This window comes from Paraburkholderia metrosideri, from assembly GCF_904848625.1.
In the GTDB taxonomy this organism is placed as follows: Bacteria; Pseudomonadota; Gammaproteobacteria; order Burkholderiales; family Burkholderiaceae; genus Paraburkholderia; species Paraburkholderia metrosideri.
The window spans coordinates 1-41730 of the sequence record NZ_CAJHCP010000026.1 but is presented as its reverse complement, the minus strand read 5'-3'; the positions used below and the strand labels follow the sequence as shown (position 1 = coordinate 41730).

Here is a 41730-nt window from a genome sequence, read left to right as displayed (position 1 = left end):
TACAATCACCACCGCATCAAGCTCAAGCTGAAAGGGCTGAGTCCTGTGATGTACAGAACCCAGCCCTCACGGCATTAGCCAACAACTGTCCAACTTTGCGGGGTCGGTTCAGTTTTGCCGGCTTTTTTTCGTCCCGATTTCGTGAAGGCGGCCGTGCGCAAGGCGTGCGGCGGGACTCCGCGTTGGCCATCTGGCCGACTGTTCAGATCGCTCGGGTGGGGTGAAAGTAAACGTATTCATTTAACGGTTTACGTTTAACGCAATACATTATACGATCCCATGATCACGACATTCGGCGACAAAGCTACGGCGAGAATCTTCCAGGGCAAATACGTGCAGTCATTGCCGCTTCATATACAGGCGCTCGCACGACGCAAGCTGCTGATGATCGACGCCGCCAATTCCGTCCACAACCTGCATGCACCGCCCGGCAACCGGCTCGAAGCGTTGCAAGGCCAGCGCAGCTGGGCAATGGAGTGTCCGGATCAATGCGCAATGACGCATCTGTTTTCACTTCGTCGGCGAAGACGCGCTGAATGTCGAGATTGTCGACTATCACTGATTATTGGGAGACCGGCATGGTCATCAAACGCTCCGAACTAGGCGGTATCGATTTCTCCGACATCGATACCGGCGACAGCATTCCGGAAATCCATCCGGGCGAGATCTTGCGCAGCGAGTTCCTCGAACCGCTTGGCATGTCGGTCAATGCACTCGCGCTTGCGTTGCGCGTGCCAGCACCGCGCATCAACGACGTGGTTCGCGGCAAACGCGCGATCTCGGCCGACACCGCGCTGCGACTCGAACGCTACTTCGGCGCCAGCGCGCAGTTCTGGCTCAACCTGCAAATCGCGTACGACCTGCGCGTGGCCACCGCAGCCGCTGGCGAGCAGATCGAACGCGAGATCGAACCCATGCCCAAAGCAGACCGCCCCAAAATGCCAAAGGTGTCTGCCGATCACGCACGCGCCGCCGCGCTGGCGGTGAGCGTAAGCAGCAACCTCGCGGCCGGCAAAACGCGCCGCAAAGCCTGAGCGTCCAACCTGATCCGGCCGTGCCATGCCTTAAGCGCGAGGCGTTGCCATGTGGGCGTCGTCATCAAAAGCACGGGCCCGACACAACGAGCGGTTAAAATCGACTCATTCCTCTAGCCTTCCCGGAGTACAGCAATGGCTTTGCAACGTCGTACCACTCTCTCGAAGTACCTGATCGAACAGCAGCGCGAGACCAATAACCTCCCGGCTGATCTGCGCCTGTTGATCGAAGTCGTCGCGCGCGCGTGCAAGGCGATCAGCTATCACGTCAGCAAAGGCGCACTTGGCGACGCGCTCGGCACGGCCGGTAGCGAGAACGTCCAGGGCGAAGTGCAGAAGAAACTCGACATCCTCTCGAACGAAATCCTGCTCGAAGCGAACGAATGGGGCGGCAACCTGGCCGGGATGGCGTCCGAGGAAATGGAACAGTTCTTCCCGATCCCGGCCAACTATCCGAAGGGCGAATACTTGCTGGTGTTCGATCCGCTCGACGGTTCGTCGAACATCGACGTCAACGTGTCGATCGGCACGATCTTCTCGGTGCTGCGCTGCCCGGACGGCCAGCAACCTACCGAACAATCGTTCCTGCAACCCGGCACGCAACAGGTCGCTGCGGGTTACGCGGTGTACGGCCCGCAAACCGTGCTCGTGCTGACCACCGGCAATGGCGTGAACTGCTTCACGCTCGACCGCGAACTCGGATCGTGGGTGCTCACGCAAAGCGACATGCGCATCCCGGTCGAAACGCGTGAATACGCGATCAACGCGTCGAATGAGCGCCACTGGCATGCGCCGGTCGAGCAATACATCGGCGAACTGAAAGCGGGCCAGGACGGCGCGCGTCAAAGCGACTTCAACATGCGCTGGATCGCCTCGATGGTCGCGGACGTGCACCGTATTCTGAATCGTGGCGGCATCTTCATGTATCCCGCCGACAAGCGCACGCCCGACAAGCCGGGCAAGCTGCGCCTGATGTACGAAGCGAACCCGATGGCGTTCATCGTCGAACAGGCCGGTGGTGCTGCGACCAACGGCGAAAAACGCATTCTGGACATCCAGCCAAAGAGCCTGCACGAGCGTGTCGCGGTGTTCCTTGGTTCGAAGAACGAGGTCGATCGCGTAACCCGGTATCACCTCGAAGCAAAAAAATGAAAAAAGTGAGCGAGAGGGGCTTGCCAAGTCAATAAAGAAGTCCCTATAATCTCGTTTCTCCTGATGCCGGAATAGCTCAGACGGTAGAGCAGCGCATTCGTAATGCGAAGGTCGGGGGTTCGATTCCTCTTTCCGGCACCACAAGATTCAAGCAAAAAGCCCAGTCCTCGTGACTGGGCTTTTTGCTTTCTGACGTCGCGCAGGCGGTTCGTATCAACGTGGGACGGCCCACTAGAACTCGACACCGCTTTTGAGTTGGCCTTCTTCAAATAGCCATGCCGAACGTGAACTGCTTCGTGCAATTGCGTAGCTAAAGCCAGCTCGATTTTGAGCCGCCGGAGCCCAAACACCCGGGTCGATGACATTCCGAGCTGCGGCTCTCTGCGAAGCCGTGCGCAACAAATGCCATTTCAATCGCGACGGCCCAATCGGTCATAGGCCGGCGTCATGACCAGATTGCGGGCCACGACCGAATCTTTCTCTATCCCGACCGGCTTCGTCTGCGGCACCGAATACGCCGCGACCGCCTCCTGCGGTGCCGACGAAAACCATAAGATCCGGCCGGCACATTCGATTCCGACCTGACGTCCTTTCCAGTAGACAGCGTTTTCCATGGCGAACTCCGTGAATGGCGACGCTGGCATCTTCTCCGGCACACGCAGCGCCGTCCGTTGGCCACTGCACGTAGCCCAATAGATAACCTCTTCAAGCATAGGTAGCGATTAGCGCGCCGACCGATTTGTCATCCAATGACGAGCTTTTGGCATAAACCGCAGACGTGTCGCCTGAGCCCAAACTCCGCATCACTCACGAGTTTGTTAATTTTTGCAAAAAATCTTTGAAAAAGTGTTCGATCCCGTCAACGAATCGGGGAAATGAATCGTTTAGAAAAGATTAGCGGCGGAAATCTGCGAAAGAACCGAGCGGTAATTAACGAACGTTCAGTCGGATATGGTGCAAATTGTGCCGATGTCGCAACGCATCAATTTTCGTCATGATTTATTCACATGAAACGATGTGAAGCGCATCACATATAAGCAAAACGGATCAATCGGCTGAACAGCAGACGGAGCAAGGCGAGGAAGCAAACGGCAGGAGAAATTGAGCTGACGGGATGGGCGCAGAAGAAAACCCCGCGGGTGTAGCCAGACAATAAATTCTATTCAAACACTCTGCTGAAGTGTTGCCTTGTGCCGTTAAAGCAACAGAGAAGAAGCTACGTACGTTGGACGCTGGTGCGAAGCGGGGACTGAGGCCGATAATCGGTTTGTAAAGGAGAAAGATCATGGATGCCAAACCAACGAAGATTCCGACCCCGGATAAAGTATTTTGCCCGGATCCGGAACCCGCTGGCGTCGAGTTTCTGGGTGCCGAATTGCCTGAGCACGTTCGCGCATTTTTCGACGAACAACGTAAGTCGTGCGATTCGAAGTAATTGCGCGGTGGCGCGACGCAGCATTGCTATCCGCATATCGAATGTGCGGTTACTGTATCCGCCCTATTGCGCAGTGTTACGTCCGCATAGTGACGCTGAATCAGATCGCCTGATTCGGGCGGCGCTTGGGCACATGGCCCCGGCGTCTGATTGCGCTCGCCCCCTACCGAGTGCCGCTCCGTCGAAACGCTGCCTCGCCGATTTTCGTTCACCGAAAATATCCTGACGGCCGCCATCATTTATTCTTCTGGTTTTCCTCTGTGGTCGCCCGACCCCGCTCAACTTCCATGAACCGTTCGTTTCGCCTCGCCGTGTCATGTGCACTCGCGTTAGCCGCTTGCGCTGCGTTCACGCCCACCTCCGCTGTCGCCGATGGCGACGACACCGCACTCACCAACCTGATCGCACTCGCTTCGCAGCGCCTCGCGCTCGCGGAACCGGTTGCTCGCTGGAAATGGGCCAATCATCAGGCGATCACCGACACGCCGCGCGAAAATGCGTTGCTCGCCGACGTGGAGAAGCGCGCCATAGCGGCCAATGTCGATCCGGCATTCGCGCGCGCTTTCTTCCAGGATCAGATCGACGCCAGCAAGGATGTGCAAAACGCACTATTTGCGACCTGGCGCAATGGACAACCGCCGCAAGGACCCGCACCCGACCTCGCCGCCAGCACGCGCCCGCAACTGGACCGGTTGACGCAATCCCTCGTGGCGGCCCTTGCTCGCGTGCAGCCGGTTCGCGCAACGGACGATTGTCCATCGCGCGTCGCGCAGTCGCTGGCTAGCTGGAAATCGCTAACCCGCTACGACTCGACGCATTCGAGCGCGTTGAGTCACGCACTCGGTCACGTCTGCGAAACCGGGGGTGTTGGCGCGACCGGTTGACCCGGCCGACGCAGGAGAAAGAGCAGAAATGACGTTGAGTCTGACCGCTCGCCACCGCGCCATGAATCGACGGAAATAAAACGAGGTACGCCGGCGCTGACGCGTCGGCGACAATCAGACGACGCTCGACACGACCGACGCGACGCTTTGCACGCTCAACGGCATCACGCGAAGACCTCGCGCCAGGTGACTCTGCAGAATGCGATAGGTCGACAGTTCGAATGGCGCTGTGGCGCTCGTCGCATACAACTCAGCCGCCTGATCCAGCGACGGAGCATGCCCGACGTAACGCCAACGGTCGACGACGTGAAAAGCCCGCGCCTGCGACGCCTCTTCTCGCTCCTCAAAGACGATCGGCCCCTGGAATGGCCACGGTGCATCCGCAGGATCGCTCTTTGTGACGCGCGGCACCCGATTATGGCCGGGGCGCAACGTCGCGATCCATTGCGCCTCGACCAGCATCGCGCCCAGCTCGCCGCCGGTTGCGCGCCACTCGACGCGCCGCACCTGCTGCGCGAGCCGAATGTCCTTCGACGAACGCCGCTCGCCGGTCAGATGTGAACGCAGCCGCTGCCGTACGCGCACACTTCGCCCGACGTACAGCGGCGAGTCCTCCTCGCCATAGAACGCATAGACGCCGCAACCGCTTGGCGCGGTGTCCAGTAGATCTTCCGTGATGTCTCCGGCAAGCCGGTAACGCCGCGTGGTTCGCTCGATCTGCGCGCGCAGCACGTCGAGCGGCACCAGACCATGCAGACGCTGCCAGAACTGCCAGATCAGATCGGCGTCGGCAAGCGCGCGGTGACGATCGGACGGCACGAGCGCGTGACGCTCGACCAGCGCGTCGAGTCCGTGACGCTTTTCGGCGGGAAACAATGCGCGCGACAAACGCACCGTACACAGCACATCCGGATCGAACGCAATCCCGGCGCGGCGAAATTCGCCCCGCAGAAAGCCGCGATCGAAACTGGCGTTGTGCGCGACGAAGAGCTTTCCATTCAGGCGCTCGAACAGAGCCGGCGCGATGGCGTCAAAAGTGGGCGCGCCGCGCACCATCGCATTCGTGATACCGGTGAGTTGCTGGATGAATGATGGGATGGACTGCTGCGGGTCGACCAGGCTGCTCCAGCGCGACACGCCGGCGGCCCCTACTTCGACGACACCCACTTCGGTAATGCGATGCTCGCTGGTGGAACCGCCAGTGGTTTCGAGATCGACGAAGACAATCGGTACACCCAGGGCCGGTTCCGGCAAAAGCTGTTCAGACATGAAAAGGATACTTTAGACACGTGACTTGGCAGCAAGTATGCACCAGTTAGCCACGGCCCACCCAGATTCCAGCGCATTGGACGATGCGCGATTACCGCACGGAGAACCCTTTTTGCGGGTGATTCATTTGCGGCTGGATCTGGATTTGTCCATCAAGCTGCTTTATTACGCTTTCGCAGCTCTCAAAAAAATCGGCCCAACTCTTTCGCACGCTTTGACGAATTAAGCGAATGGCGTGAGAGCGGATAGTCGTGCAATGCAGATCGATGAAAACGTCGCGAGGTAATAAAAAAGCCTTCGCTATCCGGCATGAACTTGCGCAACCCGGCGTATTCTCCACGCGTGCCGCGCCGTGACGCCTAAAGCGGCTGAATGTTCGCGGCCTGCATGCCCTTGGGGCCGGCCTTGATGCTAAAGGGAATGCGCTGGCTTTCCTTCCACGATTTAAAGCCCGCCGAGCGAATCCCCGAGAAGCGCACGAACAGATCGCCGTCCCACTACGGACCAGAAGTGATGAAGCCCAAAGCCCTTCGCATCGCCGAATCAGTTGGCGATACCAGCGTCGATGTCCAGTTATTCCATGATGATTTTTCAAACTGGGTAGTCCCCAAGCGGGATAAAGCCGCCGCTACACTTTTTTTGACGCGAAAGCCACGCCGGCTTCATACAACCGGGCTGGCCTACTAAAGCTTGCTGTTTTTTCGCAGAGTCTAAATCATCACCTGGTGAACTTCTAGTGCCTTTCGGAGGCTGGACACCACGACAATGCGAAGCGCACCCTAAATAGGAATTGACGATTAACTAACTGATTAATTGAGCGCAAGACATTATTACCTCATCTGGTTCAACAAAAAACTCAGGCGGCAATAATTTCAGCGCCCAATCAGATGTAACAAAACCTGTTTTTAGTAAGTGTTTTTCCGACTTGTTGCGGCACATTCGCATCGGCATGATGGACTGGTCGTTGTAGTAACGAGTATGAGGAGATTGCCATGCTGCTTAACGAAATCCGCCGCCTCGTCACCTGGCTCACTCATTCGCATGCGCAGACGCCTTCCGTCAGCGCTGCGCCGACTGCCGAAACATCGTCCGCTTTCGAGTTTGATCCTATGTGGCACGGGGATCACTGGCAAAACCTGTTGTCCTCGCCCATGGATGCGCGCCGCTACGTTATGGAAGACTGGAGCGTCCCCACATCGGAAGACTGGGCTGACCTGGACGGCACCGCGCCCGCGCACTGACCCGCTTCAATAGCGCCGCAAATCGACGGCAAAAAAAAAGCGCGACGATTAAGTCGCGCTGACAAAGGTTTGGAGATCTTTTTCGTCAACGAAAAAGTCTGCCTCGAAAAGCAGAACTCTCAGTATAGCCGCTCGGCGAATTCCCATCATTTCCACGATCAGCAAGCATCTATTGCGGCATTAACAACAATCGCCGTTTTCGTTAAATAGCGTTGCTTTTTCGCATCGATGAGTGTCGCGAATGAGCAACGTGTTTCAAACATCTCTTGTTTTTCATCCCGTCAATACTGCCCTCCGCCTTTATTTATAAGGGCTGCGCGTCATTCGCTCACAATTTCGAATCGCGTAATACTTTATTGCGAAAATCGGAATGCCCACTTTACAGATGGCCTCTTTACACTCTGCCTAACCGGAAACCAACGCGCTTTTCTGGTCAGCGCGCTTCTCACGGGCACTTACGTCTCTCGCAGCACCCGCTTCAAAGGTTTCCTAAGCCGGGGTTCGGTATCTCTATCGTTCGCGGAGTTACGAAATGAAGAAGACACTCATGGTCGCGGCCCTTACGGGCGTTTTTGCCTCCGCTGCGCAGGCGCAGAGCAGCGTGACGCTATACGGCTTGATCGACGCCGGCATCACCTATACGAATAATCAGCAAGGTCACAGTAACTGGCAAATGACGAGTGGCCAGATCAATGGCAGCCGGTTTGGTCTGCGTGGCTCAGAAGATCTGGGCGGCGGCCTGAAGGCGATTTTCACGTTGGAAAACGGCTTCAATATCGCTAACGGCAACCTTGGGCAAGAGGGCCGCCTGTTTGGACGGCAAGCGTTTGTCGGCCTGTCGAGTAACGATTTCGGCTCCGTCACCCTCGGTCGTCAATATGACAGCATGGTCGATTACGTCGGCCCGTTGGCGCTGACCGGCACCCAATACGGCGGCACACAGTTCGCGCACCCGTTCGACAACGACAACCTGAACAACTCGTTCCGTATCGACAATTCGGTCAAATATCAGAGCGCGAACTATGGCGGTCTGAAGTTCGGTGCGTTGTACGGCTTCTCGAATCAGGCGGATGGCTTTGCCAACAACCGCGCATACAGTGCGGGCGTGTCGTACAACTGGAACGGCCTGAATATCGCCGGCGCTTACATGCAGTTGAACAGCAACGGCGCAGGCGCTGCCGCGGCGGCGTTCAACTCGGGCGGCGCGGTATCGGGCGACAACACCTTCTTCGCCGGCCGCCAGCAAACCTGGGGCGCGGGCGCTAACTACGCGATCGGACCGGCCACGCTCGGCCTCGTTTATTCGCAGACGAATCTGGGCAACCTCGTGGGCATCGGCGCGGCGGCATCGGGCGAAACGGGCGGGGTCGGCTTTGCCAGCAACAGCGCCCACTTCCAGAACTTTGAAGCCAACGCGCGCTACGCGTTGACGCCAGCTGTCAGCATCGCCGGCGGCTACACGTACACGCGCGGAAGTCTGGCCGGAACGCGGCCGCACTGGAACCAGTTCAATCTGCAAACCGACTATGCACTGTCCAAGCGTACCGACGTGTACCTGCAAGGCGTGTATCAGCAAGTCAACGAAGGCGCGATCGTCGACGCCAACATCAATGGCTTGGGCTCCGCTTCCAGCAACAACAAACAGATTGCCGTGACCGCGGGTTTGCGCCACCGCTTCTGAAAGCCGCGAGACAACTCGCCGAATCGAAGGCGCCGTACGCGGCGCCTTTTTTAATAGCGCGGCGTGCGAATAAACGAGGAGACAAGATGGACCGGCTGTCAGACGCTGAATGGATGTGCATTCGACACCTGTTCCCGCCGTCGGGCGCTCAGAAGACCACGGGGGCCGTCCAGCCGCCGATTCGCGCGCCGTCCTCGATGCCATTCTGTGGATCGAACATACGGGCGAGCGCTGGATGTATCTGCCCATGCACTTTCCGGCGCAGCAGACCTGCTACGCGAGGTATCTGCACTGGAAGCGCAACGGCGTGCTGGCGCAGGTGCGCGCGCTACTGACAGAAACACGCGCCGGCACTAGCGAGCGCTGTGCTCCACACGAAGAAGCCGATCTCATCGAGACGGCTTGATTCGCGTTGGCCGTTGGGCATTAGCCGTCAGCCGCCCGGATCAGGCGGCGGATATTTGACGTCGACGATATCGATCGGCTGCGGACCGGCCGGCGTGTACAAGGTCACCGTGTCGCCGACCTTTGCTTTTAGCAGCGCACGCGCAATCGGCGAAATCCAGCTCACATAGCCAATATCCAGATCGACTTCGTCGACACCGACAATCGTCACCCTATGATCCTCGCCGTCTTCAGTCGCGTACTCCACGGTCGCGCCGAAGAACACCTGGTCGATATTCTCCTGTTTGCTGCTATCGACAATCTCGGCAAGATCGAGACGCTTGGTCAGAAAGCGGATTCGCCGATCGATCTCACGCAAGCGGCGCTTGCCATAGATGTAATCGCCATTTTCCGAGCGGTCGCCGTTCGAGGCCGCCCACGACACGAGCTTGACCACTTCCGGCCGCTCGACGTCGATCAGATGCAACAGTTCATCGCGCATGCGCCGGTAGCCGGCTGGCGTAATGTAGTTCTTGGTCCCTGCCGGGACGTCCGGCTGGGCGACGTCGAGGTCGTCGTCATTCTCTTCACTCGACTCTTTGACAAAGGCCTTGTTCATGATGATCCAGATAGTGCATTAACAGCGGCAAGCGACTGCCTATCAAGGGTACACGATCAGGGCCAGCAGACAAATCGCAGTTACAGGCTTCCATTTTGCAAAACCATTGGCTATAATCTCGTTTCTGTGTGCGGCTGTAGCTCAGTTGGATAGAGTACTTGGCTACGAACCAAGGGGTCGTGGGTTCGAATCCTGCCAGCCGCACCAACTTATTTGAGGGTTTTCTTCCGGAAAGTCCTCGGCTTCATCCAAGTTTCATTGCAGTAATGCATTACCGTTTAGCGTGCGGCTGTAGCTCAGTTGGATAGAGTACTTGGCTACGAACCAAGGGGTCGTGGGTTCGAATCCTGCCAGCCGCACCATCTATTGAAGGGCCTTCCGATCGGAAGGCCCTTTGTTTTTGCAGCACGGTTTTGTGCAAGCGCCGAAACGCACCGCTCCACCCCACCTCGCTGGTTTTCAGGCACCGTTATCGCGGTGGCGACTGAATATCACCAATCTGTCCGTCCGGACTCGGCACATCGTCGATTGAACCATCTGGAGTCGGCTCGCCGATCCGGTGAGCCCGGTCACCGGTCAGTGCTTGTGGCTCGCGCAGCACATCGTCTACGCTTGCGCCGAAACGACTTTCAACAAACGCCCTAAGCAACGCAGCCCGCAGCGAGTCACCCCGCCCTTCAGCCGTTCGATGACTGCCTTCGAACGTCGCCACGCAATAGGCCAGGTCGGCATCGGTCTCCTCGCGCATTTCCAGTCGCTGAGCGCGCTCGAGCACTGTGCCCGCCGCCTCCCATGACGTGGACGGCGTGAACCGGCCATCCCACGCGCGACCACGGTCATTACCGCGAATCGAAACAGTCTCGCCACTGTCGGTGAAATAGATTTCGCGCACGAAGTCGTGCAGGCTGCGGGCTACCCAATAATCGAGCGCCATGCCATCGAGGTCGGCAACATTCATTAGCGTTCTCCCAAGAATTTCAGGTGAGACTCGCTCGTGGCCGGCACGTTCAGATTTAAGAAAAGCGACGCGTCGAAAAAACGCGGGAGACAAAGCGGAGGGCAATTAAAAAACCCGGGCACGCTGGAACGAACCCGGGCACAGTCACGGACGATCAGTAATCGGCCCGTTCGCGATCTATCCGCATGCCGCCATCGTGACGGTGATGCCCCTCGTCACTCGGCCGCTCACGCGCGATGCGCATGACGTCGGGGTTCGTGCGAACCCGGCGCATCACATTGGCCAGATGGACCCGGTCGCTGACCTGGATCACAAAGCGCAGCACGGTGGATTCCTGCGACAGATCTTCGTCCATTGCGATATGGACGATGTTCGCGTCCGCCGACGTGATGTCGGCAGCCACACGGGCAAACACGCCCTTGGTGTTCTTGACCAGCACCTTGACGGCGACATCGAACAGACGCCCCGGCTGCGGCGCCCACGCCACGTCGATCCAGCGACCCGGATCGCGCTTGTGGATGCGCTGCGCAACGCGGCAGTCCGTAGTGTGGATTGCCATGCCGAGGCCGATGCCGATGTAGCCCATGATGTCGTCGCCCGGAATCGGACGGCAGCATGCGGACAGTTGCACCGACATCCCTTCAGTGCCCGTGATGACCACCGGCGGCGCATGCGGTGCATTCGAACCGGAACGCGAGCCGTCGTCGTCGGCATCACGGCCACTCATCAGCACTTCGATGCGCTTGGCCATGACCGCCGCGACACGCCGGCCCAAGCCGATGTCCGCGAAAATTTCCTGGCGGTTCTTGTTGCCCGTCCATTGCACCAGCTTTTCCCACGCTTCCGGCGTGACATCTGACAGCGCGAGGCCGTAGCCCTTCAACGACTGATCGACCAGACGCTCGCCGAGTTGCACGGACTCGTTCAGGCGCATTGTCTTCAGATAGTGGCGGATAGCCGAACGCGCCTTGCCGCTGCGCACAAAGCCGAGCCACGCTGGATTCGGCTTCGAATACGGCGCCGTGATGACTTCGACGATATCGCCGCTCTTCAACTCGGTGCGCAGGGGCAACAACTCGTTGTTGATCTTCACCGCGACGCATTGATTGCCAAGGTCGCTGTGGATCGAATACGCGAAGTCGAGCGCCGTGGCACCGCGCGGCAGCGCCATGATCTTCGACTTCGGCGTGAACACGTAGACCGCGTCCGGGAACAGGTCGATCTTGACGTGCTCGAGGAATTCGCTCGAATCGCCCGCTTCGCTCTGAATGTCGAGCAGCGACTTCAGCCATTGATGGGCGCGCTTCTGCACATCGTTCAGATCGGCACTGCCGTTCTTGTACAGCCAGTGCGCGGCCACGCCGGCTTCGGCGATCTCGTGCATCTTGCGCGTGCGCACCTGAAACTCGATCGGCGCACCGAACGGGCCGACGAGCGTGGTGTGCAACGACTGATAGCCGTTCACCTTCGGAATTGCGATGTAGTCCTTGAACTTGCCCGGCACGGGCTTGTACAAAGCATGCAATGCGCCGATGCAGGTGTAGCATTCCAGCGCGCTCTCGACCACCACACGAAAGCCATACACGTCGAGCACCTGCGAGAACGACAACTGCTTGTCGCGCATCTTCTTGTAGATACTGAAGATGGTTTTCTCGCGGCCGGTGACTTCGGCGTCGATCTTAGCGTCGGCAATGGCGCGCTGCACCGACTCCAGAATCTTGCCCACCACTTCGCGCCGGTTGCCGCGCGCCGACTTGACGGCTTTTTCGAGCGTGGCGTAGCGATGTGGATTGAAGTTCGCAAAGCTCAGGTCCTGCAGCTCGCGATAAGTATTGTTCAGGCCAAGCCGGTGCGCGATGGGCGCATAAATATCCAGCGTTTCGCGTGCCACGCGGCGGCGCTTGGCGGGCGGCACCGCGCCGAGCGTGCGCATGTTGTGCAGCCGGTCGGCGAGCTTCACCAGAATCACGCGGACGTCGCGCGCCATCGCGAGCAGCATCTTGCGGAAGTTTTCCGCCTGCGCTTCCTCGCGATTGCGGAACTCCATCTTGTCCAGCTTCGACAACCCGTCAACCAGTTCCGCGACCTTCGCGCCGAAACGCTCGGCGAGTTCGGCCTTGGTCACACCCTGGTCTTCCATCACGTCATGCAGCAACGCCGCCATGATGGCCTGGGCGTCGAGATTCCAGCCGGCGCACATTTCAGCAACGGCAACAGGATGCGTGATGTAGGGCTCGCCACTCTGGCGGTACTGGCCGAGGTGGGCTTCGTCGCTGAAATGGAACGCTGCCTTGATGTCCTTGATCTCTTCCGGCTGAAGATAGCCGGAAAGGAGCGAGGTCAGTTTGGCAATGGAGACGACGTCATGCCGGCGCGGTTGCTCCGGCGTGGCGGTTGGCCCGAACAGATGGCGGAACGACTGTTCGAGAACCGCGTCGATGTATTTGCGCGCGGACGAGGGTGAGTCGGCGTCGTGATCCACTTCCGTAGCGGTGGGCGGGGTAGCACTCATGGTCGCCTCCGTAGCGGTTGGGGGTTGGACGCCTGGGTCTGCGCGTTAAAACGAGGAGGTAAAGCTAAAGCGTATGACAGGTACAGCAATCGAAAACGCAATAGTGCGCGTTAAACCGGCACCTTCTTCAGCATTTCAACACCCACCTGGCCGGCTGCGATTTCGCGCAGTGCGACGACGGTAGGCTTGTCGCGGCTTTCGATCTTCGGCGTGTGGCCTTGCGCGAGCTGACGCGCGCGATAGGTTGCGGCAAGCGCGAGTTCGAAACGGTTCGGGATCTGTTTGAGACAGTCTTCGACAGTAATGCGGGCCATGTTGGGTTCCTTCTCAGTATGTTGCTTATTCTACCTTATGTGCTCGACACATCGCCGCGCTCACGCGTGCGGCAGGTGAATGCCGAGCTGCACGAAAAGCTGCGTGTGGCGTGCATATTGCGATGCGAAGCGCGAACGCGTTGCGGCGACGAGGCACTGCAGTTCGCTCAACGCGCGATCGAAGTTCTCGTTGATCACGACATACTCTGCTTCGGCCGCGTGCGCCATCTCGCTACCGGCTGCCAGCAGGCGTCGCGTGATCACGTTCGGCTCGTCCTGGCCGCGCTTTTTCAGACGCTCTTCGAGCGCTTCGAGCGACGGCGGCAAGATGAAAATCTCGACCGCGTTGTGAAACTGTTTCTTCACCTGCTGCGCGCCCTGCCAGTCGATTTCGAGCAGCACGTCATGGCCGCTTTTCATCTGCTCCTGGATCCATACGCGCGACGTGCCGTAATAGTTGCCATGCACTTCCGCGCTTTCCAGGAACTCGCCTTCGTCGTGACGCTTCATGAAGTCGTCGACGGTGGTGAAGTGGTAGTGCTCGCCGTCCTGTTCCTTCGGGCGCGGCGGGCGCGTCGTGTACGAGATCGACAGACGGATCGCGTCGTCGCCCGCAAGCAGCGCGTTCACCAGCGTCGACTTGCCCGCGCCCGACGGCGCGACGACCATGAACAGGTTGCCGGGATAAGCGCCGGCGTACGGGTTGCGCGGTGCGCCGCTTTCGCGTGAGTGGTCGGTCATGTGTTGGTGCTCCAGCTTTATTCCAGATTCTGTACTTGCTCGCGCATCTGTTCGATGAGCAGCTTCAGGGTCATCGACGAATCGGCGAGTTCCTTCGCCGCCGCCTTCGAGCCGAGCGTGTTCGCTTCGCGGTTCAGCTCCTGCATCATGAAGTCGAGGCGCTTGCCGACCTTGCCGCCCTTCTCGATTACGTGACGCGTTTCGTTCAGGTGAGCCGTGAGGCGCGACAGTTCTTCGGCGATGTCGATACGGATGCCGTACATCGTCACTTCCTGGCGAATCCGTTCGTTGATTTCTTCGCGCGAGACGATCGTCGCGGCGGTATCCGGCGCGGCGATGCCAAGCGCTTCCTGCAAACGCTCGACGATCTTCTGCTGATGCTTCGCGATCAGCTCCGGCACGAGCGGGGTGATCTTCGTGACGATCGCTTCCATTTCGGTGACATTGGCGATCAGCATGGTCGCCAGTTGCGCGCCTTCACGCGCACGCACGTCGATCAGGTCGACGATGGCCTGCTTGCCGCACGCGAGCACCGCCTCGCGCAGCACTTCCGGCGCCACGCCGCTTTCGGCGAGCACGCCAGGCCAGCGCAGAATTTCGCCGGTGCGCAGACGGCCCGCTTCGGGGAACGTGGACAGCACCGTGCGTTCGAGCAGCGCCAGTTGCTTCAGCGCGTCGGTATTGACCGAGCCTGCGTTAGCCGACTGCTCGCTGCGTTGCAGATTGATACGGATATCCACCTTGCCGCGCGACAGTTTGTTCATCAGCATTTCGCGCAGCGTCGGTTCGCAGACGCGCACGTCTTCCGGCATGCGGAAGTTCAGATCGAGAAAGCGCGAGTTCACTGTGCGCAGTTCGACCGACACGCTCACGCCGCCTGTACCCGAGGCCGCGACGAGTTCGCGCGTGGCGCTCGCATAGCCAGTCATGCTGTAGATCATCGTATTTCTCGCGATTGTGGACGGGGGTTGAAAGCCCGTCCAAGAAGTGAATCGCCCGGCGTGTACGAGACGCGGGGCGGAGAATCCGTATTATCCCATTTTTACCGGACGCACCCCGCTGAAAGCGAGAGTCCATGCGGTCGAGCGCGCATAGGCGAAGTATCGGCAATCTTCGCGGCGAGCCCATCGTGGCCTTGCGTGGCGCTGCATTGCCCTGCACTGCCGTGCATTGCCGGCCGCCGTGTCGCCCGCAGACGCTACGCACCGATGACGTCGCATGACCGTCCCGCCCGATCGGCTGTAAAATTGCGCTTTCCCTCCGCATTTCTTCCAGACCCATCCCAACATGACCAACGACACCCAACGCCCCAGCGGCCGCCAGGCCAATCAGCTGCGCGACGTGCGCATCACGCGCCATTACACGAAGCACGCGGAGGGCTCGGTGCTGGTCGAGTTCGGCGATACCAAGGTCATCTGCACCGCGAGCATTGCCGAAAGCGTGCCGTCGTTCTTGCGTGATCGCGGTCAAGGCTGGCTCACCGCTGAATACGGCATGCTGCCGCGCGCCACGCATACCCGCAGCGACCGTGAAGCGGCGCGCGGCAAGCAAACCGGCCGCACCCAGGAAATCCAGCGGCTGATCGGCCGCGCGCTGCGCTCGGTGTTCGATCTGGAGAAGCTCGGCGCGCGTACGCTGCATATCGACTGCGACGTGATCCAGGCCGACGGCGGCACGCGTACGGCCAGCATCACCGGCGCGTTCGTGGCCGCCCATGACGCCGTGGCGAAGCTGCTGGCCACGGGCCGTATCGACAGCTCGCCGATCACCGACTATGTCGCCGCGATTTCGGTGGGCGTATACGACGGCCTGCCGGTGCTCGACCTCGACTACGACGAAGACTCGCAATGCGACACCGACATGAACGTCGTGATGACGGGCGCGGGCGGCTTCGTCGAAATTCAGGGCACCGCTGAAGGCGTGCCCTTCTCGCGCGACGAAATGAACGCGCTGCTCGATCTGGCAAGCGACGGCATCAACACGCTGATCGGCATGCAGAAAGCCGCGCTGGAGCAAAAGAGTGAGTGAAGTTAGCCGGAACAGTGGCGCGCATCTGGCAGACGCGCCGTTGAAGAAAGTCGTGCTCGCGTCGAACAACGCGGGCAAGCTGCGCGAGTTCGCGGCGCTGCTCGGCGCGGCCGGCATCGAACTGATTCCGCAGGGCGCGTTGAACGTGCCGGAAGCAGAAGAGCCGTATCCGACTTTCGTCGAAAACGCGTTGACCAAGGCCCGTCACGCGGCAAAGCTCACCGGCCTGCCCGCTCTCGCCGACGACTCCGGCCTGTGCGTTCGCGCATTGCGCGGCGCGCCCGGCGTCTATTCGGCGCGCTTCGCGCAACTCGCGGGCGGCGAGAAAAGCGACGCGGCGAATAACGCGCGCCTCGTTGCCGAACTGCAGCACGCAACCGATCGCCGCGGCTATTACTTCTGCGTGCTGGTGTTCGTGCGTCACGCGGACGACCCCGAACCGCTGATCGCCGAAGGCCGCTGGCATGGCGAAATTCTCGACGCTCCGCGCGGCGACAACGGCTTCGGCTACGACCCGTACTTCTTTTTGCCGTCGCTGAACGCGAGCGCCGCGGAGTTGGAGCCGGCCGTGAAGAACGCCAGCAGCCATCGCGCGATTGCGTTACAGCAACTGCTCGCGCGGCTCACGGAGGAAGCGTGATTCCGATCAAGCCGGCGCCGGCCGATATCGGCAATGGCGTCATCAAGGCGTTCACGTCGCCGGGCAGCATCCGCCTGACGTCGCTGCCGCCGTTGGCGCTGTACGTGCATTTTCCGTGGTGCGTACGCAAGTGTCCGTATTGCGATTTCAACTCGCACGAGTGGAAGGGCGACACGTTCCCGGAGACCGAGTATCTCGACGCGCTGCGTGCCGATCTCGAACTGGCGTTGCCGTTGGTCTGGGGACGGCAGGTGCATACGGTGTTCATCGGCGGGGGCACGCCTAGCTTGCTGTCGGCAGCGGGGCTCGACCGGATGCTGTCGGATATCCGCGCGCTGCTGCCGCTCGACGCCGACGCGGAAATCACGCTCGAAGCCAACCCAGGCACGTTCGAAGCCGACAAGTTCGCGCAGTTTCGGGCGAGCGGTGTGAACCGGCTGTCGGTGGGGATTCAAAGCTTCAATGAAGCGCATCTGAAGGCGCTCGGCCGGATTCACGATTCGACGCAAGCGCGTCATGCGGTCGAGGTGGCCTCGACCACGTTCGACAACTTCAACCTCGATCTGATGTTTGCGCTGCCCGGGCAGACGCTCGCCGAATGTCAGGCCGATATCGAAACGGCGTTGTCGTTCGCGCCGCCGCATTTGTCGCTGTATCACCTGACGCTCGAACCGAACACGCTGTTTGCGAAATTTCCACCCGCGCTGCCCGACGACGACGCGTCGGCGGACATGCAGGACTGGATTCATGAGCGCACGGTGGCGGCCGGTTATGGACGCTATGAGGTGTCCGCGTATGCGCAGCCGCATCGGCAGAGCAAGCACAACCTGAACTACTGGCGCTTTGGCGACTACCTCGGCATTGGCGCGGGCGCGCATACGAAGTTGTCATTCCCGAATCGCGTGCTGCGTCAGGTGCGTTACAAGCACCCCACCACCTTCATCGAGCAGGCCAGGGCCGGCACGGCGGTACAGGAAGAGCATGAAGTCGGGCCCCGCGATCTGCCGTTCGAGTTCATGCTGAACGCGTTGCGGCTCGTGGAAGGGTTTCCGGTGCACAGATTTATCGAGCGCACGGGAATGTCGATGACGTCGATCGAACCGGCTTTGCAGGAAGCGGAACGGCGCAAGCTGATCACGCGCGATCACGAAAAAATCGCACCCACGCCGCTCGGCCAGGCGTTCCTGAACGATCTGCAAGAGCTGTTTCTGAAAGATCCGCAGTAATTGCTGAGCGACGGAGTTCCGCTGCGAGGTTTTTTCGGGTTACAATTTAAGGCTTGGAGGTGTGGCCGAGCGGTTTAAGGCACCGGTCTTGAAAACCGGCGAAGGAGTGATCTTTCCGTGAGTTCGAATCTCACCGCCTCCGCCAAAGAACGAGAAAAGCCCCGTAAGTTCAAACGCTTACGGGGCTTTTGTTTTTTCTGCCCGTCAAATAGCTCATCATTGAGCCGAGTTTCACTGCTGCCGGGCGATACGTTTGGCCGCGTAAGACCCGTCCCGCGTTCATCACCCTCCGCTAGATCCGCCTATGTCCGTCGCGCACGGTTTGTGCCTGCTGTGCGACATCGTCAACACCATAGCGAGCTTCGGGCGGCTACGTGAGCGATCCGTTGAACGCATGAACCGGTGACGGCGCGGTGGCTCACCGGTCGTCAGGCCGGACGAGGAGACGGAAGTCGCGATACCCGCGCGCGGCGCGCAGGGTAAAGCAGCGAAGGCGCAAGGTAACGTGGACGACGCTGGCGCTAACCGCGGGCGCACCGTGGTTGACGACTGGACCCCGGCGCAGTCGGCGCGACGCATCCCATCCCCGGGGGCGAAGACGTGCCGCTGAAAGAAATCCTGCGCCGAGCGGAAAACTATCTTGCGTTAGCTTGATTCTTCATCAAGAAATCAAGCGAGCCCCCACCCTCCCTACTGCTGAGCGGACGACGGCCAGCCGCCTGAACGCTGCCCTACTCAGCCCTGGTGAATAGCCTTTGACATAGTGAAGACAAGCGACGACGGATTGCGCGTGTTATCCGTGCCCGTAGCAGCCGCATGTTTCATTACACTCATCGCACCCAGTGAGCCCATCACCGCCAGCAGATAACGCTGATATTGGTGCACTTCTTCCAGGCACTCCCTGCTGAACGTCTCGACCCGGTACGCGAGAAAAACACGTTTGCTTGAGCGTCCCTGATTCTGGGTGAGCCCGTGGGTCATAACATGAATGTCATCAAGATTATCAGCCTGGCAGCGCGCGAATTCTGCCGTGTGATGACAGAGCGACTGAAGCATCGCGTGAAGTGCAGCATTTTCTTCTGCAAGCCGTGCGCTGGATTCAGCCTGATTGGCGGGGATGACCGGCGTTTCGTTTTTTGTCATTCTGCGTCCTTCTCTGGTGTACTGAAGAACGCCCGCCCATGCGATGAGAGAGGGTGAGCGGGCACAAGGCAGGACTGCAAAACCGGCGCAACACCAAACCGGCAAACCCGAAGGTTTCCCCACCAGGGCCCGCCCATTGATGATAACAACAGACGTGCAGAGGTAGCCGCACACCCTTGCGGGCGTGCGGGGCGTTGCATTCCAGGTTTGCAGACCTGGTGCCGGTGTTTCCGGCAGAAGCTAGCCGTGTATTGCAAACGGCTAGCGGGCACCTTACTACAGTCACGCGCGCAAGGGGTTGCGTAGTGATCAATTTTGACGTTTGCCTTCGTGCTGTTCGGCAACGTTTGTTTGGGAACCGGACGTGCCGCAAGACGGTGGCGAAGAGTAATCCGGCCGCTCGGCAGGCCGGCAATATGGCACCCCCAGCAGCGCAACGGACAATGTGCGTAACGCGAAAATCATAAGCCTGAATTTTTCAATTTTTGACATCCGTCCGATTCCGCGCACGCACGGATTTCGGCTACGGTTAACACCTCTGCACGACGAAAGGCACGGAATGGCGGTTAACCCATTTACCTATACGTTTGGCATTCCCAAAAATCTCAGGCCTGTGGACCTGTTCGTGTACGTGGCGCTTGATGAAACGGCCCGGCAACCTGGCTTGACAGATTTGACCGCGGCAGCGGCAGTGTTGTTAGGGCAGGCTGATCTGCCGGTGCCGGGTAAATTCACGGGCGCAACTGCGGGCACGTCCGTGGCTTCCCTCACGGCTCGTCAATTACTGCCATTCAAAGTGGCATTCCGGCTGCCAATGATTACGTTGGTCGGACTGAAAGGCGTTCGGATAGCTTTCACTCGAAACCTCGGCGCGTTTGTCGGCAGAGCAGTGCCGGTGATTGGCGAGATATTGCTGACACTCGATGCGATACAAATCGCGCGGCACAGCGTGATGACCTACAACCGCCGCGTGCGGCCAGAAGACCGGTTGCTTTGATGGACGACGATACTTGGGAACGGCTTGAAGCGTTCACACGCGAAGAACTAGGACGGCCCATTTTCGGCGGCCCAATAAAATTGACGCCAGTCAGCAGGCTAGAAAAAGACCTTGGCGTAACTGGGCTGGATGGCATCGAATTTATCGATAAGTGGTCTGATCAATTCAACGTGCAGATAAACGATTTTCCCTACCGGCGCTATTTCTCCGCTGAAGGCCAGTTACTGTTTTCATCGTTGATCGGCCTGTTTTCAAAACGTCGCCGCAAGCCTGAACTTATGCCGCTGACACTGGGTATGTTGGCAGATGCCATGCGGCTCGGGAAATGGGACACAGAACAGCTAGAGTCTGCATCCGGGCGTTAGCTCAATAAGCCCCTTTGCCAGTCCAGCGCGTAGTGCTGCTGCATGTCGGAGGCGGTTACCACGGCCGCGCACGGTACGTGGTAGAAAACGTGATAACTCTTATTTTTTTAACTCGTGGTCACCCTTTACGGGCGGGCGTTTCAGATGAAAAAATGAATCTCACCGCTTCTTCCAGAACTGCAATGAGAACGGGCCTGTTGGCCCGTTTTTCATATGTGGCAAGCATCCTGGATCACCGCCACGCCAGATGCAATGTCATCGACGCCAATCGATCGTCGGCTTATCCTATCTATCAAACGCGCGTTTGCCGTGAACCGTGTCGCGACTCAGTAGAACCTCTCCCTTCAACTCCCCGCTCTCCGGTCGATATCCAGTCTATCTGCTCTATTCAGACGCATTTGAGGGAGACGCCCATGAAGATCCGTTCAATAGCCATCGTAGTAATCTGCACCGCCGCGTGCGCAAGTGCTTCCTCAGCGAGCGCCGGCACGCCCACGGTATCGTCAGACGACGACAGCGCCGCGGTCTTCGGTTCAGCGACGTTGACCGCGTTGCAGGACATCGGCGGTGGCGCAAAGGCTGCCGCGTCGTCTGCATCGATGGGCACAGACGCGCTGCGTGGCGCTAGCGGGAACATCGGCGTCAATCTGGCGGCCGGTGCGCTGAACGCGCAAACAAATCAGATCGCGCTCATCACGACGACGCAGGCGGAAGTCAGCATGCAACAGAATATCCACACGGTCACACGGATGACCGGCAGCGCCCTTGCCGAAGTCGGCGCAGGCGCAATGGCCGCAGTAAGCGGTAATGTCGGCGTGAATATCGCGGGCGGGGTGGGAAATGCACAGTTCAACGGGATGGTGGTGCACTGAAACTGTAGAGTGGCGTCGGCCAGTGAGCGACCCCTCGAGCTTCGGCAATCGCACAACGCATCTTGGATCAAGCATCGCGGCGCGATTTAAACCACCGCGGTCGCCTCAACCTCGATCTTGAACCCATAGTGCAAATGCGGCACAGGCACGACAGCCCGCGCCGGACGCGCGTCCCCTGCCCACTTCGCGTAGATCTGGTTAAAGCTCGCCCAGTTCTCGACATCGACGATATAGACGCGTACCTGCGCCAGTTGCGCGACGCTGCTGCCGACACCTTCGAGCGCGGCTCGCACATTGGCCAGCACCTGCTCGGCCTGGACCTCGAACGACGCGTCGGCCAGCTTTACGCCTTGCCCGTCGATCGGCAATTGCCCGGAGACAAAAACCAGGCCATTTGCGACTGCCACGTGACTGTAATGTCCGCCCGGCTTCGCCAGCGTGGCGGGATTATCCGTATGCGGCACACGCGCTTCGTTCTGGCTACCAGCCATCAATACCACTCCATAAGTGACGAGGTGTCTGGCAGTGTATCGCTTGCACGCATGGCGATGTAGCGCAGGTTTCGCACGCAACCCACGTGGCGCGTATGACACCTACGGCATCCACGGCACCCATGGCGCCCATGACACCCACAGCGCACTCGCGCAGCCCAAGCCACACCGAATCGCACGAAGACGCGGCCAGGCCACTTGAAGCGTGCGCATTCAATGCATCAATCAACCTCAACGGATGCATCAAACCATGCCCGCCCCGCCGCGTCAGCCCGCTTCGACATACGAAACCGCTCCACCGCCGAACGCACCCGTCACGCGCTAAGCAGATCCAGCTTTTCGCGCGCGTCGGCGCAACGGCGATTCAGATCGCGATGCATCAACTGGCTGTCGAGTAGCGACGACACATCCGACAAACCATGATCAAAGCGCAGCACATATTCGATGTCCGTGTAATCGTGATAGACGCCGCTGTCAGCCAGCTTTTGCGCTTCAGCGAAAGCGGCATGTTGCCGTTCGCCGTTCATCAAATCTCTGATCGCCATGATTGCCGCTCCGAGGAACAGTGACTCCATCATAGCAACGCAATTTGCCGCACACGGTCGCGCGGACGCAACACCTGGTGTTTTCCGTACACACGTCAATACGCACGCCCTGTCAACGTGTGATAGGCGCGTTGCGGTCCCGGTCGCATCGACGTCATGGTGCTGCGCTTAAGCCGCAGCGACTGGCACCTTGGTCCCGTGCCACCTCATCACCAGAATTCGCCCGACATAACACAGCACCCCCGCGACGCCCACGACCACGCCCATCCCCCTGGGCGAGCCGTCCTGCCACAGGCCGACCGCGAGGCTCGACAGCGCGCCGAGCGCAAGTTGCACAGCGCCGAATACCGCGGCGGCGGCCCCTGCATTCAGCGGGTATCGATGCATCAGATCGGTCGTGCAATTCGCAGACAACACGCCCACCACGCCGACCACGAAGAACAGTCCGAACACGATCGACCACAGGCCGCCCAGCCCTGTCAGTGAAACAAAACTCACGAACAGCGACGCAACGCAACTGACGGTTGCTGCAAACGAAATGATCCGCAGCGCGCCGAGCCGGCCGACCAGACGCGTGTTCATGAAATTGCCGAACATGATGCCGACGATATTCAGCGCAAACAGAAAACCGTAATGCTGCGCCGATACATGGAAATATTCGATGTACACAAAAGGCGTAGCCGTGATGTACGCGAACATCGACGCGAACGCCATGCCGCCGCACAACATGTGCCCCCACGCGACCGGATCGCGCAGCAACCTGCCGTATGCGCCGAACGATTTCAGCAATGCGGAGTGCGCGCGCTTCTCGGGCGGCCAGGTCTCAGGCACTTTCAGATACGCCGTTACCGCGCACACCGAACCGAACAGCGTCAGCACGACGAACACCACCCGCCAGCCGCCGATCAGCAGCAGTTGTCCGCCGATCAACGGCGCCAGCAACGGACCGATCGAAGTGACGATGGCAAGCATCGACAGCACGCGGGCGGCGTCGGACGGCCCGTGCGCATCGCGTGCAATCGCACGCGCGAGCACGGAAGCCGCGCCCGCGCCGAGTGCCTGCACGAAGCGGAACGTCACTAGCGAGCCAATCGAAAACGACAGCGCACACGCCACGCTAGCCAGCGCATACATGATGATGCCGCCAAGCAGCACCGGCCGTCGCCCGTAGGTGTCCGACAACGGTCCGTACAGCAGCATGCCGATCGAAAAGCCGAACATGAAACTGGTGAGCGTGGTTTGCGCCGCGCCCGTGGTGATCGCGAACGCCTGCGCGATGGTCGGCAGGCTCGGCAGATACATGTCGATCGAAATCGGCCCGCATGCGGCAAGCGCACCGAGCAACAGGATCAGCCGGCCATCAGGCCGGCTACTGGTGACGTAAGACATGGAAATCGGGAATCCGGATGAAGCGCCGCGCCGTTTATCGGCCGCGGAACGGTGAAACGGGAAAGCGACTTTGAAGCCCCTGATTGTACGCGACGGTTAATCCATTCGAGCGCGCCCTCGCACAACTGGATGCACAACGGGACGCGCATCTGGACGCGCTCCCGCACCCGAAAGCACGCGACGGCAACGGCGGCGGCAAGCGCGCTGTCGATCGGTTAAGCTGCCGCCTGAACCTTGCGGGCCGCGGACGAAGGTATTCGCGGCGCCCCGTCCACCCTTCTGTTTCGACCGTGCAATGACCGCCTTCCTGCTGATCTGGAGCCCCAAGAAGTGGCCTTGGCCCGAGTTGCCCGACGTCGCGAAACGCGTGGCCTCCGGCGTCGCCGTCACCGACGTCTGGGGCTGCGGATTCGCGCGCAGCATCCTGCCCGGCGACCGCGTGTTCCTGCATCGCGTAGCGCAGGAACCGAAAGGCATCTTCGGCTCCGGCTACGTGACGCGCGCGCCGTACGAGGTCGCCGACGCGGCGACCAAACGCGGCTATCGCCTGTGCATCGATTTCGTCTACGACTGGCTGGTCGACGCGCATCAGCAACCCGTGATCTCGCGTGAAGCATTGCGCGTGCATCCTTTCTCGGTGCAAACATGGGACGCGCAAAGTTCCGGCACCGTGATCAAACCCATCGCGGAAGGCGCGCTGGAAAAGCGCTGGCGCGAACTCACTGGCGCGCGTAAGCCGCCGCAACTGGACCCGCCCGCAGGCCCGACACGCTCCAGCAAAGTCACCGCGCACAAGGCCCACAGCAAAGCCACGAGCCAGGCCGCCGCGGCCGACCCCGCCAGGCCCAGCCGCAAAACCCGTTGACGCTGACTCCGGTACAATTTCTCCACCTATCCCAGCGCCGCCAATCGCCGACCCGGCAACCCGCGCCGCTGCGCAACCCTATTCCAGCCATCGCCATGTCCAACAACGAAATCCTCTTCGAACGCGCGCAACGCACCATTCCTGGTGGCGTGAACTCGCCGGTCCGCGCCTTCCGCTCGGTGGGCGGCACCCCGCGTTTCGTCGAACGCGCGCAAGGCCCGTACTTCTGGGACGCGGACGGTCAGCGCTATATCGACTACATCGGCTCGTGGGGCCCGATGATCCTCGGCCACGTCCATCCGGAAGTGCTCGAAGCGGTGCAACGCGTGCTGGGCAATGGTTTCTCGTTCGGCGCGCCGACCGAATCGGAAGTGGAAATCGCCGAGGAAATCTGCAAGCTGGTGCCGTCGATCGAACAGGTCCGCATGGTGTCGAGCGGCACCGAAGCGACCATGAGCGCGCTGCGTCTCGCGCGCGGCTTCACGAACCGCAGCCGCATCGTCAAATTCGAAGGCTGCTATCACGGTCATGCCGACAGCCTGCTGGTCAAGGCCGGCTCGGGCCTGCTCACCTTCGGCAATCCGACCTCGGCGGGCGTGCCGGTCGACATCGCGAAGCACACCACGGTCCTCGAATACAACAACGTCGCTGAACTCGAAGAAGCGTTCAAGGCGTTCGGCAACGAGATCGCGTCGGTGATCGTCGAGCCGGTGGCGGGCAACATGAATCTCGTGCGCGCAACGCCCGAGTTTCTGCAAGCATTGCGCCGCCTGTGCACCGAGTACGGCTCAGTGCTGATTTTCGACGAAGTGATGTGCGGTTTCCGCGTCGCGCTCGGTGGCGCGCAAGAGGTCTACGGCATCACGCCAGACCTGACGTGCCTGGGCAAAGTGATCGGCGGCGGCATGCCGGCCGCGGCATTTGGCGGACGCCGCGACATCATGGCCCACCTCGCGCCGCTCGGCGGCGTCTATCAGGCGGGCACGCTGTCGGGCAATCCGATCGCGGTGGCCGCAGGCCTGAAAACGCTGCAATTGATCCAGGCGCCGGGCTTCTACGACACGCTCGCCGCGCGCACCGCGCGTCTCGCGCAAGGTCTGTCGAAGGTGGCGCGCGAAGCGAACGTGCCGTTCTCGGCGGATTCGCTCGGCGGCATGTTCGGCATCTACTTCACCGAGTCGGTCCCGGCCAGTTTCGCCGATGTCACGAAGAGCGACGTGCCGCGCTTCAACGCGTTCTTCCACAAGATGCTCGACGCGGGCGTGTACTTCGCGCCGTCGGCGTATGAGGCGGGCTTCGTATCGAGCGCGCACGACGACGCGATCGTCGACGCCACCATCGACGCGGCGCGCAGCGCATTCGCGTCGCTCGCGGCTTGAAGGAAAGCGGCACCCGCCACCTATTGCAGCATACGAAGCCACCCAAAGCCCAGCCACCGCACCCGACCGGACACCGATGTTTTCGCAAACCGATTTCGTCCACATGGAACGCGCGCTCGCGTTGGCCAAGCGCGGCATGTACACCACCGACCCGAATCCGCGCGTAGGTTGCGTGCTCGTCAAGAATGGCGAGGTGATCGGCGAGGGTTTCACGCAACCCGCTGGTCAGGACCACGCAGAGATTCGTGCGTTGAAGGACGCGCGCTCGCGCGGCCATGATCTGCGCGGCGCCACGGCTTATGTGACGCTCGAACCGTGCAGCCACTTCGGCCGCACGCCGCCATGCGCGAACGCGTTGATCGACGCGCAGGTCGCGCGGGTGGTCGCGGCAATGGAAGACCCGAATCCGCAGGTGTCCGGGCGCGGTCTGAAGATGTTGCGCGACGCGGGTATCGAGGTGCGTTGCGGCCTGCTCGCGCAGGAAGCGCACGAACTGAATATTGGTTTCGTGTCGCGTATGACGCGTGGCCGTCCGTGGGTTCGCATGAAAGTGGCCGCCTCGCTCGATGGCCGCACCGGCCTGCCTTCGGGCGTCAGCCAGTGGATTACCGGCGAAGCGGCACGCGCCGATGGTCATGCGTGGCGCGCTCGCGCGTCGGCGATTCTGACCGGCATCGGCACCGTGCGCGAAGACAATCCGCGCATGACGGTGCGCGCGGTCGACACGCCGCGTCAACCCCAACGCGTGTTGATCGACAGTCAACTCGACGTGCCGCCGGACGCACAGATTCTGGCCGGCGCACCCACACTGATTTTCTGCGGCAATCTCGATGAACGTCACGCCGAGCGCGCCAGCGCACTGCGCGATCGTGGCGCCGAGATCGTGCAGATGGCGAACGCAGCCGGCAAGGTCGATCTGCCCGGCATGCTGAAGGCACTCGGCGAGCGCAATGTGAACGAATTGCACGTCGAGGCAGGCTATAAACTGAACGGCTCAATGTTGCGCGAAGGCTGCGTTGACGAACTGCTCGTGTACCTCGCGCCGAGCCTGCTCGGAATGGACTCGATGAGCATGTTCAGCGTTCACGCGCCCGACACGCTCGAAGGCCGCGTCAAACTGAATTTTCACGCAGTGGACCGGATCGGCGACGACCTGCGGATTCTCGCGCGTTTCGTGCCTCTGGCGGCGCCGCCAACCCCACCCGGGGAACCCGGCGACGATCCCGCGTCCTCACCCGTTTTGAATTGATCAAGGACTAGCACGATGTTTACAGGAATCGTCGCGGCAGTGGGCCGCATCGAATCAGTCAAGCCTCTGGGTACGGACGGCGACGCGGGCGTGCGCCTGAACGTCGAAGCCGGCGGCCTCGATCTCGGCGACGTGCAGCTTGGTGACAGCATCACGATCCAGGGCGCCTGCATGACGGTGGTCGCGAAGACCGCGCATTCGTTCGAAGTCGACGTGTCGCGGGAAAGTCTCAATTGCACCGCGGGACTCGGCGAACCCGGCGAGGTCAATCTGGAGAAAGCACTGCGTGCGCATGACCGGCTTGGCGGCCATATCGTGTCCGGTCACGTCGACGGACTGGGTACGGTCACGCACTTCGCACCGGTTGGCGAGTCGCACGAATTGCGCGTGCTCGCGCCGCGTGAGATTGGCCGCTATCTCGCGTACAAAGGCTCGATTACGGTTAACGGCGTGAGCCTGACTGTCAATTCGGTCAAGGATCGCGACGACGGTTGCGAGTTCTCGATCAACCTGATTCCGCACACGGTTGAAGTGACGGCGCTCAAGCATCTGCGTGAAGGTGCGAAGGTGAATCTGGAGATCGATCTGATTGCGCGCTACGTGGAGCGGATGCTCTCCACCTCTCAGGACGCCTCTCAGCCGTCAAAGTAAGCCGGAACCGCGATTTCTGATTCCCGCCAGATCTGGTGGGAATCAGGACGCGGAAGCCGCGTCGCTATGAGCAGACGGCACTGCAGGCCTGCTTATTCCCGAGCCTCAATTCTCCATCCTCTTCCTCAGTCCGGTCCTCCCCATCGCGTAGAAGCTACGTAAAATCCCTGGCTTCCTTGAGAGGTGTATCGATTTAGTATATCGATACACCCACTGTCCGGAAGATACGGACTTCAGGAGACACCATGGCTTCGATTTCCCGGCGAAAATTCCTACAAATCACATCCGCCGCCTCGGTCGCCGCAGCGACCGGTTCCTTGCCCACCCTTTCGCGCGCCGCCGCACCGGTCGCGCTGCGCTTTTCATCGTCGATGGTCGCGGACCAGAACGCGTCGCACTATGTCTGGTATCAGAACTTCGCCGCGAGTCTGAAGGCGAACGTCGGCGACGCCATCCGCGTCGACTTCTTCCCGAACAACCAGCTCGGCAATGAAAGCGACGTCGCGCAGCAAGTGAAGATCGGCTCGATCGACATGATGGTGACGGGCGCATCGATCTGGGCCACGCTCGCGCCGGAAATCGGCATGCTGGACATGGGCTATCTGTTCGACAGCTTCGCGCATGCGGAAAAAGTGCTGGACGGCCACGTGGGCGCCGCGTTGAGCAAATCCCTGCAGGACCGCTCGGGCTGCCAGATCCTCACGTGGACCTCGCAGTTCGGCGCGCGCAACGTGTTCACCAAGAAGCCCGTTCAGTCGCTCGCGCAATTCAAGGGCACCAAGCTGCGGGTATTGCCGACGCCCGCGTTCATCGAAACGTTTAAGGCAATGGGCGCGGTCCCCACGCCAATCCCATTCGGCGAGCTGTACATGGCCGCGCAAACCGGCGTGGTCGACGGGCTGGAGCACGACTCCGCCACGGTGCTGTCGGGCAAGTTCTACGAGGTCGTGAAGTCGTGCTGGAAAACCCAGCATAACTTCAGCCCGCTCGTGGTCGTGATCGGCAAGCGCTCGATGGACAAGATTCCGGCCGAGCTGCGCCCCGGCTTCATGAAGGCCATTCAGGACGCGAGCCTGAAGCAGCGCCCCATCGCCGACGACAAAGTCATTCAGGCGGAACAGGCGCTCAAGGCACGCGGCATGACGTTCTATCCAATGGCGTCAGCCGAGCGCGACGCGGTGCGCCATCAACTGCAGAGCACGATCTATCAGAACTTCGCCAAACAATATCCGGCGACCGCGCCGCTGTTTTCAGAAATCGCCGCGGCAAGGGGCTAATCGATGAACGCGCTGCCCACCACCCAGACGCCAGACGGGCACGCCAATGCGGCCACCGCGTTGGCTTTCGATCGCGGCACTCGTTGGGGATCGGGGCTCGAGCGCCTCGTGCGATGGACCGAATATCTGTCGGCGGCGGTGCTGGCCGCCGACGTGGCCGTGGTGTTCGTGTCGGTGATCTACCGCTACTTCCTTCACGACCCGGTCGATTGGGCCGAGGAAATCGCCTCCGCGCTCATGATCGTGCTGGTCTTCTTCGGCGCCGCGACGGTGCTCGCGCGCAGCCAGCACGTCGGCATCGAACTGTTTCGCGGTCTGTTGCCGAGACGCTGGCAACCTGCGTTGATTCACGCGGGCCACTGGATCATCGCGGGCGTGTCGGTCAGCCTGTTCTACTCGTCCTGCCTGCTGCTCGCCGATTCGTACGGGCAGACGACGGCAAGTGGTTTGCCCGGCTGGATCAACGTCTATCCGCTGGTGATCGGCAGCCTGTTCATGACGCTGTTCGCGGTGGCGAATGCCGTGAACGGCGCGACCCGCATCGTCCTGGCAAGCCTCGCCGGCTGCGTGGTCATCGCGGCCGCGCTGTTCGGATGGAATACGTTCGTCCCGGCTCATCCGATCGAACCCGGCCTGCTGCTCGCCGCGGGATTTTTCGGCGGCCTGTTCCTCGGCATCCCGATCTGTTTCGTGCTCGCCCTTTCCGCGCTGCTGTTCTTTCTCGCGGAACCGAGCCTGCCGATGCTCGTGTACTCGCAGCAGGTCATGTCCGGCGCCAATCACTTCGTTCTGCTCGCGGTGCCGTTCTTCGTGCTGGCCGGCCTGTTGATGGAATCGAACGGCATGTCGTCGCGCCTGATCGAACTGCTGCTGCGCGTTTTCGGACGCGTGCGCGGCGGCCTCGGCCTGATCGCCATCACGGCGACCGCGTTCTTTTCCGGCGTGTCCGGCTCGAAGCTGGCCGATATCGCGGCGGTCGGCGGCGTCGTGATGCCGGCGGTGCGCCAGAGCGGCGAAGATCCCGACGAGATCGCGGCGCTCCTCGCCAGCAGCGCGGTGATGGCGGAAACCATTCCGCCCTGCGTGAACATGATCATCATGGGATTCGTCGCCAACATTTCGATTGCCGGCCTGTTTCTCGCGGGGATCGTGCCGGCGGCGGTGCTCGCCGTGTCGCTCGGCATCGTGGCGGTGATCTTCGGCCGGCGCATCGATCCGGACAAGGCCTTCAGCGTGCGCCGGCCACTGGTGCCGCTGCTGTGCGGCGCATTCGTCGCGCTCGTCATGATCGTGATGATCGGCAAAGGCGTCACGTCCGGCGTTGCAACGTCGACCGAGGTGTCGGCCTTCGCGGTGGTCTATGCGCTGGTCGCGGGATGGCTGGCGTTCCGTGAGCTGACGCCCAAAGTGGTGGCGCGGCTCTTCGTTCGCTCGGCGTCGATGGCCGGCAGCATTCTGTTCATCGTCGCGGCGGCGTCGAGCGTGTCGTTCGCGCTCACCATCGAGCAGATTCCCGCGCTCGTATCCGGCGTGATGGTTTCGTTCGGCACGCACTATGGCGCGGCCGGTTTCATGCTGCTGTCCGTGCTCATCATGATCGTGTTCGGCGCGATCCTGGAAGGCGCGCCCGCGCTGATCATCTTCGGGCCGCTGCTGACGCCGATCGCCCAGCAACTCGGGATCAACCCGCTACACTTCGGAACAGTCGCCGTGGTGGCGATGGGCCTCGGCCTGTTCGCGCCGCCGGTCGGCCTGGGCCTGTTCGCCACGTGCGCGATCACGGGCACCAAGGTCGAAAACGTCGCGCGGCCCATGCTCAAATACCTCGCGGTACTCTTCGTCGTCCTCGTCCTGCTGGTACTTGTGCCCGGCTTTTCTCTCTGGCTACCATCCCGCTTCGGGATGTAAGTCAATTTACTGAGGATATTTGTGAGCACGATACAAGACGTCGCTCGACATGCCGCCGTTTCGGTGAGCACCGTGTCGAATGTACTGAACGGCCGCACGGAAAAGATGCGTCAGGAGACGCTCGCGCGCGTGGAGGAAGCGATCGTCGCGCTGAAATACCGGCCGAGCACGCTCGCGCGTCAGCTGAAAACCGGTCAGACGCCGCTCATCGGCCTGCTGGTGCCGTCCATCGCGAACCCGATGTACGGCTACATTGCGCGTGAGGTCGAAACCTTCGCGCAGGAAAAGTACGGACACCGGGTGCTGATCGGCAACACCTATCGGGACAAGGCAAAAGAAGCCTCGTTTTTCGAGGACCTGCTCGCTCATGGCGTGCGGCGCGTGATCGTGATTTCTTCGCTGGCCGACGAGAGCCACCTGACGCAAGCGGTGCAGCGCGGCATGGTGGTCGTCAGCTACGACCGGCGCGCGACACCGGGCGAGCAATCGGCGGTCAACCACATCGCGCCGGATAACTTCGAAGCCGCGCGGATCGCCACACGTCACCTGATCGCGCATGGCCATACGCATCTCGCGTTCGTGACGGTCGCCGGGATGACCGAGAGCCGCAGCGACAAAATCGACGGCTTCTACGCGGCGGCCAGCGAGGCCGGTTTGCGCGACCAAGCGCGGGTGATCGAAGGGGGTCCGTCGAACGAATACGGCGACTCGGTGATCGGCGAAGTGGGCCACGAGCTGGCGCGGCAAATCGTCGAAGATGCCTGCCGCCCCACCGGCATCGTCGCGGTCAACGACCTGATGGCGCTGGGTCTGATGTCCGGCTTGCGCGAGACCGGTCTGAGCGTGCCGTCGGACATCTCCGTGGTCGGCATCGACGGCCTCTTTCTGTCCGCGCTTTCGAACCCGAGGTTGACGACAGTGCGGCTGCCCGTCACCGAAATGGCGCGCGCGATGGTCGAGCGAGCCATGACGCGCGAGTGTCCGCCCGACGCGCACGCAGACAATCAGGTTTTCAACACGACGTTGCTCATCGAACGCGAATCCGTCGCGGCACCTCCCGCACAGACTCCGTCTACCCACGCAAGAAAGCGGAATACCAGGAAATGAATACGGTTTTTGTTAGTCATCCGAGCAACATGCTGGAGCGTTACTTCGGCGACAAGGCACTCGCTGCGTTGCGCGCGTTTGCCGATGTGAAGCTGAACGCCGAGCAGCGGGAACTCACCACCGGCGAACTGGCCGCCGCGGCGCACGGTTGCGACGCCATCATCGCCTATCGGCAAACGCCGGCACCGCGCGAGCTGTTCGCCGCGTTGCCGGAGTTGGCTGCGCTCGTGCGCTGCGCGGTCGATATCCGCACCATCGACGTCGAGGCCGCCAGCGAACACGGCGTGCTAGTCACGCAGGCGAGCGCGGGATTCGTGCCGTCGGTATCGGAATGGGTAATTGGCGTGATGCTCGTGATGGCGCGCGGCATCGACACCTATGCGGCAACCTATCGCCGTGGTGCGCGCGCGGAGCCGGTCATGGGACGCCAGTTGCGCGGCGCGACGCTGGGCGTGATCGGCTATGGACAGATCTCGCGCTATCTGTGCGACGTCGCGAGCGCATTGGGCATGCGCGTCGTGGTCAGCGATCCGTACACCGAGGTGGACCAGCCCGCGCTGGAGCAGGTCACGCTGCCGGCGCTGCTGGGCATGTCGGACTTCGTGGTTTGCCTCGCGCCCGCTACGGCCGAAACCGCGCATCTGATGAACGCCCAGGCGTTCGCGTCGATGAAAGCGGGCGCGTACTTCATCAATGCATCGCGCGGCGAACTGGTCGACGAAGCCGCGCTGCTGCAAGCGCTGGACTCCGGTCATCTGGCCGGTTGCGCGCTCGACGTTGGCAGCGAGCCGGACCAGATGCCTTCGCTGCTGCTCGCGCGGCACCCCCGCGTGATTGCGACGCCGCATATCGGCGGCCTTACACCGGAGGCGATCGAGCACCAGGCGCTACAGACGGTGTCGCAGGTCAGCGCGATCTTGCGCGGAGACATACCGGAAGGCGCGGTCAACGCGCGCCATGCGAACCGCCTGGACAGATTCGCCAAGGGCCATGGCGGTGGCACCACAAGTGCCCCGTCATTCGCGTCTGACAACCACTGAGACTGTAGGGAGTCGAATTTGGCTACGCTATACCCGGGCGCATGTGATTGCCACATCCACATCTATGAAGACGGCTATGCGCTGTCGCCCAACGCGACGTTCGTGCCGCCGCCCGCGCCCGTCAGTGAATATCGGCGGATGCAACAGGCGTTGGGCCTCACGCGTGTCGTCGTGGTGCAACCGACCGGCTACGGTTTCGACAACAGCTGCACGCTGGCAGCGTTGAAGCAGTTCGGCGCGACGGCGCGCGGCGTCGCCATGCTCCCACCGCAGCAGAGCGACGATGAAATCGCGCGTCTGCACGACGCGGGCATGCGCGGTCTGCGCTACATGATGCTCGGCGGCGGCCTCAGTGCATGGAGCAACCTGCACGACGATGCTGCCCGTATCGCGTCGCTGGGCTGGCACATTAATCTTCAACTCGATGGCCGCGATCTGCCGCTGCACGAGTCTGCGTTGCGGGACCTGCCCTGCAAGCTCGTTATCGATCACACCGGTAAGTTTATTGAGCCGGTGCAGCCGGATAGCGATGCGTTCCGCTCGTTGTGCCGGCTGCTCGATCGCGGGCAATGCTGGGTCAAGCTCTCCGCGCCCTACGAAACGTCGCGCGTCGGCGCGCCTGGCTACGACGACGTGGCGCTGCTCGCACGCTCGCTCGCCGCGCGCTACCCGGAGCGCTGCCTGTGGGCAAGCAACTGGCCGCATCCGAATGCGAAGCCGCGCCCGGTCGACGCGCAGCTGCTGGACTGGCTCATCCGTTGTGCGGGCGATGAAAGCACGGTGGAAAAGATTCTGGTGAGCAATCCGGAAGCCGTCTACGGTTTTCCTTCATTGTCGGGGCGGGGCTAACGTAGTGCTCGCGATAGGTAGAGCGCATGCACTCCATGTGTCGACATGGCGATAATCCACTGAAATAGCCGGATTTTTCCGCGTCATCCGCATACCGCTGCCCCTCACCTATTGCGACAGCCTGTCGGCCCAGCGGAGATCGCAGGCCTCAGGCCGCCATGCAAGCCCGTTCAACGTATGCGGTTATCGCGCGGATCCGCGTCGTGCTGAGCCGCCCCGGCCTACCTTTGATGCGGTACATAACCCGTCAAATGCCACGTCCCGTCCTGCCCCAACTGGAAGCTCAGTAACTCGATGACCGATTGACCATTGGTGAGGGTCGTTGCGTAGTTGACATTCGCGTAAAGTCCGTCGGGAATCCCGCTCTGACCAGCGTACTGGACTCGTGTGACCGAAGCCCAGCCACGCCGGACAATTGCGCCAAGCGCCTGACGGCTCTGGCGAGTCCCGCTGACGAACTGGTCCTGCGGGATTTTTGCCTTGACGAACGGCGCCGCATCGTGCCAAACGTCGACGTACCGATTCGAGTCGATCTGCTGCACGACACGGTCCGCATCGCCTAGCAGTTCGTCGGCTGAAGTACCCTGCGCGGCCACGGCGAGCGCACCCGATGTTGCCAGCACGCAGACGGCGGCCAGCTTGAGTATTGCAATGATGAGTTTCAAGTCAAACGTCCCGCGTATAAATAAATGCAATCAGTGTTAAGACATAGCCGTCCGAACCGTCGACGACCATCCGTACAGTTCAGGCGAAAGAGGCAAACCGTTTCATGCGTAGGATCCGCTCAGCGCGGCGCATAGAGCGCTGCAAGCGCATCGCTATAAATCCGCACGTTATTGCTGTTCTCCGGATCCAGTCCGTGCAAGAACTCATTCGCCGTGCGGCGATAGGCGTCAAGATGAGTGTCATGTTCGGCGAATGCGCGCTGCAACGCGCGGCCGCCTTCCTCGCAATCGAAGTCGTGATAGCGGTAGCCGCAGCCACCGATCAGATGCGAGTTGTGAACCAGCGGGTAAGCGCCGTGTAGCGCTTCGTAGTAGATATAGTTCTGCGCATTTTCCCAATGGTGGCTCACGACGACATCGACGTGCTCCGCCACCACACGGCAAAGCGGAAAGCGCCCTTCGAACGAACTCAGACCCTGTTTGACGATATCCAGGCTGCGTGCGAAGCCGTTGAAGCTCACGTGATCTTTCAGGTGAAAAGTGTTGTACGCCCACACACGCTCAAGCAAATCGGGATCGGCGCGATGCGCCGCTTCGCAGGTCAGAAGCGGAATGAAGCTCGTCTTCACCATGCAGATATTCGGCTCGAACATGCCGGCGCGCCAGCGCTTGCGCCCGGGCCGGTAGCCAAAGCTGAGCCCGTCGGGCAGACGCGCCGCTTCGCGCGCCAAGATCAATGGGCTCCAAAGATGCGGCATGATGCGCACAGGGCAGCGAAACGTGCTCAGGTAATACGGCGCACAGGTGTTCTCGTACTCGGGCAGCGTCCAGACTTCGTGGTACGGCGCGCCACTAATCAACAGGCCATGCGACTGACCGAAAATCATGCGCTCAATGTCGATCACATAATCGTTGCCGACCCGCATCGACACGATTTTGCCGCCCCGGTCGCGAAACGCAACCACCCAATCCCGCGACAGTTGCGCGCTCATCTCGATCATCACGTCGAGCGTCGTGGCTGCTTCCTGCATATCGATCAGCGGCACTGGCGAGTCAGCGAGAAAATTCCGGGCATCCTCTGGCCGGCCGTCTGCGCCGCCCGCCACCAGATAAGTCGCCTCCACAAGCGGCGAGCGCATCAGCAGCATCACCAGAAAAATGCAGTTCTGGTAGATGCCGTTTTCCCACACCGATTGCTCGCCCTTGCGCACGAAGATAGAGACACCCACGCGCAACTTCCCGACTAGGGGAGTTCGGGTTCTTTCAGTGTTCATCGGCAGCTCGCAGTATCAGAAAACCTGGTGCCGCGGCAAATATGCAGGAGTCGGGCTGCGTATGCGTCGAGATTGCGTTGACTGAACGGATCGACCGCGTCGAACACGCGTTGCGAGCGAGCGCGATAATCGGCGAGATCCGTTGCGTGCTGCTGCGCTGCGCGTTGCAATTGCGACGCACCCTCGCGCGCATCGAAGCCGTGATAGTAGTACCCCGCCTCTTTGAGCCACGGCGAGTTGTGAATAAGCGGATAGTCGCCGTAGAGCGCATCGAGGTAACTGTAGTTCTGTTCGTTTTGCCATTGATGCGAGACGATCGCATCGGCATGCTGCACCATGAATCCGACAACATCGTGGCGACCATGGAAGGTGGCCCTGTGCTCGCGCACCAGGTCCAGCGAATTGGCCAGATGAAGCATGGTGGGATGATCTTTCAGGTGCAGCGTATTGAGCACATGCATCGTCGCGACAGCGGTGCGATCGTTACGGTACGCTTCGTCGCACACCAGCATTGGAATGCTCGACGTCTTCACGACAGAAATGTTCGGCTCGAATATGGCCACGCGCAAGCCGCCTTGTGCGACCGTGTCTGTACTGTCTTCCTTGGTCCTGGACATTGCGTACCCGTAATGCAAGCCGAGCGCTTCGACTTCCCGCATACGTCGCTGTACGAACTGAGGATGCCAGATGAATGGCATCTCATACGTATCGCAGCGATGCAACAGACGCATCATCGGCGCAAGCGAGACATCTTTCGGCAGGTACCAGACCTCGTCGCAGCGGTCCGGTCGCGACGCGTAAGCAGGTTTCCCGAAGATCGCGGGTTCGGCGAGCGCGACGTAGGGCTGTCCACAACAGTAAAACACCACCTTCTTGCCACGCGCACGCATTAAATCCAGCCATTGGGGGTCGAGCGCGCCACCCATCTCGATGATGACGTCGACCTCGTCCGCTGCCTCATGAGCACTCATGAGACGGATATTGCGCGACGCCAGGTCGACCTGCGGCGGCATCGCGCCCTGATCCCCCACGTCGATCAACAACACCGATTTCACGATTGGCAAGCGCTGGAATAGCTCCGCTAAAAATATGACATTCTGGCCGAGTCCGTTCTGCCAGATGTTCTGCCCGTGATGACTAAGAACCGAAATTCCGATTCGCATTATTCAAACGTCCTGGTTGCCTGAAGAGCTTCGCGCTCCGACTTCTTGATCGTCATAGCTATTACACGTGCGCACATTTCCGCGGCCCGGCACGCGCCCGTGTTGTCAATCAAGCCATCGCCGGGGCGCGGCCAGCGACGGTGTCAAGATCCCGGGCGACCTGTTCGAGGACCGGAGCCCACTGACCATGCGTCTGTTGCCGATACAGCCGAATGGATGGATACCAGGGACTATCGCTACGCCCGGTCATCCAGACCCAATGCGGGTTCACGTCCAGCAATACCCATGTCTGCACGCCGAGCGAACCGGCCAGATGCGCCGCCGACGTACAAACAGTAATCACCAGATCCATGCTCTGCAGCAACGCGGCCGTGTCGTCGAACGTCGTCAATTCATCGCAATGATCGATCACACGTAAGCCCGTGTCGCGCATGACTTGCACGTCATCTCTTCCATCGAGCTGCACGCTGACAAAATCGATGGATTGGAAACGATTGAACGTCCTCGCATACGCGACGGGGTCAACTGCACGTAGCGGATTGCGCTGGTGCGTCCGACTGCCGCTCCACACCAGCCCGACCCTCAACCTGCCCGAGCGGGCAGGCCAACGAGCACGCCACGCGTCGACTTTCGGAGCGTCGGCTTTCAGATAGGCGGTGGCTGCCGGAAGCTGGTCGAGTGTCACGTTCAACATCAACGGCAGGCTCGCCATTGGCAGCTGAAAATCATGAGGGGGAAATGGAGACTGGTCGTGAGGCACGATCCTATCCACGACTTCACCAAAGCTTCGGATCACCAGCGTTGCCAGACCCGAGTAACAGCCGAAGACAAGCTTGCCGCTTTCGCGTCGGACACGTTCGGCGATTAACGGCAGAAACCTCGCAAACTGGATGACATCGCCATAGCCCTGCTCACTCCAGACAAAAAGCGTCTTGCCTGCCAGGGAATGGCCTTGCCAGCGCGGCGCATGCATATACGGCGATGAGTTGCGTAACTCGGGAGAACCGTCCCACCGACGTTCATGGCTCGACCAACCTGCGGCGTAGTCACCGTGAAGCAATTGCAGCATTGCGAGCGACCACAGCATGGAAGCATTGCCAGGTTCGAGGGTCAACCCGCGCTGGATGAGAGCAAGGGCGCCGTCCCATTCCTGGAGTTCCTTATGAACGTTCGAGCATATTTGCAGCGCCATCAGATAGTTTGGCGCGAGCGCGCAAGCGCGCTCCGCGGCCACTTGCGCGGCAGCAGGATCGCGGTCGTGCAGCAGGACGACCGCGAGATTAGTCCATGCAAACGGGTTGGCCGGTTCTTCGTGAAGCGTCCGCTGCAGCAATGATTTCGCTTTAGCATGTGCCCCTGTTTCGATATACGACGCGGCCATATTGTTACGCAGCATGGGCACTGCGGCATCAAGCTGTAGCGCGCGCTGATAAGCAGACAGCGCCATGTCGTGCTGCTTCTGCAACTGGTACGCCAGCCCCAGAACGAACCACCCGTTCGCGCTCGCCGGTGTGCATTCGCAAAAAGCCGACGCGACAGACTGCGCGACTTCAACCCGGTTAAGACGGCACAACAGGTCGGCCCAGTCCAGCACCCACCCCTCACCCCGAGCCTCGTCGCAATAAGCGCGTTCATACCAGGCATGCGCGACTTCAGGTTCGCCGAAATCCAGCGCAATACGCGCGAGTTCAATTTGCACCGCGCGCTCGGCAGGAGAATCCAGCAGTCCTTGCTCAAGCGAAACACGGGCTTCGGCGTGACGACCCCGCAAACGCTGGAGCCGCGCTCTAGCGATCAGCACACCAGAATGGCTGGACTGCCCGAACTCGCCCGCATTCAACAGACGCCACGCTCCGATCAGATCTCCCTGCGCGGTCAATTCATCGATCCGTTCAACGCTCACTGTTGTCGAATCGCTCATAGGGCGAGTTCTCTGCTTGACCCGCCTAGTTGCGCGACGGTCCGCCAACGTCGACATTGACGAGCGGCCTTTATCCGGCGGCCCGTTTGAGTCGTGCCGAAATTAGATAAGTTATCTCTCATACCTATTCCCTAAGCCGACATTCCGCACGGCATTTCCGATTCCGTTCCTCAACAAAATATTCACCACCGCGACGGGTTGACCCGCCGTGGGGGCGGGCCGGCTGGATGCCGGCACGCCCCAGGGAGCAGTCGAAATATTTAATTGCAGGCACCGTTGAGCATGCCGAACCGATGTTCAGCAAGAGCGTCGACGCAAAACGATCGGCGTGATCCACGACACGGAAGCTCTGAATCACACCAATACCGTGCCGCTACTACCACTGGTAACCCACTCCCGCGCCGTACACAGAGCCCGCGTCGGTCATGCTGACACCACCCTTCACCTTCAGGTTGTCGGTGACCCGCGCGGTAAACCCGATCGCAACCGCTGCGTAACCTTTATAGTTCCCCGTGCCAATCCCGACCGAGAGGGTCTTGCCTGGATCAACCTCAGGAATCATGGTCAACGCTGTAGCCGCGGCGATACCGGAGTAGGCGCCACGCGCTACTGAATTCACAGAGTCCTGCACGCTGTTCAACTGCGCCATATTGACCGCATCGGTCGGATATACGCCCGGCGCCACGTTGGTGATGGTCCGCTCGTTGCCCGGCGAGCCCACCGATACCGAGTTCGCCTCGCTCGCCACCGAGCCCGCGCCGATCGCGACCGAATTCGGCGCCGACGCTACCGCGTTGGCGCCTACTGCCGACGAAGCGGAGCCGGTTGCCTGGGCACCCGAACCCACCGCGACGCTGTTGCTCGAACTCGCCGTCGAATTGCCACCAATCGCAACCGACTCCGTACCCGTGGCGCTCGCCGCGCTGCCTGTCGAATTCACGGCTACGTACTGCGAATTCGACGACGACCCGACCGTCGGCGTGGTCTGCAAGGCCGGCGTGATCTGTTCGCCCAGCGTGCTGATTTGCGTTTCGAGCGCAAACAACTGGCTGCCGTTGACCGCGTCGGAGCTGGTCGCGGTAATGGCGCCTGCGGCGATATTGGTGAGCGCGACCGCGGAGGCTGCACCGATGCCGCCGAGCGTCACACTCGTATGCGCGGCGTTGTCGTACAGCACGGCATCGCTTGCCACTGAAGCTACTGCCTGCAACTGGCTTACGTTTACCGCGTCGGTCGGCGCGGTGCCGTCGGCAACCCCGGTGAGCTGACGTGCGCCCGCGGTACCCGTGAAGTCGACGCTGGTGCCGCCGGTGCCGGCCCCGACCGTGATCACACCGTTGCCCGGCGCGCCGCCCACCTGCTGCACCAGACCTACGGTGCCGTTCGAGATGCCGGTCGACAGCGCCGTGACGCTGCTGGTGGCGGTCGTGAGGCCTGTCGACAATGAGGCGACGTTACTGTTGGTCGTATTCAGCCCGGTCGACAATGACGCAACATTGCTGTTGGTTGTCGTCAGACTGCTGGACAGGGAGGCAACGTTACTGTTGGTCGTGTTCAGGCCTGTGGACAGCGAGTTAACGGTGCTGGTGGTCGTGGCCAGGCCTGTCGAGAGTGAACCTACTCCGGTTGACAGCGAAGCTACTGTGCTGTTGGTCGTAGCCAGGCCTGTTGAGATCGAACCTACTCCGGTCGACAGCGATGTCACTGTGCTATTGGTCGTGGCCAAGTTCGTCGACAGCAAGTCCACCGTGCTGTTGGTCGTATCCAGACCTGTCGAGAGTGAACCCACTCCCGTCGATAGCGAATCCACCGTGCTGTTGGTCGTAGCCAAGCCCGTCGAGAGTGAGCCTACTCCGGTTGACAGCGTAGCTACTGTGCTGTTAGTCGTGGCCAGGCCTGTCGAAAGCGAACCTACTCCCGACGACAGCGATGTCACTGTGCTGTTGGTCGTGGCCAGGTTCGTCGACAGCAAGTCCACCGTGCTGTTGGTCGTAGCCAGACCTGTCGAAAGCGAACCCACTCCCGTCGACAGCGATGTCACTGTGCTGTCGGTTGTAGCCAGACCTGTTGAGATCGAACCTACTCCGGTCGACAGCGATGTCACTGTGCTATTGGTCGTGGCCAGGTTCGTCGACAGCAAGTCCACCGTGCTGTTGGTCGTAGCCAGACCTGTCGAAAGTGAACCTATTCCCGTCGACAACGATGTCACTGTGCTGTTAGTCGTGGCCAGGTTCGTCGACAGCGAGTCCACCGTGCTGTTGGTCGTAGCCAGACCTGTCGAAAGTGAACCTATTCCCGCCGACAACGATGTCACTGTGCTATTGGTCGTGGCCAGGTTCGTCGACAGCGAATCCACCGTGCTGTTGGTCGTAGCCAGACCTGTCGAAAGCGAACCCACTCCCGTCGACAACGATGTCACTGTGCTGTTAGTCGTGGCCAGGTTCGTCGACAGCGAGTCCACC

The 41730-nt window shown here is 60.8% G+C and carries 43 protein-coding genes, 4 tRNA genes and 1 pseudogene; 30 read left to right on the top strand and 18 right to left on the bottom strand.

What is annotated here, in order from left to right; translation table 11 throughout:
• From LMG28727_RS34715 to LMG28727_RS33180, 5 genes and pseudogenes are all read left to right on the top strand, one after another.
• Positions 1 to 78, top strand: a 78-nt coding sequence (locus LMG28727_RS34715) for an IS3 family transposase (protein WP_328811583.1), incomplete at its 5' end; no start/stop codon positions are given.
• Between the two features lie 201 nt (positions 79 to 279).
• Positions 280 to 562, top strand: a pseudogene (locus LMG28727_RS33195) (type II toxin-antitoxin system RelE/ParE family toxin).
• Between the two features lie 16 nt (positions 563 to 578).
• A complete protein-coding gene (locus tag LMG28727_RS33190; RefSeq protein ID WP_201646530.1) occupies positions 579 to 1034 on the top strand; it encodes a HigA family addiction module antitoxin in 456 nt (151 codons plus the stop codon).
• A gap of 135 nt (positions 1035 to 1169) precedes the next feature.
• Positions 1170 to 2186 (top strand): class 1 fructose-bisphosphatase, encoded by a 1017-nt coding sequence (locus LMG28727_RS33185; RefSeq protein WP_201646529.1) that lies wholly within the window; start codon positions 1170 to 1172, stop codon positions 2184 to 2186.
• A gap of 65 nt (positions 2187 to 2251) precedes the next feature.
• Positions 2252 to 2327, top strand: a tRNA-Thr gene (locus LMG28727_RS33180).
• 269 nt (positions 2328 to 2596) lie between these two features.
• Here the strand turns inward: LMG28727_RS33180 and LMG28727_RS33175 are convergent.
• Positions 2597 to 2800, bottom strand: coding sequence for a hypothetical protein (locus LMG28727_RS33175; RefSeq protein WP_201646528.1), 204 nt, complete (start codon positions 2798 to 2800; stop codon positions 2597 to 2599).
• A gap of 671 nt (positions 2801 to 3471) precedes the next feature.
• On the opposite strand from LMG28727_RS33175, the gene LMG28727_RS33170 reads away from it, so the two are divergent.
• A complete protein-coding gene (locus LMG28727_RS33170) occupies positions 3472 to 3621 on the top strand; it encodes a hypothetical protein (protein WP_042321669.1) in 150 nt (49 codons plus the stop codon).
• Between the two features lie 287 nt (positions 3622 to 3908).
• Positions 3909 to 4505 (top strand): chorismate mutase, encoded by a 597-nt coding sequence (locus LMG28727_RS33165; RefSeq protein WP_201646527.1) that lies wholly within the window; start codon positions 3909 to 3911, stop codon positions 4503 to 4505.
• 114 nt (positions 4506 to 4619) lie between these two features.
• Here LMG28727_RS33165 and LMG28727_RS33160 read toward each other — a convergent pair whose 3' ends face one another.
• Entirely contained in the window at positions 4620 to 5774 is a 1155-nt protein-coding gene (locus LMG28727_RS33160) for an exonuclease domain-containing protein (RefSeq protein ID WP_201646526.1), read from the bottom strand.
• A 359-nt stretch (positions 5775 to 6133) separates the two neighbouring features.
• Positions 6134 to 6253: a S1 domain-containing protein gene (locus LMG28727_RS34910; protein WP_407945895.1), complete on the bottom strand. Its 120-nt coding sequence runs from the start codon at positions 6251 to 6253 to the stop codon at positions 6134 to 6136.
• Positions 6254 to 6287: 34 nt separating this feature from the next.
• Between LMG28727_RS34910 and LMG28727_RS34905 the strand changes: the two genes are divergently transcribed.
• The 4 genes from LMG28727_RS34905 (at position 6288) to LMG28727_RS33135 (ending at position 9102) form a co-directional block, all read left to right on the top strand.
• Complete coding sequence (locus LMG28727_RS34905; RefSeq protein WP_201646532.1) at positions 6288 to 6461, top strand: hypothetical protein; 174 nt, start codon at positions 6288 to 6290, stop codon at positions 6459 to 6461.
• Between the two features lie 305 nt (positions 6462 to 6766).
• Entirely contained in the window at positions 6767 to 7015 is a 249-nt protein-coding gene (locus tag LMG28727_RS33145) for a hypothetical protein (RefSeq protein ID WP_201646525.1), read from the top strand.
• A 532-nt stretch (positions 7016 to 7547) separates the two neighbouring features.
• Positions 7548 to 8696 (top strand): porin, encoded by a 1149-nt coding sequence (locus tag LMG28727_RS33140; RefSeq protein ID WP_201646524.1) that lies wholly within the window; start codon positions 7548 to 7550, stop codon positions 8694 to 8696.
• 109 nt (positions 8697 to 8805) lie between these two features.
• Entirely contained in the window at positions 8806 to 9102 is a 297-nt protein-coding gene (locus LMG28727_RS33135) for a transposase (protein ID WP_201646523.1), read from the top strand.
• Positions 9103 to 9129: 27 nt separating this feature from the next.
• On the opposite strand, the gene greB is transcribed toward LMG28727_RS33135, so the two are convergent.
• Complete coding sequence (gene greB / locus LMG28727_RS33130) at positions 9130 to 9699, bottom strand: transcription elongation factor GreB (protein WP_201646522.1); 570 nt, start codon at positions 9697 to 9699, stop codon at positions 9130 to 9132.
• A gap of 130 nt (positions 9700 to 9829) precedes the next feature.
• On the opposite strand from greB, the gene LMG28727_RS33125 reads away from it, so the two are divergent.
• Both LMG28727_RS33125 and LMG28727_RS33120 read left to right on the top strand, forming a co-directional pair.
• Positions 9830 to 9906: transfer RNA gene (locus LMG28727_RS33125), tRNA-Arg, on the top strand.
• Positions 9907 to 9984: 78 nt separating this feature from the next.
• Positions 9985 to 10061, top strand: a tRNA-Arg gene (locus LMG28727_RS33120).
• Positions 10062 to 10168: 107 nt separating this feature from the next.
• Here the strand turns inward: LMG28727_RS33120 and LMG28727_RS33115 are convergent.
• From LMG28727_RS33115 to LMG28727_RS33095, 5 genes are all read right to left on the bottom strand, one after another.
• A complete protein-coding gene (locus LMG28727_RS33115) occupies positions 10169 to 10657 on the bottom strand; it encodes a phage protein NinX family protein (protein WP_201646521.1) in 489 nt (162 codons plus the stop codon).
• 154 nt (positions 10658 to 10811) lie between these two features.
• Entirely contained in the window at positions 10812 to 13169 is a 2358-nt protein-coding gene (locus LMG28727_RS33110; protein ID WP_201646520.1) for a RelA/SpoT family protein, read from the bottom strand.
• A gap of 110 nt (positions 13170 to 13279) precedes the next feature.
• Complete coding sequence (gene rpoZ / locus LMG28727_RS33105; RefSeq protein ID WP_006025620.1) at positions 13280 to 13483, bottom strand: DNA-directed RNA polymerase subunit omega; 204 nt, start codon at positions 13481 to 13483, stop codon at positions 13280 to 13282.
• A gap of 60 nt (positions 13484 to 13543) precedes the next feature.
• Complete coding sequence (gene gmk, locus LMG28727_RS33100) at positions 13544 to 14224, bottom strand: guanylate kinase (protein ID WP_201646519.1); 681 nt, start codon at positions 14222 to 14224, stop codon at positions 13544 to 13546.
• A 17-nt stretch (positions 14225 to 14241) separates the two neighbouring features.
• Positions 14242 to 15165 (bottom strand): YicC/YloC family endoribonuclease, encoded by a 924-nt coding sequence (locus tag LMG28727_RS33095; protein ID WP_201646518.1) that lies wholly within the window; start codon positions 15163 to 15165, stop codon positions 14242 to 14244.
• Positions 15166 to 15511: 346 nt separating this feature from the next.
• On the opposite strand from LMG28727_RS33095, the gene rph reads away from it, so the two are divergent.
• The 4 genes from rph to LMG28727_RS33075 all read left to right on the top strand — a co-directional run bounded on the left by rph (position 15512) and on the right by LMG28727_RS33075 (position 18263).
• Positions 15512 to 16252, top strand: a complete 741-nt coding sequence (gene rph, locus LMG28727_RS33090) for a ribonuclease PH (RefSeq protein ID WP_201646517.1) — start codon at positions 15512 to 15514, stop codon at positions 16250 to 16252.
• Complete coding sequence (rdgB, locus tag LMG28727_RS33085) at positions 16245 to 16892, top strand: RdgB/HAM1 family non-canonical purine NTP pyrophosphatase (RefSeq protein ID WP_201646516.1); 648 nt, start codon at positions 16245 to 16247, stop codon at positions 16890 to 16892. Before rph ends, rdgB begins: the two co-directional genes overlap by 8 nt.
• On the top strand, positions 16889 to 18118 hold the full coding sequence (gene hemW / locus LMG28727_RS33080) for a radical SAM family heme chaperone HemW (protein WP_201646515.1): 1230 nt from the start codon (positions 16889 to 16891) through the stop codon (positions 18116 to 18118). The genes rdgB and hemW overlap by 4 nt, the downstream gene beginning before the upstream one ends.
• Positions 18119 to 18173: 55 nt before the next feature.
• Positions 18174 to 18263: transfer RNA gene (locus LMG28727_RS33075), tRNA-Ser, on the top strand.
• A gap of 590 nt (positions 18264 to 18853) precedes the next feature.
• Here LMG28727_RS33075 and LMG28727_RS33070 read toward each other — a convergent pair.
• On the bottom strand, positions 18854 to 19261 hold the full coding sequence (locus tag LMG28727_RS33070; RefSeq protein ID WP_201646514.1) for a hypothetical protein: 408 nt from the start codon (positions 19259 to 19261) through the stop codon (positions 18854 to 18856).
• A gap of 559 nt (positions 19262 to 19820) precedes the next feature.
• Between LMG28727_RS33070 and LMG28727_RS33065 the strand changes: the two genes are divergently transcribed.
• The 3 genes from LMG28727_RS33065 (at position 19821) to LMG28727_RS33055 (ending at position 21495) form a co-directional block, all read left to right on the top strand.
• On the top strand, positions 19821 to 20258 hold the full coding sequence (locus LMG28727_RS33065; RefSeq protein ID WP_201646531.1) for an STM2901 family protein: 438 nt from the start codon (positions 19821 to 19823) through the stop codon (positions 20256 to 20258).
• Complete coding sequence (locus LMG28727_RS33060) at positions 20258 to 20623, top strand: DUF1493 family protein (protein WP_201646513.1); 366 nt, start codon at positions 20258 to 20260, stop codon at positions 20621 to 20623. Before LMG28727_RS33065 ends, LMG28727_RS33060 begins: the two co-directional genes overlap by 1 nt.
• Before the next feature lie 413 nt (positions 20624 to 21036).
• On the top strand, positions 21037 to 21495 hold the full coding sequence (locus tag LMG28727_RS33055) for a hypothetical protein (protein WP_201646512.1): 459 nt from the start codon (positions 21037 to 21039) through the stop codon (positions 21493 to 21495).
• A gap of 86 nt (positions 21496 to 21581) precedes the next feature.
• Here the strand turns inward: LMG28727_RS33055 and LMG28727_RS33050 are convergent, their stop codons facing one another.
• From LMG28727_RS33050 to LMG28727_RS33040, 3 genes are all read right to left on the bottom strand, one after another.
• A complete protein-coding gene (locus LMG28727_RS33050; protein WP_201646511.1) occupies positions 21582 to 21986 on the bottom strand; it encodes a RidA family protein in 405 nt (134 codons plus the stop codon).
• Positions 21987 to 22300: 314 nt separating this feature from the next.
• Positions 22301 to 22531: a hypothetical protein gene (locus LMG28727_RS33045; RefSeq protein ID WP_201646510.1), complete on the bottom strand. Its 231-nt coding sequence runs from the start codon at positions 22529 to 22531 to the stop codon at positions 22301 to 22303.
• 168 nt (positions 22532 to 22699) lie between these two features.
• Positions 22700 to 23920, bottom strand: a complete 1221-nt coding sequence (locus tag LMG28727_RS33040) for a Bcr/CflA family multidrug efflux MFS transporter (protein WP_201646509.1) — start codon at positions 23918 to 23920, stop codon at positions 22700 to 22702.
• A gap of 295 nt (positions 23921 to 24215) precedes the next feature.
• Here LMG28727_RS33040 and LMG28727_RS33035 point away from each other — a divergent pair, with 295 nt between their 5' ends.
• The 9 genes from LMG28727_RS33035 (at position 24216) to LMG28727_RS32995 (ending at position 34245) form a co-directional block, all read left to right on the top strand.
• Complete coding sequence (locus LMG28727_RS33035; RefSeq protein WP_201646508.1) at positions 24216 to 24785, top strand: hypothetical protein; 570 nt, start codon at positions 24216 to 24218, stop codon at positions 24783 to 24785.
• A gap of 95 nt (positions 24786 to 24880) precedes the next feature.
• Positions 24881 to 26164 (top strand): glutamate-1-semialdehyde 2,1-aminomutase, encoded by a 1284-nt coding sequence (hemL, locus tag LMG28727_RS33030; protein WP_201646507.1) that lies wholly within the window; start codon positions 24881 to 24883, stop codon positions 26162 to 26164.
• Positions 26165 to 26240: 76 nt separating this feature from the next.
• Positions 26241 to 27413 carry a bifunctional diaminohydroxyphosphoribosylaminopyrimidine deaminase/5-amino-6-(5-phosphoribosylamino)uracil reductase RibD gene (gene ribD / locus LMG28727_RS33025; protein ID WP_201646506.1) on the top strand — a complete coding sequence of 391 codons (1173 nt, stop codon included), beginning with the start codon at positions 26241 to 26243 and terminating at the stop codon, positions 27411 to 27413.
• Positions 27414 to 27428: 15 nt separating this feature from the next.
• Positions 27429 to 28064, top strand: coding sequence for a riboflavin synthase (locus LMG28727_RS33020; protein WP_201646505.1), 636 nt, complete (start codon positions 27429 to 27431; stop codon positions 28062 to 28064).
• A 245-nt stretch (positions 28065 to 28309) separates the two neighbouring features.
• Positions 28310 to 29341, top strand: coding sequence for a TRAP transporter substrate-binding protein (locus tag LMG28727_RS33015; protein ID WP_201646504.1), 1032 nt, complete (start codon positions 28310 to 28312; stop codon positions 29339 to 29341).
• Between the two features lie 3 nt (positions 29342 to 29344).
• Positions 29345 to 31249 carry a TRAP transporter large permease subunit gene (locus tag LMG28727_RS33010; RefSeq protein ID WP_201646503.1) on the top strand — a complete coding sequence of 635 codons (1905 nt, stop codon included), beginning with the start codon at positions 29345 to 29347 and terminating at the stop codon, positions 31247 to 31249.
• A 21-nt stretch (positions 31250 to 31270) separates the two neighbouring features.
• The gene (locus LMG28727_RS33005; protein WP_201646502.1) at positions 31271 to 32356 is read left to right on the top strand and encodes a LacI family DNA-binding transcriptional regulator; all 1086 of its coding nucleotides are present in this window, start codon (positions 31271 to 31273) and stop codon (positions 32354 to 32356) included.
• The gene (locus LMG28727_RS33000) at positions 32353 to 33396 is read left to right on the top strand and encodes a hydroxyacid dehydrogenase (protein ID WP_201646501.1); all 1044 of its coding nucleotides are present in this window, start codon (positions 32353 to 32355) and stop codon (positions 33394 to 33396) included. Before LMG28727_RS33005 ends, LMG28727_RS33000 begins: the two co-directional genes overlap by 4 nt.
• 18 nt (positions 33397 to 33414) lie before the next feature.
• On the top strand, positions 33415 to 34245 hold the full coding sequence (locus LMG28727_RS32995) for an amidohydrolase family protein (RefSeq protein ID WP_201646500.1): 831 nt from the start codon (positions 33415 to 33417) through the stop codon (positions 34243 to 34245).
• A gap of 221 nt (positions 34246 to 34466) precedes the next feature.
• Here the strand turns inward: LMG28727_RS32995 and LMG28727_RS32990 are convergent, their stop codons facing one another.
• The 5 genes from LMG28727_RS32990 to LMG28727_RS32970 all read right to left on the bottom strand — a co-directional run bounded on the left by LMG28727_RS32990 (position 34467) and on the right by LMG28727_RS32970 (position 40712).
• Positions 34467 to 34910, bottom strand: a complete 444-nt coding sequence (locus LMG28727_RS32990) for a DUF4019 domain-containing protein (RefSeq protein ID WP_201646499.1) — start codon at positions 34908 to 34910, stop codon at positions 34467 to 34469.
• 119 nt (positions 34911 to 35029) lie between these two features.
• Positions 35030 to 36184 (bottom strand): DUF2827 domain-containing protein, encoded by a 1155-nt coding sequence (locus tag LMG28727_RS32985; protein ID WP_201646498.1) that lies wholly within the window; start codon positions 36182 to 36184, stop codon positions 35030 to 35032.
• Positions 36181 to 37347: a DUF2827 domain-containing protein gene (locus LMG28727_RS32980; protein ID WP_201646497.1), complete on the bottom strand. Its 1167-nt coding sequence runs from the start codon at positions 37345 to 37347 to the stop codon at positions 36181 to 36183. Before LMG28727_RS32980 ends, LMG28727_RS32985 begins: the two co-directional genes overlap by 4 nt.
• A 109-nt stretch (positions 37348 to 37456) precedes the next feature.
• The gene (locus tag LMG28727_RS32975) at positions 37457 to 39268 is read right to left on the bottom strand and encodes a tetratricopeptide repeat protein (protein ID WP_201646496.1); all 1812 of its coding nucleotides are present in this window, start codon (positions 39266 to 39268) and stop codon (positions 37457 to 37459) included.
• Between the two features lie 376 nt (positions 39269 to 39644).
• Positions 39645 to 40712, bottom strand: a complete 1068-nt coding sequence (locus tag LMG28727_RS32970; protein ID WP_201646495.1) for a YadA family autotransporter adhesin — start codon at positions 40710 to 40712, stop codon at positions 39645 to 39647.
• Between LMG28727_RS32970 and LMG28727_RS32965 the strand changes: the two genes are divergently transcribed.
• On the top strand, positions 40657 to 41730 hold a 1074-nt coding region (locus LMG28727_RS32965; RefSeq protein ID WP_201646494.1), incomplete at its 3' end, for a hypothetical protein. The genes LMG28727_RS32970 and LMG28727_RS32965 overlap by 56 nt on opposite strands.

What these genes read in the sequence shown, in the direction of transcription:
- LMG28727_RS33190 (WP_201646530.1), top strand. Translation starts at nt 579, where the DNA reads ATGGTCATCAAACGCTCCGAACTAGGCGGTATCGATTTCTCCGACATC.
- LMG28727_RS33185 (WP_201646529.1), top strand. Translation starts at nt 1,170, where the DNA reads ATGGCTTTGCAACGTCGTACCACTCTCTCGAAGTACCTGATCGAACAG.
- LMG28727_RS33175 (WP_201646528.1), bottom strand. Translation starts at nt 2,800, where the DNA reads ATGGAAAACGCTGTCTACTGGAAAGGACGTCAGGTCGGAATCGAATGT.
- LMG28727_RS33170 (WP_042321669.1), top strand. Translation starts at nt 3,472, where the DNA reads ATGGATGCCAAACCAACGAAGATTCCGACCCCGGATAAAGTATTTTGC.
- LMG28727_RS33165 (WP_201646527.1), top strand. Translation starts at nt 3,909, where the DNA reads ATGAACCGTTCGTTTCGCCTCGCCGTGTCATGTGCACTCGCGTTAGCC.
- LMG28727_RS33160 (WP_201646526.1), bottom strand. Translation starts at nt 5,774, where the DNA reads ATGTCTGAACAGCTTTTGCCGGAACCGGCCCTGGGTGTACCGATTGTC.
- LMG28727_RS34905 (WP_201646532.1), top strand. Translation starts at nt 6,288, where the DNA reads ATGAAGCCCAAAGCCCTTCGCATCGCCGAATCAGTTGGCGATACCAGC.
- LMG28727_RS33145 (WP_201646525.1), top strand. Translation starts at nt 6,767, where the DNA reads ATGCTGCTTAACGAAATCCGCCGCCTCGTCACCTGGCTCACTCATTCG.
- LMG28727_RS33140 (WP_201646524.1), top strand. Translation starts at nt 7,548, where the DNA reads ATGAAGAAGACACTCATGGTCGCGGCCCTTACGGGCGTTTTTGCCTCC.
- LMG28727_RS33135 (WP_201646523.1), top strand. Translation starts at nt 8,806, where the DNA reads ATGGATGTGCATTCGACACCTGTTCCCGCCGTCGGGCGCTCAGAAGAC.
- greB (WP_201646522.1), bottom strand. Translation starts at nt 9,699, where the DNA reads ATGAACAAGGCCTTTGTCAAAGAGTCGAGTGAAGAGAATGACGACGAC.
- LMG28727_RS33115 (WP_201646521.1), bottom strand. Translation starts at nt 10,657, where the DNA reads ATGAATGTTGCCGACCTCGATGGCATGGCGCTCGATTATTGGGTAGCC.
- LMG28727_RS33110 (WP_201646520.1), bottom strand. Translation starts at nt 13,169, where the DNA reads ATGAGTGCTACCCCGCCCACCGCTACGGAAGTGGATCACGACGCCGAC.
- rpoZ (WP_006025620.1), bottom strand. Translation starts at nt 13,483, where the DNA reads ATGGCCCGCATTACTGTCGAAGACTGTCTCAAACAGATCCCGAACCGT.
- gmk (WP_201646519.1), bottom strand. Translation starts at nt 14,224, where the DNA reads ATGACCGACCACTCACGCGAAAGCGGCGCACCGCGCAACCCGTACGCC.
- LMG28727_RS33095 (WP_201646518.1), bottom strand. Translation starts at nt 15,165, where the DNA reads ATGATCTACAGCATGACTGGCTATGCGAGCGCCACGCGCGAACTCGTC.
- rph (WP_201646517.1), top strand. Translation starts at nt 15,512, where the DNA reads ATGACCAACGACACCCAACGCCCCAGCGGCCGCCAGGCCAATCAGCTG.
- LMG28727_RS33070 (WP_201646514.1), bottom strand. Translation starts at nt 19,261, where the DNA reads ATGACAAAAAACGAAACGCCGGTCATCCCCGCCAATCAGGCTGAATCC.
- LMG28727_RS33065 (WP_201646531.1), top strand. Translation starts at nt 19,821, where the DNA reads ATGGCGGTTAACCCATTTACCTATACGTTTGGCATTCCCAAAAATCTC.
- LMG28727_RS33060 (WP_201646513.1), top strand. Translation starts at nt 20,258, where the DNA reads ATGGACGACGATACTTGGGAACGGCTTGAAGCGTTCACACGCGAAGAA.
- LMG28727_RS33055 (WP_201646512.1), top strand. Translation starts at nt 21,037, where the DNA reads ATGAAGATCCGTTCAATAGCCATCGTAGTAATCTGCACCGCCGCGTGC.
- LMG28727_RS33050 (WP_201646511.1), bottom strand. Translation starts at nt 21,986, where the DNA reads ATGGCTGGTAGCCAGAACGAAGCGCGTGTGCCGCATACGGATAATCCC.
- LMG28727_RS33045 (WP_201646510.1), bottom strand. Translation starts at nt 22,531, where the DNA reads ATGGCGATCAGAGATTTGATGAACGGCGAACGGCAACATGCCGCTTTC.
- LMG28727_RS33040 (WP_201646509.1), bottom strand. Translation starts at nt 23,920, where the DNA reads ATGTCTTACGTCACCAGTAGCCGGCCTGATGGCCGGCTGATCCTGTTG.
- LMG28727_RS33035 (WP_201646508.1), top strand. Translation starts at nt 24,216, where the DNA reads ATGACCGCCTTCCTGCTGATCTGGAGCCCCAAGAAGTGGCCTTGGCCC.
- hemL (WP_201646507.1), top strand. Translation starts at nt 24,881, where the DNA reads ATGTCCAACAACGAAATCCTCTTCGAACGCGCGCAACGCACCATTCCT.
- ribD (WP_201646506.1), top strand. Translation starts at nt 26,241, where the DNA reads ATGTTTTCGCAAACCGATTTCGTCCACATGGAACGCGCGCTCGCGTTG.
- LMG28727_RS33020 (WP_201646505.1), top strand. Translation starts at nt 27,429, where the DNA reads ATGTTTACAGGAATCGTCGCGGCAGTGGGCCGCATCGAATCAGTCAAG.
- LMG28727_RS33015 (WP_201646504.1), top strand. Translation starts at nt 28,310, where the DNA reads ATGGCTTCGATTTCCCGGCGAAAATTCCTACAAATCACATCCGCCGCC.
- LMG28727_RS33010 (WP_201646503.1), top strand. Translation starts at nt 29,345, where the DNA reads ATGAACGCGCTGCCCACCACCCAGACGCCAGACGGGCACGCCAATGCG.
- LMG28727_RS33000 (WP_201646501.1), top strand. Translation starts at nt 32,353, where the DNA reads ATGAATACGGTTTTTGTTAGTCATCCGAGCAACATGCTGGAGCGTTAC.
- LMG28727_RS32985 (WP_201646498.1), bottom strand. Translation starts at nt 36,184, where the DNA reads ATGAACACTGAAAGAACCCGAACTCCCCTAGTCGGGAAGTTGCGCGTG.
- LMG28727_RS32980 (WP_201646497.1), bottom strand. Translation starts at nt 37,347, where the DNA reads ATGCGAATCGGAATTTCGGTTCTTAGTCATCACGGGCAGAACATCTGG.
- LMG28727_RS32975 (WP_201646496.1), bottom strand. Translation starts at nt 39,268, where the DNA reads ATGAGCGATTCGACAACAGTGAGCGTTGAACGGATCGATGAATTGACC.